Origin of the sequence: Serratia odorifera (genome assembly GCF_041448735.1) — a bacterium.
Classification (GTDB): domain Bacteria; phylum Pseudomonadota; class Gammaproteobacteria; order Enterobacterales; family Enterobacteriaceae; genus Serratia_F; species Serratia_F odorifera.
Genome location: NZ_JBGMUT010000001.1, coordinates 516029 through 573699, shown reverse-complemented (window position 1 = coordinate 573699; position 57671 = coordinate 516029). Strand labels below are relative to the sequence as shown.

Genomic DNA, 57671 nt, shown 5'->3' with positions numbered 1-57671 from the left:
GTAACCAGACGCGCTGATGCAACCGCGACAACGCAACCGGGTCGCTCAACAGTTCAAGGCGTTTTGGCTTGGCCAGAGCGTCGGGGCCGACCTGCAACGCTTCGTTAACCCGTTCTTCGCGTACCCGTTCGATGGCAGCACGCAGATGATGGCGGGCGGTAGCCATGGCCGCGGCCAGCGCATTGAAGGACGGATTGACCACCGCATGCAGGAAACCGTCACGCAACGCGCGGTCGCGGTTCAGCTGCAGGTATTCTTCGGTGGCCACCAGCTCGCGTGGCGGCGAGTACTCTTCCGGGATCAGGAACAGCTTGGCGCGTTTACTCTTCAGCCCCAACGTCGCTCGGCTGGACAGCACCGACACGAACGGCGACAGGATCAGCGAGAAGACAATCGGTGCCAGCCACCACAGGAAACGCAGGTCCAGCCAGGCCATACCGCCTGCCCATACCAGCCCCAGCAGCATCTGCGAACCATGGCGCTTGAACGCCTCACCCCATGGCGTGTCGTCGTCGTCACGCTGTGGCGAGTTCCATACCACTTCCCAACCGAGGAAGGCGCTGACCACAAACACCGTATGGAACAACATGCGCACCGGCGCCAGCAGCACCGAGAACAGCATTTCCATCAGCATCGAAATCAGCAGGCGGAACGCGCCGCCGTATTCTTTGGCGCCCTTGGCCCAGATCAGCACGATGCTGAGCAGCTTCGGCAGGAACAACAGCACCAGGGTGGTGGAGAACAACGCTATCGCCAGTTCGGGACGCCACTGTGGCCATACCGGGAACAATTGCCGCGGCTGCAGGAAGTACTGCGGTTCCATCAGCGTATGCACCACCTGAAGCGCGGTGGATAACGCCAGGAACATAAACCACAGCGGCGCCGACAGGTAAGACATCACGCCGGTCAGGAACACTGCACGGTGTACCGGGTGCATGCCCTTGACCAGGAACAGACGGAAGTTCATCAGGTTGCCATGGCACCAACGACGGTCACGCTTCAATTCATCCAGCAGGTTGGGCGGTAGTTCTTCGTAACTGCCCGGCAGATCGTAGGCTATCCACACCCCCCAACCGGCACGGCGCATCAGCGCCGCTTCGACGAAGTCATGTGACAGAATCGACCCGGCGAACGAGCCTTCACCCGGCAACGGTGCCAAAGCACAGTGCTCGATGAACGGTTTCACGCGGATAATCGCGTTGTGCCCCCAGTAGTGAGACTCACCCAACTGCCAGAAGTGCAGGCCGGCGGTAAACAGCGGGCCATAAACGCGGGTGGCAAACTGCTGCACGCGCGCATACAGCGTATCCATGCCCGACGCTTTTGGCGCAGACTGGATGATGCCGGCGTTCGGATTGGCTTCCATCAGGCGAACCAGACCGGTCAGACACTCGCCGCTCATGACGCTGTCCGCGTCAAGGATTACCATGTAGCTGTATTCACCGCCCCAACGACGACAGAAGTCATCAATGTTACCGCTTTTGCGTTTAACGCGACGGCGGCGACGGCGATAGAAGATACGGCCATGGCCATCAACGTCGCGGCACAGTTCCATCCAGGCCTTTTGTTCCGCCATGCAGATATCAGGATCGTAGCTGTCGCTCAGCACATAAATATCAAAGTGATCCAATTGGCCAGTGGCCGCCACCGATTCATAAGTGGCGCGCAGCCCGGCGAACACGCGTTCAACGTCTTCGTTGCAGATAGGCATGATCAACGCGGTGCGATGCTGTGGGTTGATCGGTTCGTCGCCCTTGATGGTGGAGGATATACTGTATTTATCCTTGCCAATCAGCAATTGCAGAAAGCCCATCAGCGCGGTCCAGAATCCCGCCGACACCCAACAGAACAGAATGGCAAACAGGATCAGAATGCCGGTTTGCAGCACATAAGGCAGCAGTTGCAACACCGACTGCATCAGATCCTGATCCAGCATGGCGATAGGATCGATCAACGCCCAGCCCTGATACGGCAAAATGGTTTTCATGTACCAGGTGGCAATACCGGTCTGAACCAGCATCAGGATCAGCAGCACATAACGACGCATCGAGCCGACGGTACGCCAGCGGTTTTCCGCAGCGGCTTCTTCCTTGCTGACATGCCGATTATGCGGCGCACGCCCCAGCAGCGAATCCCAAAAACGGGCCACCGGATTGGTGCGCCAGGCTTCAGGGAACATGCTGGTACGCTTGATCGGCGGCGTGGCCTGCAAAATGGTGCGCCCTTCCGCATCCGTATCGAAGTTGTCGTCGCTGAGCGCATCCGGCCAGGCGGTCTGGATACGGCTTTTCACCGACGCCAGCGCCACGTCGTCAGCCGACAGCGCGCCGACATTGGCATCGGCAGCGCCCATCTGGCGGTGCAGAGTAACCAGCGCCGGCTCATCACCGGCGTCAAGTTGTTGGGTGAGCGCCCCTGACCGCGCATCGGTCAGGGGCATTGCCGCAAGATAATCCTGGGCAGATTGAGTCGTCTTATTCATTGGCAGGCAGCTGATTGCTCCAGGTTTCCGACAGGGTCTTGTCACCGTTGACCAGCGCAGCGCGCATTTCTACCGGCTTCTTGTCGTCTTTCACTTTAAGGCGCAGCGTTAAACGCCAGCCTTTGGTGACTGGATTATAGCGTACATTGTTTTCCACCAGCTCGCCGTTGTCGCCGACGCTGACTTGCGAAGCAACCGGCGTGTTGGCGTCAAGACCGGCCAGCACAGGGCCCACGAAGTCCACCAGGAACGCCACGCTGCCATCCGGTTCACGGATCAGGTTGGACTGCTTCACGTCGCCGGTAGAGCGCATGGTCTGGCTCACGTAGGCAATATCCTGTGAATGCAGCTTGTCTTCATCGCGAGTGAAATGCAGGCGGTAATTCAGCGCCAGCGGCGTTTTCGCATCTGGCAGTACGTCTGGAGTCCAGAACGCCACAATGTTGTCGTTGGTTTCATCCGCCGTCGGAATTTCCACCAGCTCGACCTTGCCCTTGCCCCAATCACCACGCGGTTCTACCCAGGCGCTTGGACGCTGGTCATAGCGATCGTCCAGATCTTCATAATCCTTGAAGTTACGGCCGCGTTGCAGCAGACCGAAGCCTTTTGGATGTTCGATGGTATAGGTGCTGACCGAAAGATGCTTCGGATTGTTCAGCGGACGCCAGATCCATTCGCCGTTGCCAGCGTGAATCGACAGACCGTTGGAATCATGCAGCGCCGGACGGTAGTTCAGCGTTGGCGACGGCTGGTTCGGACCAAACAGGAACATGCTGGTTAATGGCGCGATGCCCAGTTTGCCCACTTTGTCGCGCAGGAACACTTTGGACTGTACGTCGACCACGCTGTCTCGGCCCGGATAGACCACGAAGCGATAGGCGCCGGTGGCGCGCGGCGAATCCAGCAGCGCATAGATAACCAGATGCTTGTCGCCGGCCTTAGGGCGCTCAATCCAGTATTCGCGGAAGCGTGGGAATTCCTCACCGGATGGCAACGCGGTGTCAATCGCCAGACCGCGCGCGGAAAGTCCGTACACCTGGCCCTTGCCCACCACGCGGAAGTAGCTGGCGCCCAGCATGCTCATTATTTCATCGTTTTTGTCTGCGCTGTTGATCGGATACAGCACTTTGAAACCGGCAAAGCCCAGATTCTTAACCGATTCAGGATCGTGCTTGACCGAACCGAAGTTGAAATAATCTGCGCTGTACTTGATTTGCTTGACGGTATTGGCGGTGACTTCGTTGATCTTCACCGGCGTGTCGAAGTACATCCCTTGATGATAAAACTCAAGCTTGAAAGGGGTTTTCAGCTTGTTCCAATAGGCTTTATCGTGATTGAACTGGATTTGCTGGTAATCCGCGAACTTCATGTCACGGAATTGAGAAGGAAGGTTGCTCTTCGGGGCTTCAAACCCCTTACCCGCCAGTTGCTGCGCCTGCTTGGCCACATCATCGATGGAAAAGGCCCATGCCTGCGCGGAAAACAGCGTGAACAATACGGTCGTAGCACCTAACCAACGGACGCCCTTGGCGCGTGGTTGTCTGGATAAATTATTAACTAGCACATCCCCCCCTATTCGTGTGCTCAAATCATTTAAAATCCATATTAATGGATTATTCAGCTTTCCGACAACATGAGAAATGAATGGTTCATGTTTATGGCTCAGAGTTTAGGCAGCTGAAGAAACCCCAGCGTACCAAGCCCGGCAGCAAGACGCTATGGAAAATTATGAATCGGTATAGTAGGGTTTGGGCTGCGATTTAACGCATGCTGACTTAATAAGCAGGTTAATGACGGTTCAATAAAAATTATCAGCGGTAATCTATGACAAACGGCAGCAACCAACGCGAGTTTTTTCTTGATTCAATCCGAGCGTATTTAATGTTGCTCGGCGTTCCTTTTCATCTTTCTCTGATTTACTCCAGCCACGGCTGGGCGGTCAACAGCGCCAGCCCGTCGTTCTCGCTGACGGTGCTGAACGACGTGATCCACGCCTTTCGCATGCAGGTGTTCTTTATCATTTCCGGCTACTTTTCCTTTATGCTGTACCAGCGCTATGAGCGCCGCCGCTGGCTGAAGGTAAGGCTGGAACGCGTGGTCATTCCGCTGCTGAGCTCGATACCATTAATAACCATTCCACAGTTCTTTATGCTGAAATATTTCACGGATAAATTAAACGGCTGGAATGCGTTTTCCCTGTACGGAAAAATAAATGTAACAATTTGGGAATTGGTTTCACACCTGTGGTTTTTATTAACCCTGGCGTTGTTAACCTGCGTTTGCTTTTATCTGTTTCGCCGAATTAAGGCGATTGCTACCCCCATTGCGCCCTACCCGATCAATCGCATGACTAATTTAGGAAAGATCTTACTTTATTTCCTACTGTATGCGCTGCTCTATTCAACGGCACACCGGATTATTTTAACCTTCGCGCCGCAGATCCTGCCCAACGCGGTGTTCAACTTCGTGGTGATGGAAACCCTGTTCTATCTGCCGTTCTTCGTGCTTGGCGCCTACGCCTTCAAGTACGCATGGCTTAAAGACATTTTCCTCAAGCCATCGCCGTGGGCGGTGCTGGGGTCGCTGCTGTTGTTCATCGCCTATATGCTGAACCAGAAACTACTGGCGCACAGCGACTTTATGTTTGAAATTGAAATCATCATCAAGGCGCTACTAGGTATCCTGATGACTAACGTGGTGTTTTCATTTGGCCATGCGCTGCTGAATCAACATTCGCCGCGCATTACTTATCTGGTCAACGCCTCACTGTTCATCTATTTGGTACACCACCCGCTGACGCTGATATATGGCGCCTTTATCACGCCTTATATTGGTAATAATCTGCTGGGCTTCGCGCTGGGACTGGTGTTTGTCTTTGGCCTGGCCTTTGCCTTATATGAAGCACACAAGCGCGTACCATTACTGAAATTTCTATTTTCCGGCAAACCGCAATAGGCTTGCCCAACCAGGCCAACCAGGGGAAGCGCGCTTCCCCTCACCTCTCGCCAATCGGTAAACGACGCTGACCGTTGACCTGCGAAGCAAGTGTTATTCCGCCATTCCTAATCATTTTCTGAAAAGCTGCGTTTTGCGATTCAGCTCCGTTGTAAAACCCCAATGCCCGGCTACGCTTTCTACACGATCGATTTACCATAAATATAGGGTTAATAATGAGAGAAGCTTGGGTAGATTATGCCAAAGGGATCGGCATTATTCTGGTGGTCTTCGGCCACGTCAATCGTGGTTTGTACAGCGCCGGCATTCAGTTTTCGGACGCGTCCTACCAGCTGTTGGACAGCGTGATCTACAGTTTCCATATGCCGCTGTTTTTCTTCCTGTCCGGGCTGTTCTTCGCGCCGTCGTTGAATCGCAAAGGCAAAACACGGTTTATCATCAGCAAGATTGACACCATTGTCTATCCGTACATCATCTGGTCATTGTTGCAGGGCAGTATCGAAGTAGTGCTGTCCCGCTATACCAACAACCCCTCCAGCTTTTCCGATGTGCTGATGCTGTTTACCCATCCACGCGCACAGTTCTGGTTCCTGTATGCGCTGTTCGTGATTTTTGTGGTAGCCACGCTGCTGTATAAAAAGGACAAGTTCCACCTGATACTGCCGGTGATGATCGTGATTTCCGCCGCGCTGTATATTTATCAAAACAGCCTGGGGAATTTTGCCCACTTTGATTACATCACTCGCTTTATGATCTTCTTCCTGCTTGGCGCGTTGGCGATTCGCTACGCCTCGGCGATTGCCAATGTCGGCATGGGTGTCGCCGGATTGGCGTTGGTGGCCTTTGTGGTACTGGAATGGCTATTCCATGGCTATTTGGGGCTCAATTATACCGATACCGGCATCATGTCGTTACTGCTCGCCATCGTGGCAATTGCCTTTATCGTCTGCCTGTCGGTGTTGCTGGCACGGCGCGATCTGGCATGGCTGCGTAAGCTGGGCGAATTGAGCATGGTGATTTACCTGATGCACATTCTTGCCGGTAGTGGCCTGCGCATTGCCCTCAGCAAAGGCTTGCACGTCGACAACTGGGCTATCCACGTTATCGCCGGCACGCTGTTTGGCCTGATTGCCCCGGTAATCGCCTATTACGTCATTACTCGCCTGCATCTTACCTTCCTGCTGGAGCGGCCACATATCTCGTGGCTACAGCGCAAGGTCAAAACACCATAACGTATTAACCAGGGGCGATGTCGCGCCCCTGTCCCCCTGCCGCAAAATGCCACAAACCCGATATAATCTATTTTCGCCTCCAATATTATTCAGGCTGACAAAGCACGCATTGCTCATCTCAAGGAGCAGAACTGCGGCAAAGTTATACTGGAGTATATGGCAGCGAGTTGTTATAACTGCTTTGCATAAGTGGAAATCCACATCCCTGCCTTACGGTAGCGATTGGGCTCAATGAACCCTAAGGGACGACAGCGCCACTCAATTGGCGGTGCTGGCATTAGCGCCCTTCCGTCACGACAGAGAGGATTTTTATGACCGACAACAACACCGAAGCACAGCAAGCCGAGCCGGCCAACACCACATTGCTAAAGATTCTGGGCAGGCTGCTGTCAGCATTGGACGCGTCCATCAGCGGCAAAGATCGCAGCATTCTGGTACACGACCTGGCCAACTTCAATCTGGACGGCGTTTCTGAAGGCGAACGCAAGCTGGCCTCTGAATTGATCAGGCGAGCCCTGCAATCCCTCGATCACTGAGCGGCCATTTCTACCAACCATTAAATCCCCTATGGGGTTTAATGGTTTTATCCGCCGGACAACCATCATGATTCTTCCCTACATTCATTTTCAAGCGACTGATATAAATAAACAAACCAGGAAACAACGTTACTTTTAACGTTCTTGTCGGTGTTTTCCTGCCACAGTGACAATAAAAGTCAAAATCTGGCCAAATCAGCCTTGGCGTTTTACCCGGGAAACAGGCTATCATTAGCAGGCCGAGGCGCGACCGCGCACCGCGTTAACCAGCCAAAGGAGAAGGTCATTTTGGATGCCAGCACGATCAACAGTTTGTTTATTATCGGCGCCGTGTTGGTAGGGGCCAGTATCCTCCTCAGCTCTTTCTCATCACGTCTTGGCATCCCCATTCTGGTTATCTTCCTGGCAATCGGCATGCTGGCCGGCGTTGACGGCATTGGCGGCATTCCTTTTGACAATTATCCCGTGGCCTATCTGGTCAGTAACCTGGCGCTGGCGGTGATTCTGCTTGACGGCGGCATGCGTACGCGCGTCAGTTCTTTCCGCGTTGCCTTATGGCCGGCCCTGTCATTGGCCACGGTCGGCGTGGTGATCACCGCCGGGTTAACCGGGCTGGCAGCCGCCTGGTTATTTAATATCGATCTGATCCAGGGGCTGTTGATCGGCGCCATTATTGGTTCAACCGACGCCGCGGCGGTATTTTCGCTGTTGGGTGGCAAAGGGTTAAACGAACGCGTTGGGGCCACGCTGGAAATCGAGTCCGGCAGTAACGATCCGATGGCGGTTTTTTTGACCATTACGCTGATCGCAATGATTTCGGCCGGAGAAACCACCCTCAGTTGGAGCTTCCCGCTGCATTTACTGCAACAGTTCGGCATGGGGATCATTTTTGGTCTCGGCGGTGGCTGGTTGCTGATGGCGTTGATTAACCGCATCAAATTGCCCGAAGGGCTATACCCTCTGCTGGCAGTCAGCGGTGGTATCTTGATATTTGCGCTGACCACCGCGTTAAACGGCAGCGGCATTCTGGCGGTGTACCTGTGCGGGCTGATGCTCGGCAATCGGCCGATTCGCAACCGCCATGGCATCGTGCAGACGTTTGACGGCCTGGCCTGGCTGAGCCAAATCGCCATGTTCCTGGTGCTCGGCCTGTTGCTGACGCCTAGCAATCTGCTGCCGATTGCCGTGCCGGCTCTGCTGTTGTCGTTGTGGATGATCCTGTTCGCCCGCCCGATTTCGGTATTCCTGGGCCTGCTGCCGTTTCGTAACTTCACCCTGCGTGAAAGGGTATTTATTTCCTGGGTTGGCCTGCGCGGCGCCGTGCCGGTCATTCTGGCAGTATTCCCAATGATGGCCGGCTTGCCAAACGCCCATCTGTTCTTTAACGTCGCCTTCTTCGTGGTGCTGGTTTCGCTGTTGCTGCAAGGCACCACGCTGGCTTTTGCCGCCAGGAAAGCCAAAGTGGTGGTACCACCGGCGCTAACGCCCATTTCGCGCGTTGGTCTGGATATTCATCCGGAAAACCAGTGGGAGCAGTTTATCTACCAATTGTCGGCCGACAACTGGTGCGTGGGTGCCGCGCTGCGCGAATTGAAAATGCCACCGGGTACCCGCATCGCTGCGCTGTTTCGCGGTAAGGAACTGCTGCACCCAAGCGGCAGCACCCGCCTGCGCGAACAGGATATTCTGTGCGTCATCGGCCATGAGCATGACTTGCCAACGCTGGGCAAGCTGTTCAGCCATGCTCCGCCCGTCACGCTCGACGCCCGCTTCTTCGGCGATTTTATTTTGCAATCAGATGCCCGCTTGAGCGATATTTCGCAGATTTATGGTTTGAATCTGCAGGAAGGCGTTGATGAACAGCAAACGCTGGGGCAGTTCGTGCTGCAGATGATTGGTGGCGAACCGGTGGTGGGTGACCATATTGAATGGGACGGCCTTACCTGGACCATCGCCGAAATGGAAGGCAATCAGGTCAGCAAGATTGGCGTAAAAATCGGCGACGATTAACCACTGCCGTCGTTGAGGCTGCACCGGTGATCTAACCCGTCGTGCAGCCCGGCAAACCGCTGCCGCCTTCGACAGCCCTCTGGCGACTCTGCCGACTTCGAGTCTCCTGACGCAGCCGGTCGAATACGCCGCTCAAGGCCGCTGGCCACGCTAGAGCCGCTTTCGCCACCTCAAGACAAACAACGCGAACAGTTCTGGAACTTATGGCGATAGGAAAGCTCATAATACTGGCAATAATAAAACGCTGACCTTAGCGCGGTAAAATGCACCGGGAAGCCGAGCCGGCACCGGGGAACACGCAGGTAATTGTAGGTATTGGTTTGAATAACAGTAAAAAATTTATCGCCATAATGATAGCCGCGGTGTTAATACTGGTCGGCGTTAATCTTGGCGTTGCCGATTTAATTCATAAAATTCTGGTTGGATGACGTAACGTGACGCAGCGTAAGCATGATGGAGACTTACTGGGGAAAATCTTGATCACCGTTTCGGCACTTTGCGTGCTGATCGTTGCGGGGTTATTGATCTGGGGATTTGTTCTGGACTGAACAGCAGGCATAAAAAAACCGCCGCGGCGGTTTTTTAGCGATTCACGATCAGATTTTACAGCCTTCGCAGTCCGCTTCGTCTTCAAGCATTTCGGGAACTTCTTTTGCTTTCTCGGCGGCTTTTTGTTCGGCTTTGGCTAACTCTGCATCGATGTCAAAATCGAAAATATCATCACTCATCGCAACTTCCTTACACTTAACGGGCTTCAAACGCTGAGTATAATCGACATCCTGGCAGGCGCAAACCCTTCAATTGACCAACGCTACCGACGCGCCGGGGTTATGCAGCTTCTTACCGTACGCCAGGTCGTAAACGTCATAGAAATCAATTTCGCCTTTGTTGGCGAGTATTTCCTGCACTCGAGACTTCAGCGCCATGCCGACCGTCGGTTCAGCCAACAGCGCCGCTACCGCCTGTGCCGATAATGCCCGGGTAAAATACCATTCGCCGTTATAGCAAACCCGCAGATCAAGCACGCCGATATCCTCAAAACGGTATACGGGTTTGATCTCCACCAGCAGCATGGCAAACATGAACAGCACAAATGCGGTAAACCCGATCAATGACCACAGTCCCAGGTAGGGAACCGGGTACATCACGCCGATCACCGCAAAATAGCCGGCAAACATCGCCAGACACAGATAACGATGGGTACGCGCAAACTCGCTGTTGAAGCGCGGCTTGCCGTCACGCCCTTCTCGCTGGTTAATGTGGTCGATTTCTTGCAGCAGAATGTTTTTAATCGCGTCCATCTCGGCAACCTTGGCAGGAAAGTATTATTACTATCGATAATTACGCGCCAAACTAACATAAGTACAGTTTGCCGAGGTAGATCAGTTCAGCAATTAAAAACCGGCAACTGTTATAGTTTCAGCGTGACTGCGACGCTTGCCCCTGGGCAAACATGAACATGCGCTGAGCAACGTCGTCCGCCTGCTTGATCTTGTTCTGCTGGCAACCGTTGCCGCGTTGAATGGCGCGTGCATAGGCAATCTCATGCGCTTTATCGATCATGGCAATGACGTCATCACGCAGCGACTTGTCCAGATTGCCCAGCAGGGTCGTGATAATGGCTTGATAGGCATTGGATTCCGCCGTCAGCGCTTTTTCACGGGCTTCCAGCGCGGCGACGCGTTGCAGTAGTTCTTGCAGTTGGGCAGATTCAGACATATCGACCTCCGGTTGCCGGGCAGAAAACCTGCCTTCTTACAGTCTAGCAAAGGATCGATCTTCAGGGAGGCGTGAAGCAGGTAGGGTAAAGCACACCCGAAAATCCCAACGAGGAGCCGATAGTGCAAATCAACCCGGGTGCGCTTTAGCCTACCGCTGCGTAGAGTTCAGGAAGCTGGCGCGCTATGCAGGACTCGAACCCGCGTCTATCAATTTTGTAGCCAAAAAGCATGTTAAAACCAATCACTCTGCCAACTGAGTTAATAGCGCATTCCTTCGCTTCGACGGTCATTATCCATATTAACCCTAAGGAGACAAGACAAAATGCCACTATAGCAACTAATTACAGATAAATCTCACCACTTACCGGCTGTTCACATCCATTATTCACTGAGGTCGATGATCGGATAATTACCATTCAGCAGCGGCCGGCACAGGATTTTGTAGCCATCGCTGTCAAAATGACTGGCGCTGCGCTGCAGGCCCGCCACCTGTTCCAGCGCGCTGACCGTACCCAGGTAAAACCAGTTATGAATAATATGGTACTGGTTAAAATCGCCGCGCTGTTCATGCAGTGCCACCCTGCCGGCGTAAGGCCAACAGTGGATGCGCAACTGTTCCAGTGCCTGTGCCAGGCGCTGCTGATGCTGCTCCTCGCTTTGCTTGCCGCAACAGACGCCAGCGCACTTGTGCAAGCTATGGCGAAAACACGCTCGGCCCGGCGGCAATGCTTCCAGACCCAGCCGGCCATAACACAGCTGTTGCTGGTCGGCGATGGTGCGCAGTTTCTCCAGCGCAGCAGTACGGTTGGCAAACAGGCCATACAGCGCCGGCGTCAACGCGAAATCAATCTCCTTGGCATACACAATCTCCAGCCGGGACGCCTGCAAATGCAACGAACATAGCTGACGCGAACGGCGCAGCCGCTTATTGAACAGCGGTTGCAACGCTTTGATCATCTGCGCTTCGATCAGCAATGCACCCAGTTCGCCGGCGGTTTCTGTAAACGAGATACGCTGTGTTTGCCGCAGTAGCTTGCCTTCGTCTTTGCAGCGGAAATGCGCCATCACCCGACTACGGATATTGACGCTTTTACCGATGTACAGTGGCATGCCGTCACGCTGACCGTGAAACACGTACACTCCCGGCGCCTTCGGCAGCGTCGCCAGACAGGCACGCAAATGCTCCGGATATTGATAAATGTCGAGCTCAGGCTCTAATCGCTTGGGTAGCATGGCAACGTATATACTCTCAGATCAACGCAATAACTGTTTTTATATACAGTGTAGCGTTAAATGTCGCCATTGCCTAGCGTCTGCCAGCTCAGGTGTTCTCGCCATCTCTCAGATAGCGGTAGCTGGCAAACAGGCAGAACGCATATCCCACCAGTTCGCAGCCCTCTTCTACCATGTTTTTAACCACCCGGTCATAGCCGTCCAGCATCAGCCCTTGCCACAATTGATGCATGCCAAACAAACGTGAAAATACCAGAATACACAGCAAACCGGCGCACATCATGCCGTAGCTGGGATGAGTCAAAAAATGCGCCAGACCATTGACGGTGGCCGCGGGACGGCATAGTGCATACACCAGACACCCTATCGCAGTCAGCAGGGCAAACCATACCCAGGCACCGTGATGCAGATAGTCAAAGACAAAGTCCATTTCGCGAATCAGCATACAGAGAAAAAAGCCGCCGATCAGCACGCGCGCTGGCCGGTACGGCGGTTGCCGCCAGCCAGAAATAAAGAAGCCCAGCGCTATCGCCAACAGCAGGACTTCCTGCATCAGCTCCGTCAGCGAGGTTTCGTAGACAAAATTGTGTAGCCAATGCACATCGATAAATATCAGTCCGACCAGAGCGGCCAACATCGCAGCCTGCAAAGCAAAGGAGATTATTTTCTTAACAATAAGATGTAGCTGAACCTGCATAGTAACGCCCGTTATTATATTCATGGCGCGTATACTAGCGATTCAGGCTGCAATTTACCTTGGCAATTCATGCGCTTGTTATTGATTTTTCGTCGAGCGACGCCACTAAACGCTTGATAAACCGGCCGTCATAATTTGATCGTCGTCACATATAACGTTAAGCTATAGCAAAAAAAATATTACTCACATTAATGAAATAACTCCGATTATCACGCAGCAGAGGGTAAACGCTGACGCTGAACGATGATTTTCACTAAAGCGGCTGGAGCACGCTAAGATTAAAGATACTGATATCTGGGCAGATAAACGTGAACCAGGATAACGAATTCACGCTCGACCAATGGATTAAGGGATGATGCTATGAAGCTAAGAAAAAAACGCCATAAACCCATGCATATTAACGATATAACCATTATCGACGACACCAAGCTCAAGAAGGCGATTACCGCCGCCTCATTGGGTAACGCGATGGAATGGTTCGACTTCGGTGTTTACGGTTTTGTCGCCTATGCACTGGGGCAAGTATTTTTCCCTGGAGCCTCCCCCGGCATACAGATGATTGCCGCGCTGGCCACCTTCTCGGTGCCGTTCCTGGTGCGCCCGTTGGGCGGTGTGTTCTTCGGCGCCATGGGTGACAAGTTCGGCCGACAGAAGGTGCTGTCCATCACCATCATCATCATGGCGGTCAGTACCTTCTGTATCGGCTTGATCCCCTCCTACGCCACGATTGGTATCTGGGCGCCGATTTTGCTGCTGCTGGCAAAACTGGCACAGGGCTTCTCGGTGGGCGGTGAATATTCCGGTGCCGCGATCTTTGTGGCCGAATACTCACCCGACCGCAAACGCGGCTTTATGGGCAGTTGGCTGGACTTCGGTTCCATCGCCGGCTTCGTGCTCGGCGCCGGGGTGGTGGTACTGATTTCAAGCATCGTTGGTGAAGCCAACTTCCTTGACTGGGGCTGGCGTATTCCGTTCTTCCTGGCGGCGCCGCTCGGCATTATCGGCCTGTATCTACGCCATGCGCTGGAAGAAACCCCCGCGTTTCAACAGCACGTTGATAAAATGGAAAAAGGCGATCGCGAAGCGATCCAAAACCCACCGCGCACCTCGTTCAAAGAGATTGCTACTAAATACTGGCGTAGCCTGCTGGTGTGCGTAGGTTTGGTCATCGCCACCAACGTCACCTATTACATGCTGCTGACCTATATGCCAAGCTATCTGTCGCATAACCTGCATTATTCGGAAAGCCACGGCGTATTGATCATCATTGCCATTATGATCGGCATGCTGTTCGTCCAGCCGGTAATCGGGCTGACCAGCGACCGCATCGGCCGCAAGCCGTTCGTCATCGGCGGTAGTGTCGGTCTGCTGTTGCTGGCGGTGCCGTGTTTTATCCTGATCAACAGTAACGTTATCGGCCTGATCTTCCTTGGCCTGTTGATTCTGGCGGTATTGCTCAACTCATTTACCGGCGTCATGGCTTCTACCCTGCCGGCGATGTTCCCGACCCATATTCGCTACAGCGCGTTGGCGATCTCGTTCAATATTTCGGTACTGATTGCCGGCGCCACGCCGACCATCGCCGCCTGGCTGGTGGAATCGAGCGGCAACCTGTATATGCCGGCCTATTATCTGATGGCGGTGGCGATCATTGGTCTGATTACCGGTCTGTACATGAAGGAAACGGCCAACAAGCCGTTGCGCGGTGCCACGCCGGCCGCATCCGACCCTAGCGAAGCCAAAGAGCTGCTACAGGAAACCTACGATAACATCGAGCAAAAAGTAGAAAACATCAGCGATGAAATCACCGACCTGGAAACCCAGATCCAGGCGTTGGAGAAGAAAAAACAGATGCTGATTGACCAGCATCCAAAACTGGATTGATTCGCACCGGATAACCCATCAAGCCACCCCTGCGGGTGGCTTTTTTTGTCTCCTTCCGCTTGGTATCAGCCAGCAGCCTGCAACAGTTGCGTCAGGCGGGTTAACGCAAACAGCGCCGCCTGATGGATCACGCTTTCACTGTCGCCGTCAAAATGCCGCTTCTCCGCGCACAGGCCAATCGCCTCGCCTCCCCAGGCGAACCACACGCTGCCAGCCGGCGTCCCGTCCGCCCCCCCTTCAGGTCCGGCATAGCCGCTGATGGCCAGCGCCACCTGTTCACCAGACGCCGCCAGCGCTCCCTGCACCATCTCGCACACCACCGGCTCACTGACCGCCGTATGCCGCTCCAGCGTTGCCTGCTCTACCCGCAGCAAACGCACTTTGGCGCTATTGGTGTAGGTGATAAATCCACTGGTAAAAAAATCGCCGCTGTCACCGGCGGCGCACAACGCCATACTCACCCAGCCACCGGTACAGGATTCGGCGGTAGATAATTTCAATCCTTTGGCCTTCAACGCATTACCGGCTTGCTTTGCCACTGCCACCAGTTGTTGATCCATTATTCCTCCTGTTGATACAAGATAAATAATTATTAGAACCCTTGCGCTGCCTACCTCCAGTATAGATAGGGAAGAAAATAAAATGAAAATAGTCTAATCCTTGCCAAGTACCCCCTGGAAAAACACGGACATTACTATCAGGTTGGACCAGAATATCCGATGTTTTTTTAACGTATTTATTTCATCGACTTAGTTTTCTCTCCAGACAATTAACCGCCACAGCGGCTTGACTTCCTCAGCATCATGATTAGGTAAACAATCCTTATATAAATTTCATCGATTTCATTGACAGTTTTTTAATACGTGAACTATAAATTTTTAACCGGCAGAAAACCGGTAAAAGTAACATGACTGAAAGTAAAAAATAATATTCTTATCTCTGGAGGTTATATGGCTTTGAACTTAGGTGGTTTGACGGGTTTATTAGGCGGATTAACCGGGATCGTCAGCGGTGTAATTGGTACCGTTGCCGGTGCTATTGGCGCCGTTAGCGGTGTGGTTGGCGGTATTGCCGAAACGGTAACGTCGGTGGTCGATGGTATTCTGGATAAAATCGGCGACGTCACCGGCGGTATTACCGATCCGATAACGGATGTGGTTGATGGCGTAACGTCCGGTAATCTAAGCACTGATGACTTGATTGCAGCCCTGAATAACAGCGCCGATGTCGCACAGGACGGTGTGACTCAGGCTGCGGTTGAAATCAGCGGTGTGGCTCATACGGCAGTGGATGCCGTGGCTTAAGCGTAGCAACAGCTAACTATGCACGCGTAATTTAGCCGCCGGGGGCGTTGTACGACGGCTAAATTATTTGCAAAACAAACAAGTAACAAAATAAAGCATTATCTGGCGTGTACGCCGATAGTTTCCAGTGCGGCACGATAATATTTCTGCATCTCATCGGGCTGCCGCTCTATTTCACTAATCAAATGCTTAAGAATATTGTCCTTATTAATTGCTCTCTGGTCCATGAGTAAATGAAAAATGCTATCACCAAGAATAGCACCCAGCTTTTCACGATAAAGCTGTGCGTCCTCATGCCGCAAGCCGTACAGACTGTAGTCGATCATTGTCCCGAAAATTCCCTAATAATGAAAGGCCGCAATGCAAAGGGCTCTTCAAGATTTCAATCATTGTGATAATGAACAGAAACTATTCTTATCGTAATTATTACAATAAGATTTTTCCTATCCCCAGGCAAGTCAGATGCCCGTCATAACGTATGTTTAGGAATTTTCGCACTACACAATTTTTTTAAGGTTATTTGCCCTTGGCTGTCAGATATATTTCAAATGGTCCAAGGGGAGCTAGCATGCCCTATTTTCTTTTACGTCTCCTTAGGCACTATTAGCAAACTATAAATGCGAAGCAGATCACGTTTTTGTGCCAAGGGGATATTTTAACTTGCGCCTGGACGTCCAGAAAGCTAGTTTGCTAAAGCCGACTTGGTCAGCGATTACTTTTAACACTTTGAAATAAAAGGTTATTATGTCCATTACAGTTAAAAGCAAGAAAGAAGCTAAAGTTGCCATCTCGACAGGGAAAGTAAAGAGAATAAAGCTCGATTATCCCGTCAGCGCCGATGATATTTGCGAACTGACAACCATTTGCCGTTCGAAAGGGGCAAATATTATCAAGGATAATGGTGCGTTTATCATTTCCATGAGCAGTCCGACCATTCCCAAGGTCGCCAGTTTTCCTTCCTGACCATTCGGTCATGCCAACGCCCCATCCTGGGGCGCTATTGCCGTAGCAAATAACGTCTACCCCATGGACGCTCCCCCCTACCCTGTACTAGCATTAACACTGCACCTCATGCTCAAATCGGTAGCCTTACGCTACAATTTTTCCTGTAGCAGCAAGGAACTCACTGATGATTTTCGACAAGTTACTGCCCTCGCAGCTGAATATGAAGAATCCGCAGAAAGTGGTTAACTTGTCTTTTATGCTTATGGTACTGATTTTTATCGTTCTTTCCTGGCGTGAAGCGATAATCATCAATGAGTCATACACCGAAAGCCAACGAAATAAACTGCTGAGCGTTGCCACCACCCTGGACAATCGGATCCAATATAGCCTCGACCAACTTAATTTTTACCAAAGCATCATGGTGCAAGCGCTGGAAACACCATTGGTAACCGATAAAACCCGTGCGGTGCAGCAGCGTTTTGACCAGATCCGTCAACGAACGGTATGGCAGGTAGAGGTGGATCTGGCGCGCGGCATGCCGATTAACGGCGTTTCGGATGCCTTCCGCGGCCAATTTCCGCTACTGCATCGCCTGCCTGTCGGCGCGTTGCATAAAGAACTGGCGGCAGCGCTTGAGTTCAGTTTTATTTTGCATCTGCGCGATGAGCTCAAAGAACTGCAAAAACGCACCTACTATATTTCACGCTCCGGATTTTATGTTTCCTCTGCGCCGCCGCAGAACCACAAGGAACAAATCGTCAGCTGGCGTCGGATGATGACACACAACTATTTCACCAATGGCCAACCGAGCCGCAATCCACAGCGCAAGCTAACCTGGACCGAAGTGTATAACGGCATATTAAACGAAGGGCCGACCATCACCGCCAGCGTGCCGATTGATCTCCATGCAGAATGGTTTGGCGTTATTGCGATGGATTTTTCTACCCGCGACATCCATCAATACCTGAGCAATTCGCTGCCCAGCCAGAACGACGGCACGTTGCTTATCCTGGACAAAAAATTCAACGTTATTGCCAGTACTCAGCCGACGGCGGCCGCCGCGGCGTTAACCCCGACAGAGCGCCAACGGCTTGCTAGCGCATTGGCTAATGATGATTTCGGCACCCTGCGTATGGGCACGCGTTTCATTACCTATTCCGCGCTCAAAAACCTGGATGGCACCCTGGTCAACGTCCATTCGCTGTCCGAAGGCATGCGCGGCGAATACGGTCGAATTATCAGCGTGTTGCTGATCATGTGGCTGGTGTTCAGCTGCGCGTTGCTGCTGGCTTATCAGGTTATTCTGCGTTTGGTACGCCGTATGAGCGATCTTCAAGGCAATCTGGCGATCCGTGCCAGTTACGATACCTTGACCCGGCTGTATAATCGCGGCGCCTTCTTTGAAAAAGCGTATGCCATCGTCGAAAAATGCCGGGCAATCAACCGACCTTACTCGGTCATTCAGATCGATCTGGACCACTTTAAATTCGTCAACGATTGCTACGGCCATCTTACCGGTGACCGCACGCTGGCGACGACCGCCAGGCTGGTGCTCGGTGCGGTACGCCAGCACGATGTGGTCGGGCGGGTCGGCGGTGAAGAGTTTTGCGTGATATTGCCTGGCACCACCAAAAGCGTCGCCAGTCAGATTGCAGAACGGATCCGTGCCTCGCTCGAAGGCGCGATGATATTAACCGATGACAACCTGCCGATCGGTGTTACCGCCTCACTGGGGGTGGCCTGCGCCGATGAAGATGGCAGCACCGCCCTCAACGACCTGCGCATGATCGCCGATCGGCGGTTATACACGGCAAAGAAAAACGGCCGCAATCAGGTGATCAGTGACGACACGCCGTCCACTGGCGCATGATGCCGTCAACGTCTTTTTCTCACCAACTGCGGTCGCCGCGTCAGATATTCCAGCGGAATGCTCCACACATGTACCAGGCGGGTAAACGGGAACAGCAGAAACAGCGTCATGCCCAGCACCAGATGGATCCGATAGATTGGTGCCACCCCCTGCAAGAATTGCGAGGCGCCAAAGCGGAAGGTCACCACGTGCTGTGCCCAGTTGACCAGCTTCAGCATTTCACTACCGTCAGGGTGTTGGGCAGAAAATGGAATGGTACCCAGCCCCAGCGAAACCTGCACCAGCAGCAATACCAGGATCAGGATGTCCGCGCCGCTGGATATCGCCCGTACCCGCGGATTGAACAATCGACGGTACAGCAGCATCAGACCGCCAATCAGCATCAGCACGCCGCAGGCTCCACCCATCAACATCGCCATTTGCTGTTTCACCGGCATCGGTAACCAGGATTGATACACCCAGTGTGGCGTCAGCATGCCAAACGCATGACCGGCCAGAACGCCAAGCACGCCGACATGAAACAGATTGGAGGCCAACCGCATCCAGCGCTTGTCCATGATCTGGCTGGAGCCGGCTCGCCAGCTGTATTGGCCGTAGTCATAGCGTAGCAGGCTGCCGAGTAAAAACACCGTACCGACAATGTACGGATAGATATCGAAGAAAAATATCTCCAGGAAATGCGCCATCACTCACTCCCCCTGCCTTGTGGCGCCGCGGCGCCAACGTCAAGATATTGCGGCGCCACCGAACCGGTGAAACGGCGCTGGTGCTGTTTGGCCGCTTCGTCACTGCAACCGCCCTGTTCAACCATAAATCGCACCTGTTCCTCTTCCCAGACCGCATCCAGTGCGGCCGGGGTGTCGTCAGGTGCTTCCTCACGCACTTTCGGCAACAGATTCTGACTGCGGGCCTGGCTGCCGGAAAGCTGGGTCAGTAGATCGAACAGCGGGGCATAACCGCTGTTGCGCTGGTGCAGGCGCGCCCCCAACAAGGCCAGGATTGGCGCAATGCTTGCCAACCACTCCTGCGCATCCTTCGGCGATGACATCGACAGAAAATCGAGGAACAGCGGCAAATGGTCGGGCAGTTCATAGCTGTTCAACTGCAACCCGGCCTGACGATAATGCTCAAGCAGATTGATCATTGCCTGGCCGCGATCGCGCGACTCGCCGTGCACATGCTCAAACAGCAACAGCGAGGTCGAACGACCGCGATCAAACAACCCGGTGTATTCGGCCTGCGCGTCCAGCAGTCGCCCGGCGCAACGCCAGCGAATGGCCGCCCCCAATGCCACCTGCTGCATTGAAGAGAGTTCATTTGCCTCGTTCAATGCCGCCAGCAGCTCCGCCTTCCCTTGCCACAGCGCCTGGTCGGGATACTCCAGCAAACGCGAAATTATACGCAGTGAAATCATAATTTCTGCTCCCCCGTTTTTGCACCAACATCAATGGCATCAATGCGCTTGGAGTTGAACAGATCAAACTTGCTGTCGCTACCGTGGCAGCCGTCGCCAAAGCTGAAGCCACAACCGTTGCGCTCAGGGAACGCATCGCGTGCCAGTTCACGGTGGCTGCTCGGGATGACAAACCGGTCTTCATAATTGGCGATCGCCAGGTAGCGATACATTTCCTGCACCTGCGCTTCCGTCAGCCCGACCTCATCCAGCGCGCTGGTATCGTGTACACCTTCCACCGTTTCCATCCGTTTGTAATGGCGCATCGCCAGTATGCGCTTCAGCGAACGTGCCACTGGCGCAGTGTCGCCAGCGGTGAACAGGTTGGCCAGATATTGCAACGGAATACGCAGCGCGTCGATGTCAGGCAAGATGCCCTTGTGCGGTAATACTCCGGCGTCCGCCGCCGACTGTATCGGTGACAACGGCGGCACGTACCATACCATCGGCAGGGTGCGATATTCCGGGTGCAGCGGCAACGCCAGCTTCCAGTCCATCGCCAGCTTATATACCGGCGAACGCTGGGCGGCATCGATCACATTCATCGGCACGCCGTCCAGCAGCGCCTGTTCGATAACCGCCGGATCGTGCGGGTTGAGAAACACCGCCAGTTGACGCTCGTACAGATCCTGGTCGCTTTCCACCGACGCCGCCTGCTCGATGGCATCGGCGTCATACAGCACTACGCCGAGATAGCGAATGCGCCCAACGCAGGTTTCTGAACAGATGGTTGGCAGGCCAGCTTCAAGACGCGGATAACACAGGATGCATTTTTCCGACTTGCCGCTTTTCCAATTGAAGTAGATCTTTTTATACGGGCAGCCGCTGACGCACATGCGCCAACCTCGACACTTGTCCTCGTCAATCAGCACGATGCCGTCTTCCTCGCGTTTGTATATTGCGCCGCTCGGACAGCTTGAGACGCACGCCGGATTCAGACAGTGTTCGCACAGGCGCGGCAGATACATCATAAAGGTGCTTTCGAACTGGCCGTACATCTCTTTTTGCACGTTTTCGAAGTTCTTGTCCTGCGAACGTTTGGCGAATTCACCGCCCAGATCGTCTTCCCAGTTGGCGCTGCCGGTGATTTTGTCCATCCGCTTGCCGGTCAGCAGCGAACGCGGCCGCGCCACCGGCTGCACCTTGCCGTCGGCAGCGGTATGCAAATGTTGATAATCGAAGTCGAACGGCTCGTAATAATCGTCTATCTGCGGCATGTGCGGGTTGGCAAAGATATTCGCCAATACCGCAAAACGCCCGCCCTGACGTGGCTTCAGGCGACCATTAATCTTGCGGATCCAGCCGCCCTTCCATTTATCCTGGTCTTCCCAGTTCAGCGGATAGCCCAGCCCAGGCTTGGTTTCAACGTTGTTGAACCAGGCATATTCCGTACCTTCACGACTGGTCCAGACGTTTTTGCAGGTGACCGAACAGGTATGGCAGCCGATGCATTTATCGAGATTCATCACCATGCCGACTTGTGAACGTATTTTCATTTTGCCGCTCCCCGGCCGCCGGCCACTGCTGCCGGTTGCTCGCTGTCATGCCCTTCATTGTCCAGCCAGTCGATGCGCCGCATTTTGCGTACGATGACAAACTCGTCGCGGTTGGAACCCACCGTGCCGTAATAGTTGAAACCGTAGGCCAACTGGGCATAGCCGCCGATCATATGGGTGGGTTTCGGACTGACACGGGTCACCGAATTGTGGATCCCGCCACGCTGACCGGTGATTTCCGAACCGGGTACGTTGATGGTGCGTTCCTGCGCGTGGTACATCATCACCATGCCGGCCTGCACTCGCTGACTGACCACCGCACGCGCCGACAGGGCGCCGTTAACGTTAAAGGCTTCAATCCAGTCATTGTCTTCAATGCCCAGTTCTTTGGCGTCGGTTTCGCTGATCCACACCAGCGGCCCGCCGCGCGCCAACGTCAACATCAACAGGTTGTCGCTATAGGTCGAATGAATGCCCCATTTCTGGTGCGGCGTCAGGAAATTCAGCGCCTTTTCCGGGTTGCCATTGGGGCGCTGATTGAACAATGGGCGCGTAGTTCGCGTGTCGATCGGCGGTCGGTACACCAGCAGACTTTCACCAAAGGCGCGCATCCACGGATGATCCTGGTACAGCTGTTGCCGGCCGCTGAGAGTGCGCCATGGGATCAGCTCATGTACGTTGGTATAGCCGGCATTGTACGAAACGCGATCGTCCTCAAGCCCGGACCAGGTTGGGCTGGAAATGATTTTTCGCGGCTGCGCCTGCAGATCGCTGAAACGGATTTTCACCTCCTGTTTGGGCAACGCCAGATGAGTGTGTTCGCGGCCGGTCAGTTCTCCCAACGCGCGCCAGGCTTTCACCGCCACTTCGCCGTTGGTTTCCGGCGCCAGTGACAGCACCACTTCCGCCGCCTGCCGGGCGGTATCAATCACCGGTCGACCGTCGGCATGGCCGCCGCTGTGTCGGCGGTTCAGCCGGCCGAGCAGTTCGATCTCTTCCTGGGTTTCCCAGTTGATGCCCTTGCTACCGTTACCCAGCGTGTCCAGCAGCGGTCCCAGCGCGGTAAAGCGCGCATAAGTATTCGGGTAATCACGCTTTACCACCGCGATCGACGGTGCAGTCTTGCCCGGAATCAGATCGCATTCGTCCAGCTTCCAGTCGAGCACTTCCAACGGCTGCGCCAGTTCCCCCGGCGAATCGTGCAGTATCGGTACCAGCACCACATCGGTTTCTTCCGCCAGGTGACCAACGCAGACACGGGAAAAACTTGCCGCCAGCCCTTTGTAGATTTCCCAGTCGCTACGCGACTGCCAGCACGGATCCACCGCGGCGGAAAGCGGATGAATAAACGGATGCATATCCGAGGTATTCATGTCGTCTTTCTCATACCAGGTGGCGGTCGGCAGAATGATGTCGGAATACAGGCAGGTGGTCGACATGCGAAAATCAAGGGTTACCACCAAATCCAGCTTACCTTCGCGCGCCTGCTCGCTCCATTCCACCTCCTGCGGTTTTTGTTGTCCTTGCTGACCCAGATCCTGCTGCTGAATGCCGTGTTCAGTACCGAGCAGGTACTTGAGCATGTATTCATGCCCCTTGCCGGAAGAACCCAACAGATTCGAGCGCCAGATAAATAGGTTCTTTGGACTGTTTTGCGGCGCATCGGGCTGTTCGGCAGCAAACCGCAGGCTACCGGATTTCAACCCGTCGACCACAAACTCCTGCGGCGTTTTCCCCTGTTGCTCTGCCTGACGGGCGATACCCAGCGGGTTGACGTTAAGCTGCGGCGCGGAAGGCAACCAGCCCATCCGTTCGGCACGCACGTTAAAATCAATCAGACTGCCGCCAAAGCGGGATTTGTCGGCCAGCGGCGACAACAGATCGGCGGTATTGAGCGTTTCATAACGCCACTGGCTGGAATGGTTGTAGAAGAAAGAAGTGGTGTTCATTTGACGCGGCGGCCGTGTCCAGTCCAGTCCGAACGCCAATGGCAGCCAACCGGTTTGCGGGCGCAGTTTTTCTTGCCCGACATAGTGCGCCCAGCCGCCGCCGGTCTGGCCGACACAGCCACAAAATACCAGCAGATTAATCAGCCCACGGTAGTTCATGTCCATGTGATACCAGTGGTTGATCCCCGCGCCAACGATGATCATCGAACGCCCATGAGTTTTGTCGGCGTTATCGGCAAACTCACGGGCGATGCGGATAATATTGGCGCGCGGCACGCCGGTAATCTGCTCCGCCCAGGCGGGGGTATAAGCCTTGATATCGTTGTAATCGCTGGCCGCCAGCGAGTTATCAACCTGCTCAGTCCCCCAGTCGCGGGCAATACCATAATTGGCTACCGTCAGATCGTATACACTGGTGACAAATGCCTGTGAACCATCAGCCAGAGTGATTTTTTTCGCCGGTACCGGGTGATGCAACACCTCTTGCAACGCCACCGGACGGAACTGTTCGCTCTCGATGCCGCCAAAATACGGGAAGGCCACCGACACCGCCGCATCCTGTTGTCCCAGCAAACTCAGCTGCAACCTGACCTCGCGCTGCGCCTGTCCGGCGGTTTGCGTCAGGTTCCATTTGCCCTTCTCCCCCCAGCGAAAACCGATCGAGCCCAACGGCGCGACCAGCTCGCCGCTCAACTGATCAATAGCCACGGTTTTCCATTCGGGGTTGTTCTCCTCCCCCAGTCCATTGACCAAATCGGCTGCCCGCAGTTGCCGCCCGGCGGCATAACTGCCGTCTTCAAGCGGCTCCAGCAACACCAGCATCGGCAAGTCACTGTAGCGCGAGGCATAATCGGTAAAATACTGGCTCGGTTTCTGCAGGTAGAATTCTTTGAGGATCACATGGCCCATCGCCAGCGCAATGGCGCTATCGGTACCCTGTTTCGGTGCCAGCCACTGATCGCACAGTTTGACGATTTCTGCATAATCGGGGGTTATCGCTACCGTTTTCGTGCCTTTATACCGTACTTCGGTGAAGAAGTGCGCGTCCGGCGTACGGGTCTGCGGCACGTTGGAGCCCCAGGCGATCAAATACGACGAGTTGTACCAATCCGCCGATTCGGGTACGTCGGTCTGCTCGCCCCAGGTCATCGGCGAAGCCGGCGGTAAGTCGCAATACCAGTCATAAAAACTCAGGCAGGTGCCGCCAATCAGCGACAGATAACGCGCGCCGGCGGCATAAGACACCATCGACATCGCCGGAATCGGCGAAAAGCCGGTAACCCGATCCGGGCCGAAGGTTTTGGCGGTATATACGTTGGCGGCGGCAATCAGCTCGTTCAATTCATCCCAGCCGGCACGCACCAGACCACCGCGGCCGCGCGCCTGCTTGTAGCGTCGACTTTTTTGCTCATCGTCGACGATCGCCGCCCAGGCATCCACCGGGTCGTCATGCACTTGGCGCGCCTCACGCCACATTTCCAGCAGGTGCAGACGTATCAGCGGATGTTTCAGGCGGTTGGCACTGTAGAGATACCATGAATAGCTGGCGCCGCGTGGGCAACCTCTCGGTTCATGATTGGGCAAGTCGGGGCGGGTTTCCGGATAGTCGGTTTGTTGCGTTTCCCACGTCACCAAACCGTTTTTAACGTAGATCTTCCAACTGCACGATCCGGTACAGTTCACGCCATGGGTCGATCGCACAATCTTGTCGTGTTGCCATCGCTGGCGATAGCTGTCTTCCCAATCGCGGTTGGTGTCGAGCGTTTGGCCGAAACCATTCGAAAACGAATCATCCAGTTCCTTGAAATAACGGAACCGGTCTAGAAATTTGCTCATCGACATTCTCCATCAAGCCGCCAGCCGAAACTGCCGTCGCAGGTGAATAATATTTTTATAATATAAACATGTAATTAGATTAGTTTATTGCTGAACGCCCGTTGAGGTTACGTGGCGGCACTTTCCTCAGAATAGACAAAAACCCTGACTTTGCCGTGGTTGATGAGAGAAAAAACGCTGAATTAAACCGCACATTTGCAGTTGCCGAATCTGTCGACCAGACTAATGGCAGCGATTTTGCACATTGAGGAGCCGCGGCTATGTCGCAACTGCCAAAAACTGACGATCGCGCCGAAAAAGGCGTTTTATCCATCTGGAATCCCGAAGATCCGCAATTTTGGCAGCACACTGGCCAAGGCATCGCCCGGCGTAACTTATGGATTTCTATTCCCAGCCTGTTGCTGGCCTTCTGCGTCTGGATGTTGTTCAGCGCCGTTGCCATCAACCTCAACCGGGTCGGCTTCTCATTTTCTACCGATGAGCTGTTTATGTTGACCGCCCTGCCTTCATTGGCCGGCGCCTTTATGCGCGTGCCCTACTCATTTGTCATACCCATTTTCGGCGGCCGTCGCTGGACCGCGTTCAGCACGCTGATCCTGGTGATCCCCTGTTTGTGGTTGGGCTTTGCGGTGCAAAATCCCGCCACGCCGTATTGGGTGTTTGTGGTGATTTCTTTGATGTGCGGCGTCGCCGGTGCCAATTTCGCCTCCAGCATGGCCAATATCAGTTTCTTCTTTCCGAAAAGCCACCAAGGTGGCGCTCTGGGGTTGAACGGCGGATTGGGTAACCTGGGGGTCAGCGTCATGCAACTGGTCGCGCCGCTGGTGGTAACCAGCGCTATTTTCGGCACCTTCGCCGGCGGTGGCCACGCCACAGCGGAAGGCGAAACGCTATGGCTTCAAAATGCGGCATTTGTCTGGGTGATACCATTGGCGATATTTGCCGTCGCCGCCTGGTTCGGCATGAACGACATTGCGGCTGCCAAAGCCTCCCTTGGTGAGCAGTTACCGGTACTGAAACGTCTGCATATGTGGGTCATGGCGCTGCTGTATCTGGCGACCTTCGGCTCGTTCATCGGCTTTTCCGCCGGCTTCGCCATGCTGACCAAAACCCAGTTCCCGGAGGTGTCGATCGCGCACTATGCCTTCTGGGGTCCGATGATCGGCGCATTGGCACGGCCGGTCGGCGGCGCACTGGCCGATCGATTTGGTGGTGCGCGCGTTACGGTACTCAACTTCGCAATGATGAGCATTTTCGCGGCACTGATCTTTCTGACCCTACCCGGCACCCACGGTGGTGGATCGTTCCTGGCATTCTTTCTGGTATTTCTGGGTCTGTTCCTGACCGCGGGTCTGGGCAGCGGCTCGACCTTCCAGATGATTTCCATTATTTTCCGTTTTGATACCACCCGCCGCGTGAAGGCCAATGGCGGCAGCGATGAGGAAGCCGCGCACGAAGCCGCCACCGACTCCGCCGCTGCGCTCGGCTTTATCTCGGCCATCGGCGCGGTTGGCGGGTTCTTCATTCCCAAAGCCTTCGGCACCTCGCTGGCACTCACCGGTGCGGCAGACAGCGCGATGAAAGTGTTCCTGGTATTTTACGTGGTCTGCACCCTGGTGACCTGGTGGTTCTATATACGCACCCATATCGATAGCCGAAAATAACCCCTCCAGCGCCTCGCCGTTTCCGCCGCGAGGCGCCTGAACCACTGGCTGACTGCCAGCGCTTCCGCCAGTTCCGATCCAACGCCACCGTGCCGATAGCACGCCGTATGAGCCAGCGAAACGCGCTGCTGCCCGTGAGTCGCCATCCGCTGTAAAAATGCATCACCATAATGAATTTTTGCATCACATTTTTTATTAAACTCTCGTCTCAAAAACCTTACAATACCTATGATTAATAACCGATTTCCCTGGTGTTGTTGTATGTTGCCCCTCGTCTGGAGGGGCTTTTTTTTCCAACGTCACCTGTCCGCACCGCTGCGTCATAGGCTAATCGATGACTCCCCCCAACCCAGCCAAATCCCTCTGGTGGACGACAAGCGCACTAGCCGATAAAAAATCTGCCTGCAAAGGCGACGTTTCCCTTCCCTTTGCTAAGATTTTTATTAATAAAAAAACAATGCCGCACTTTGTCTCCGTTGGCTGGTTTATGAAAAAACACGTTGATTTGTCTGGCCAGTGGTGTTTTTCGGTTTTCACGCCAAACAGCCGGCGGCTGCGTTACACCATAGCCAAGCATGTCGAGCCTGGTGCATGACATTAATAAACACCGGTGGTGATCGGGGATATTGGCTGGGATTCCTGTCTGTGGTTCGCCAGCGAAAATCATGGTTACCGGCCTTGAATCACTTGAGCATACTGGCTAATAGTTTAATTGTATTAATAATTACATGCGTATCGGTGGCAATTTTCAGCCAGAATTACTGGTAACATAACGAAAGAAAGAAATCATATTGCCGCAACACCGCACGCCATTTTTATCGTATACAGAAAGTTTAAATTTAAACTGAAATTTATTTTATAGATTACGGCTCATCCACTAGCATTGCGGCAGCGTGAATTATATTTCTGAAAAGTGACAGTATTCACAACCCACGCCTATCCAGACAGCCCGCAAAGGAAATGATTTTATAACTGATTGTAAATATTACGTTTTTATTTAATACGATTTAATGGGGAATGTAACATTAAATATCAGTTGTTTACTATACTCATTTTTGCCCTCTCATAAACGGAGCTCCGTGATGTTTATAAACGCCCCATTCAAAAGGACCATGATCGCCAGTATGCTGACGTTGGCATCTGGTGCCGTGTCCACCGCCCACGCTGCTGATGCGGCCGCTGATACCGCGAAGCAGGATGCATCGAAACCCAATATCGTCGTTATTTTTGGTGATGATGTCGGCTATTGGAACCTGAGTACTTATAACCAGGGCATGATGGGTTATAAGACGCCAAATATTGACAGCATCGCCAGTGAAGGTGCGAAATTTACCTCGTATTATGCTGAACAGAGCTCCACCGCAGGTCGATCATCATTTATTACCGGCCAGATGCCATTCCGTACCGGCATGAGCAAGGTCGGCATGCCTGGTGCTCCGCAGGGGTTGAGTAAAGACGATCCAACCATCGCCAATATTCTCAAGAACCTGGGTTATGCCACCGGCCAGTTTGGCAAAAACCACCTTGGGGACCGCGACGAGTTTCTGCCTACTGCCCACGGTTTTGATGAATTCCTCGGTAATCTTTACCACCTTAACGCCGAAGAAGAGCCGGAAAACCCGGACTATCCGAAAGATCCCGCATACCGCAAACAGTTTGGCCCGCGCGGCGTCATCAAAAGCAGCGCCGACGGTAAAATTGAAGATACGGGTCCACTCACCATCAAACGCATGGGCACCGTTGACGAAGAAACGCTGGCAGCGAACAACGACTTTATGGAGCGTCAGGTAAAAGCCGGCAAACCGTTCTTTACCTGGTACAACACCACCCGCATGCACAATAAAACCCACCTGAAAGATGCCAGCATCGGCACTACAGGGCTCGGCACTTACGCCGACGGCATGGTTGAGCATGATAAAACGGTCGGTGAAGTCCTGAAAAAAGTAAAAGACCTGGGCATTGAAGACAACACCATCATCATCTACACCACGGATAATGGGCCGATGATCGCGACCTGGCCTGACGCCGGCATGACGCCGTTCCGAGGCGAGAAAAACACCGGTTGGGAAGGCGGTTTCCGCGTGCCCGCCATGATCAAGTGGCCGGGACATATCAAACCCGGCACGGTGATCAACGATATTTTCGGCAGCAACGACTGGTTCCCGACGCTGGTTGCCGCAGCCGGCGTGCCCGACATCAAGCAGCAACTGCTAAAAGGCTACAAAACGTCGTCAATGACCTACAAAGTTCATCTGGACGGGTATAACCAACTGGATTTCCTGCAGGGCAAAGGCGAAGACCCGCGTAAAGAGTTCTTCTACTGGAGTGACGACGGCGATCTGCTGGCCATCCGTTACGGTCGCTGGAAGGCACACTTCATGATCCAGGAGCATTCGGGTCTGGACGTTTGGCGCTACCCGTTTGTCAAGCTGCGTACGCCAATGCTGTTCGATCTCGACATCGATCCGTTGGAACGAGGCGACACCGGTATGGACTACAATAACTGGTTCTACAGTCGTTTGTTCCTGCTGGGCGGCGCGCAAAAATACGTTGGCGACATGCTGCAAAGTTTCCAGGAGTTCCCTCCTCGCCAAAAACCTGGCTCATTCACGGTTTCGGATGTTCAGCAACTGATCGAGCAAGGTGCAAAAAGCAATTAATCAAGCCATTAACCGGGTGGGCAACCACCCGGCATATACAGGGGTGAGCGATGAAGCACAGCACCACATTACCGGTTAAAGCGTTACCGTCAGCAGAGAAATATAACGGTAAAGGGCCGGCATACAAAAGACGTTTCCATGTCATGGCCAAGCCCACGGGCTCAACCTGTAACCTCGATTGTTCCTACTGCTTCTATCTGCACAAAGAACAATTGTTGCATCAGGATCGCCACACCGGCATGAGCGACGAGGTGCTGGAAAACTTCATTCGCCAATATATTGACGGTCAGGATGGCGAACAGGTGGTTTTTTCATGGCAAGGGGGAGAACCCACGCTGATGGGGCTGGAGTTTTTCCACAAGGTGGTGAAATACCAACGGCGCTACCAGAAACCCGGCCAACGGATAGAAAATGACCTGCAAACCAATGGCGTACTGATTAATGACAAATGGGCCGAGTTTCTTAAACAACATCATTTTCTGGTTGGGTTGTCCATCGACGGTCCGCGTGAACTGCACGATCGTTATCGTGTCACCCGCAGCGGAAAGCCTACCTTTGATAAAGTGATGCAGGGCGTTGCCGCGCTGAAAAAATATCAGGTCCCCTTCAATGCGCTGGTGACGGTAAACCGTACCAATGCCCGTTTTCCACTGGAGGTTTACCGGTTTGTCACCGCTGAATTGGGCGCGACCTACATTCAGTTCAACCCCTGCGTTGAACCGGTCGATTTTAAAGAGACTGCCCCACAGTTCTGGCACCAAGACGCCATCCCGGTGACCGGTTCACGCCGCGCCAAACCGGGCGATCTGGATTCGATCGTCACCGACTGGTCGGTAGACCCGGATGACTGGGGCCATTTCCTCACCACCGTGTTCGAAGAGTGGGTAAACAACGATCTCGGTCGCGTTCAGGTCAATCTGTTCGAAACTGCGGTAGCACAGACCATGGGCATGCCAGCGCAAATTTGTACCGCATCGGAGTTCTGCGGCAAAGGTCTGGCGGTTGAGAAAAACGGCGATATTTACTCATGCGATCACTATGTTTATCCGGAATATCAGTTAGGCAATATTGCCGACACCCAACTTGCCCATATGGCCTTTTCGGAGCGCCAGAAAGCCTTTGGTCTCGGTAAAAAAGACACGCTGCCGACCTACTGTAAAAAATGTCCGTACCTGAAACTGTGCTGGGGCGAGTGTCCGAAAAATCGACTGGTGCGCACCCCGGATGGCGAACCGGGCCTCAATTATCTGTGTCCGGGCATCAAAGCCTTTTTCGATTATGCGCAACCGATCCTGGTTGGCATCGCCACGCTGTTGAAACCTGGCGCAGCGGGAGAATGTAAATGAATAACCGCGAAAAGCTGCTGGCGCTTGAACAGCGCATCAATCAGCGGGTTTTGGGGCAGGAATCGCTGGTACGCATGCTGATTGTTGCCCTGCTTTGCGATGGGCATGTGCTGCTTGAAGGCTTGCCTGGGCTGGCAAAAACCCGTGCAGTCCGTGAACTGGCCAGCCATGTCGAAGGTGAGTTCCGCCGCATCCAGTTTACCCCGGATCTGTTGCCCTCCGACATTACCGGCAGTGAAATTTATCAGCAAAATGCCACGCGCGAGGAAGATCAGTTCCGCTTTCGCCCCGGCCCGGTATTTGGCAATGTGATCCTTGCCGATGAAATCAACCGCGCCTCGGCACGGGTTCAATCCGCCCTGCTCGAAGCCATGGAGGAGCGTCACGTTACCGTCGCCGGAAAAACCTGGCCGCTACCCGGCATTTTTATGGTGCTGGCCACGCAGAACCCGGTCGATCAGGAGGGTACCTGGCCATTACCTGAAGCCCAGCTCGACCGTTTCCTGATGAAGCTGCTGGTGAATTATCCGGCTAAAGAGCACGAAAAAAAGGTGATGCAATTGGTTCGCGCAGAGCAACAACAGAAATATCACCCCGTTGCCGACACCTCAGCCACTGACGCATCACCGCCGTTGATGCTGTCGCAACAGGAGGTAGCCAGCTGTTGGCAGGACATCTCCGCGGTATACGTCGCGCCCACCGTCGAAGATTACATCATCAATCTGGTGGATATCACCCGCCACCCGCAGACCGTCAGCGACACACTGGCCAGCTACATTACTTTTGGCGCCAGTCCGCGCGGCACCCTGGCTCTGGAACGCTGTGGCCGCGCGCTGGCCTGGCTTGAAGGCCGCGATGCGGTACTGCCGCAAGACATTCAGCGGGTCGCCCCTGCGGTTTTGCGTCACCGGCTGATGCTGAGCTACCAGGCCCACGCGGATAATTGTTCACCGGACGACGCAATCCGCATGCTGCTCGACGCAGTGGTCGCCTGATGAACAGCGTACTGCAGGTCGATCGCAACTCGCTGATGGCGCTTGCGGCCGAGGCTAGACTGTTGGCTAACCCGCCGGGGCAGATTCCTCCTGGCGCGCTCGCCGGTGAGCGCGTTTCCCGCCAGCAGGGCCGTGGTCTCAACTTTGACAGTCTGCGCCGCTATCAGCCCGGCGACGACGTGCGGTTAATCGACTGGCAGGCAACGGCGCGTCTGCGTTCCCCTTGGGTCCGGCTGTATAACGAAGAGCGAGAGCGGCCGGTTTTCCTGCTTGTCGATCAACGTCTGGATATGTTTTTCGCCACCCGTGGGCAAGTCAAATCCGTCGTCGCCGCCAAAATTGCCGCGCTGCTGGCCTGGCGCAGTTGGCATGACGGCGATCGCCTTGGCAGCGCGGTTTTCAGCGATACGGCATGCAACCTGCAACCATGCCGTTCCCCCGCCACCAGTCTCCCCAGAGTGCTGGAGGATGTACTGCACTACAACCAACAATTGCCGGAACGCTATCCCGATGAACCCCCGGCCACCGTGTCACTGGCCGAGGTTTTGCAACGGGCCAGCCATACCATCCCCAGCGGTGCCTGGCTGGCTCTGCTCAGCGATTTTCACGATCTCGACGGGCGCTGCGAGGCATTATTGGCTGCACTCAAGCGGCGTTGCGACATCAGTGCGTTCGTCATCCTCGACGACCTCCCTCTGACGCTGCCAAAGCAGGGTAACCTGGCAGCCAGTTACCAGGGGCGCCACGCGACGGTATCCCTGACGTCGACGCTGAAAGACCAAATCCAGCAACATATTGTCGCGCGTCTGGCCGAGCAGAAAAATCGCCTCACCCGGATGGGCATCCGCGTCAACCAGATAGTGGTTGCGCAGGATCTGGTCAAACAGCTGCAAAAGGGAGTCTGAATGCTGGAAAAAGGATTTAGCGTACCGGAACTCCTGCAACCCGAGCTGCCGCCAAGCATTTCCTGGTTCCCTCTGCCGCCGGGATGGTATCTGCTGGGTTGCATGCTGCTAATCTCTCTGCTGGTGTGGCTGTTATTTCGTCTTGCTCGCTGGCGACGCAATCAATGGCGGCGCCAGGCGATGGCCGCGTTGTCCAGGGAAAACAGCGCTGACGGTTGGCTGGCGCTGATAAAACGCGTGTTGCTGATTCATCAACCACGCAGTGCCGTCAGCCGCTCGCTGACGGCGCAACAACTGCTGCAACAGATAGATATTGATGCTGATTTGCGCGTTGCCCTCGCTGAAAAATATTGTCAGCCGGACAATCAACTTGACGCTGGCACCAACGCCCGTCTGCAAGATCAATTGAAAGACTGGCTGGAGAGGTTGCCTTATGTCTGAGCTACTGACCCAGGTGGATTTCGCCTGGCCATGGGCCTGGCTACTGATGCTACTGCCTCTGGCTGGCCGCTATCTGTTACCGCGCCAGCGGGCTGTCCGGGAGCATGTTCGCGTACCGTTTCTGCCGCATCTGATTGACGAGCTGCAACTCGATAACAGACCGGTCCGCAGCGGCAAGCTGGCCGGCGCCATGTTCTGGCTGATTTGGCTGCTGTTGGTCGCCGCTGTCTCACGCCCAGAGTACCTGACGCCGCCGCAATATATCCAAAAGCCCATGCGCGATCTGGTGCTGATTCTGGATGTGTCGGGCTCGATGGCGAAAAATGACGTTCCCGGCGGCATCACTCGGTTGCAGGCGGTGAAAAACTCGGTCAGCAAATTCGTGGCAGCACGTCAATCCGATCGCATTGGTCTGGTCATTTTTGCCAACCAGGCCTGGCCATTCGCCCCGGTTAGTGAAGACAAGCAGGCGTTGCAAACGCGCATTACCCAACTGTCCCCCGGCATGGTTGGCGAGCAGACAGCGATTGGCGACGCGCTTGGGGTGGCAGTAAAACTGCTCGACAGCAGCGCCAACCAGGATGCCAGCAAACTGGCGATTTTACTCACCGACGGCAACGACACCGCGTCGCAACTGGCCCCACCGCTGGCCGCGCAACTGGCGGCAGCACATCACGTTCAGGTACATACCATCGCCTTCGGTGATAGCAACAGTACCGGCAGCGACCACGTCGACCTTACGCAATTGCAGGAGATTGCGCGCATTACCGGCGGTAAATCATGGACCGCCGCCAACTCAGGAGCTTCATTGGACAGCGTATGGCAGGAAATCGACGCCATCACGCCAGTTCAGGTGAAAGCCATAGGTTGGTCCTGGCATCTGCCATTGTTCCAATGGCCACTGCTGCTCGCACTGGCTCTGTTGATGGCCTATGCGCTGTTGCAGTTTGTCCGGGAGAAAGCCACATGAGCGATTTCCACTTTATTTACCCTTGGCGCCTGCTCGGCTTGGTAATCTGTGTGCTGCTGTGGTTTCTCCACGCCGGCCAGCGCAGTGCCTGGCAGCGAATCATGGATAAACCGCTGGCCAAGGCGCTGATCATCCGGCGGCAGAACACCATCACGCAAATATTGCCATGGCTACTGGCGCTTGGCGTTCTCGCGCTTGCCGGCCCCAGTTGGCAACGGGATGTGCCCGCCGCCCTGACTCGGCAAAGCAATGTAATGGTCGTTTTGCAACAGGATCCGGCTATGTATGCCCAGGATCTGACCCCCAACCGCCACCAGCGCATGCAGAGCAAGATCATGGCATTAATGGCGCACTCGCCGGGAACGCGCTTTGGCCTGGTGGTCTACCATACGGGCGCTTACCTGACCACGCCATTAACGCTGGACAGCACGTTCTATTCATTATTCCTGCACGCACAGCAACCCGATTTGCTGCCGCAGGGCGAAGGTTCCGGTCTGAGGCAGGGGATCGCGCTGGCGTTGAAAAACATGGCGGATACCGCTCAGACGCCGCGCAATATCCTGCTGGTTGCCGATACCCTTTCTGCACAGGATGCCAGTTGGCTGGCACAGCTCGACGCGCCGATCCAGATTTGGGTGCCCGGCACGGCGCGCGGCGGACAATTACCCGAAAGCTACGCGCAACGTGGCATTGATACGCGACTCGACGTTGCACGATTTAGCCAACTGCGCGACCGCGGGGTGCCGGTTACGTTGGTCAGCAGTGACGACAGCGACTTATCGGCGATCGCCGCTCACCTGCGTCAATCAGTAAGCGCGCAAAACAACGCACGTGGCGATCTGCATTGGCTTAACGTCGGTTATCTGTGGGTAATAGCGATGCTGCCGTTATTACTGTTTGGTCGCCATCAGCTGTTCTGCCGGCTGATTGTGTTGCTGCCGCTGTTTTATCTGCCTTATGGTCAGGCGGCCTGGCGAGATGCCTGGATCAGCCCGGATATGCAGGGTCAACTGGCTTTCCGTCAAGGCCATTATCAACGGGCGGCAGAGCATTTCCAGCAGCCACTATGGCAAGGCATCGCCTACTACCGCGCCGGGGATTTTACCGCTGCTGCATCGGCGTTTCACCAGGCGACGCCAACGGCGGAAACCCTGTTATGGCTGGGTAACAGTTACGCCCAGCAAAAGCAGTGGCAGCAGGCGATCAATAGCTATGACCGCGCGTTGAGCCTCCAGCCAGACTGGCAGATTGCGCGGCACAATCGGGCAGAAATCGCCAAAATCATCATGAAACTGCGGCAACAGGAACGCGAGCGTCAGTCTGCTCAAGGCAAACAACAAGACTATAAACCGGACGAGATCAAACATGATCTAGACAAAGACCAGGGTGTCAATCAGCTGGATATTCAACCAATAGCCAGCAGCAGCCCGCAGGTTGAACAGTGGTTTGACAACCTGGAAATGTCGCCATCCGGCCTGCTGGAAAACCTCTACCGTAACCAGACCGAGGCGACACCATGAAGGCCGTACTCTTGCTGCTGCTGGCGCTTGTCATCCCTGCCCGCGCGGCAATGGATATCACGCGCGAACTTGTGGCGCCGCAGCAGGTGGTTCCCGGACAACCGTTGCGCATTGCGGTAACCTTCTGGACCGACAGCTGGTTTAACCCACCGCCGCAATGGCCGACCTTCACGCTGGAAAACGGTTCGTTATTGACGACTCCGCTGCCAAACCAACTTCTTAGCCGCCGCAAGGATGGCATCAGTTGGAGCGGCATCCGCCAGGAAAGGCAAGTCATCGCCTGGGATCAGGGCTGGCTAAACCTGCCTGCGACAGAAGTTACGCTGTTCTCGGCCAATCAACCGCCGGTCACCGTGACGCTACCGGCGCTTAAAACAGCCGTCGCCTGGCCGGCCGGGGTGGAACAACCAGACCGTTTTCTGCCGGCCGAGCACCTGGTATTAAGCCAGCAGATTCACCAATTTCACGCCGCCAACGACGGTCAACTGCATGCAGGGGATGTGATCGAACGCAGCGTTACCGTCAAGGCTGGCGGCGTTGTTGCGACTCAAATCCCACCGTTGCTTTATGCCATCCCTGGCACCGACACGCAGCGTCTGACGCCGATCAATACCCTGTTGAAAACTGGCCGGGGCGACGTCGGCGACGTCCAGCGTATAGAAAAGCTGCGTTATTTACCGTCGCAAGCCGGCACCGTTACCCTACCCCCGATCGCATTGCGTTGGTGGGATACCACCCGCCGGCAATGGCAAGTCGCCCAGTTGCCAGGAGCCACGATGCAGGTTGCCGCCGCACGTGCCGCCGGCAGAGAGTCGGTGTTGCGCGGCACCACGGCAAACGGTCAATGGCGGGCGATCATCATCGGGGTTTCGCTGTCGCTGATAGCCTTATTGCTCTGGTTGTCGCGACGCCCACTTTGGCGCAGCCTGAAATATTGCCACCGCAGATGGCGACGCTTCTGGCAACCGATCCCACTAGCCGAACTGACTCCCAGCAAAAGAGGTGAACGATGAAATACTCACTAACGCTCGGTGCCCTGTTACTGAGTTATGCCTGCGCATCTCACGCCGAGCCGCTTGCAGCCTGGCAAGACACCGGTGCCAAACAGGCCATTATGCAATGGGTGCAGAATGCCACCAGCGAAGATCGCGCGACCTATATTCCCCCGGACAAACGTTACGTGGTATTTGACAACGACGGCACGCTATGGCCGGAAGCACCGCTGACGTTTCAATTGCAGTTCGCTATCGATGAAGTGAAGCGTCTGGCGCCTGAGCATCCGGAATGGCAGAAGAACCCGCTGGTCCGCGCGGTATTGCAGGACGATATAGCCACCGTCGCCGCGTCGGGTGAGGAAGGACTGATGCAGCTTTTGACCCTGACCCATAGCAACGTCACTACTGAAGCATTCGCACAACGCGTCGGCAACTGGGTTGAAAATCACCGAGATAGGCGTTTTGACTGCCGTTACGACCGCATGGGCTATCAGCCTATGCGCCAATTGCTCGATTATTTACGGGCCAACGGTTTTAAAACCTGGATCGTCTCCGGTGGCGGCATTGACTTCATGCGCGTGCTGGCACAGCGTATGTACGGTATTCCGCCTGAGCAGGTCGTGGGGTCGTTCGCGTTGAGTGAATTTTCCCTCACCAACGACGGTACGCAACTGCGTAAAACCATGAAAGGGGCGTTTTACGATGATGCAGCCGCCAAGCCGGTGGCTATTCACCTGTTTATCGGCCAGCGCCCGGTAGCCGCCTTTGGCAATAGCGACGGCGATGTGGCAATGATGCAATACACCTCGGCCAATCCCGAGTTCAAAACCTTTGGTTTACTGGTACATCATACCGATGCCGAACGCGAATATGCCTACGATAGCCACCCACCCGCCAGCGGCAAGCTGATCGACGGATTGCGGCTGGCCCCGGCCAAGGGGTGGATCATTGTCGATATGAAGCGGGATTGGAAAACGGTATTTGATCCGGCGTTATGCCCTGCCAAAGCCAAATAACCGAGCCTAACGGAACATTTTGGGGATCTTAACGCCGGCCCCGGCTCACTTTGGTCGCCTTGGCTGGGTTGCCCGCCACGAACTCCAGCGTTGGTGAGTAGTAGAACGGCAGCCAGGCGTTATAGCCGCCCTCCCATTCCCATTTGACCGGGCAGGGCCACAGCATATCTTCATGTAAAATATAATAGACCCAGCGTCCTGGTGGACGGCGTGGCTTACGTGTTTTCATAACGCATTCAGAGATTGCCCAGCGGTTATAAGACAGGGGTTACCGCTGCATTTTACCGCGATTTAGCGTTGGCGAACACCCTGCCGACAACGCCGTGCAGGCACGACATCACGCGCACTGCGTGATTCGCGGCAGGCCGGTATCACCATGACACCGGCTAATGGTCATAAGTCACACATTACCCCAAGATAAGATAAAAGCGCTTGTCTCTGGCATCGCGATAGGCTAGTGTCGCCAATTGACGACAGAATAGCCTCAATCGTCAACAACGAAAGGACTCATGCAGCATCATCCATTCATCCCGCCATAGAGCGGGATTTTTTTTATGAGCGTTATCCCAGATTCGCTGACCCGCCTGGCGTGTTGTTTGCTCTTTTTCTGGTTCGGCCTTATTTTGATAAAGCGCCGTACGGGTTCGCAATCCCTGACGGCGCCTTTGTCATAATTGGCTCACTTGGGAATAACTCGGATAGCCCACTCTGGTGGGCTTTTTCACCTTTGGTTATCTGCCGCAACCCTACCCTCAACGTTAAAACACCGCCAACATAGCTGTATATCGCGTTACTCCTCTGATTTTTATGTAATTACCCTACTCTCACCCGGCGTTTTGTTACCGGTATCACGAAAATTAGTTTCCGTAACGCCAATGCCAAATCTCGCAATTGTGAACCCAGGTCGGTGAATTACCCTTACAGCCAGCATACCTCTAAGCATAACCGTACAACGGCAGGTAATTAACATGAGTCAACAGATCACCCGTAAAGAGAAAATCAGTTATGGGTTGGGCGATATGGCAAGCCATGTGGGGCTGGATAATGTCATCATATTCCTGACCTTCTATTACACGGACGTGGTGGGGTTACCGGCGGCGTTTGTCGGTACCCTGTTTTTACTGGCGCGCACGGCAGACGCCATTATCGATCCGGCGATGGGCTACCTGGCAGATCGTACCCGCACCCGCTGGGGTAAGTTCCGCCCGTGGATGCTGTGGCTGGCGCTGCCTTTCGGTGCCAGCTGTCTGCTCACCTACGCCGTGCCGGAATCGCTGAGCCTGCACGGTAAAATGATCTTTGCCACCGTCAGTTATACCCTGATGATGCTGATGTATACCGCCATCAACATTCCCTATTGCTCAATGGGTGCGGTGATTACCTCCAATAACGAACAGCGTATTTCCCTGCAGTCGTACCGCTTCTTTTTAGCCACGCTGGGCGGCGCCATGTCGACGTTCTTTATGATGCCGCTGGCAGAGTATCTCGGTGGCGACGACAAGCTGATGGGCTACCGCGCGGCGATGGCGATTATGGCGACGGCGGCGGTGATCATGTTCTGGATCTGTTTCGCCAACACCCGCGAACGTATCAATGCCCCGGCTACCCACAACAATTATCTGGCCGAACTGCGCGATCTGTTACGCAACGATCAGTGGCGCGTGGTGTCGGTGCTGGTGATCACCAACATCGGCTTTGGGGTAATTCGCCTTGGGGCGATGATGTATTTTGTCACCTATTATCTTGGTAATGCCGGTTATTTCATGTGGATGCTGGGCGCGCATATTCTCGGCAAGGCCGCAGGCAGCGCACTGGCCAAGCGCTTGACGCGCAACGTCGGCAAAGTGCAAATGTTCGGTTACTGTTCCGTGCTGGCCGGGGTGCTCAGCATTGCGTTGTTCTTCGCGCCGAAATCCATCCTGGTGCTGGTACCGCTCACTTTTATTATTTCCACCCTCTATCAAGCTACGACCACCCTGATGTGGGTAATGATGGCCGACGTTGCCGACTACGGAGAATGGTTACAGGGCAAGCGCATGGATGGCGTGGTATTTTCAACCTTCCTCGCGGTGCTGAAGCTCGGCATGGCAATCAGCGGCGCGATTGTCGGCTGGACCCTGGGCTTTAGCGGCTACGTAGCCAACGCGACCGCACAAACCTCCACCGCGATGTATTGCATTGTCGCCCTGTTCACCATCGTACCGGGTCTGCTGTCGCTGTGCGCCTTCGCAACGTTGCGCTGGTACAAGCTGGATGACGGCACGATGAAATCCATCAACCTTGCCAAACAAAGTCTTTCATAAAGGATATCGTTACTGATGAGCGAACTTCTTCAACACGCCAACGGTATTGAGTGGCGATTCGAACGTCAAATTCTGCGCGTAGAGCCCTGGGGAAAAAACAGCCTGCGCGTACGTGCCACCTGTAGCCCGGCATTCGGCGATCGGTTACACGCCCTGCTGCCGGCCGAGCCCGTTACGGCGTGCATTAGCACCGAGGCAGAAACCCTGACGCTGCGCAATGGCAACATCACCGCGGTACTTAACCTGAAGGGCCAGTTGGCCTTTTACAACCAGCACGGCGAACTGCTGCTGGAAGAAATGTGGCGACAGCGTTCCACCGTCGGCATCGGCGCCAGCGAAAAGAGCCAGGATAAATACGTCAGCGCGCTCAAGCTTGACGGGCGAGAGTTCAAACCATTGCCGGGGGGAAAATATCAACTGACCGTACGCTTTGAAGCCCAGGCTGAAGAGCGTATTTACGGCATGGGACAATACCAGCAGCCCTGGCTGGATCTGAAAGGCTGCGCGCTCGAACTGGCGCAGCGCAATTCGCAGGCCAGCGTACCGTTTATGCAATCCAGCCTCGGTTACGGCCTGCTGTGGAACAATCCAGCCATCGGTGAAGCGACATTTGCCAAAAATCACACCGAATGGCGCGCGCAGGTCACGCAGGAAATGGACTACTGGATCACCGCCGCCGATACCCTGCCGCAAATTACGCGGCAATATGCGCGGGCCACCGGTACGCCGCCACCCGCACCAGCGTTTATCAGCGGTCTGTGGCAGTGCAAACTGCGTTACCGCAACCAGCAGGAAGTGCTGGAGGTGGCGCGTGAATACCGTCGTCGCCAGTTACCACTGTCGGTGATGGTGATCGATTTCTTCCACTGGCCCAATCAGGGTACCTGGTGTTTTGATCCCGTCGACTGGCCGGATCCCAAAGCGATGGTCGACGAGTTAAAGGCGATGGGCATTGAACTGATGGTGTCGGTGTGGCCGACGGTAGAAGCCAGAAGCCCACTCTACCCACAGATGAAGGCCAAAGGCTGGCTGGTGACCAGCGATCGCGGCGTGCAGGTCAATCTCGATTTTATGGGCAACACCACCTTTTTTGACGCCACGCATCCCGAAGCTCGTGCCTTCGTTTGGCAAACGGTGAAGAAAAACTACTACGATCTGGGGATTAAACTGTTCTGGCTCGACGAGGCGGAGCCGGAATACCGCGCCTATGATTTTGATAATTATCGCTATCATACCGGTCCAGTGCTCGAAGTCGGCAACCAGTACCCGCGAGATTTTGCCCAGGGATTTTATGATGGTCTGCAAGCCAACGGCGAAACCGAGATCGTCAATCTGGTACGCTGTTCGTGGGCCGGTAGCCAACGCTTTGGCGTTCTGGCCTGGTCCGGCGATGTCCACTCCTCGTTCCATGCGTTTCGCAACCAGCTGGCGGCCGGGTTGAACATGGGCATGGCGGGCATTCCGTGGTGGACCACCGACATTGGCGGCTTTCAAGGCGGTAATATCCACGATCCGGCGTTTCACGAGCTGTTGATTCGCTGGTTCCAATGGGCGGTATTTTGTCCGGTACTGCGCATGCATGGCTATCGCGAACCACAGATCCAGCCACCGGAGAGCTACCGTAACGGCATCCCGCAGTGCAACAGCGGATCGCCAAACGAATTGTGGAGCTACGGCGCAGAGAACGGTGCCATCATGCAGCACTGGCTGGCGATACGTGAAAAATTGCGTCCTTACATCGATGCGCTGTTTGACCATGCCCACCGTCATGGCGAGCCGCTGATGCGCCCGCTGTTCTGGCATTATCCCGATGAGCCACAAAGTTGGCAGGTGGAAGATCAATATCTGTTTGGCGAGGAGTTGTTGGTGGCACCGGTGATGCATGCCGGTGCGCGTCAGCGTGAGGTCTGGCTGCCCGGGAACCACCACTGGATTGCCCTCGACGGTGAGCGTTATCGCGGGCAACAGCGTGTAACCGTTCGTGCCGAGCTGGACAGTATTCCGCTATTCATACGTGAAGGCAGTGAGCTGGTGGCGCGACTGACCGCCGGCTAAAAGCACGTCACGGCTCACCAAAGCAGGCCAGCCCCTTTGCCGACGATTTCTCAGGCCAAGGGGCTATCTTGTCCTAATCTATAGGAGACAGCCGCCAGCGCCGACGACTGCCGGTCCCCCGTCTGCGGCTCAACGGGTATATCGGTGTTTTCGAGGTCAATCATGACAATCACAGCAGACTATCTGCAACAGTTGCTCAATGCCAGTGGAGTCACTGGCGCGCTAGCGCACGAACTGCTGGCCGCTCGTCGGCGCATTGAACAACTGGAAGAGCGCCTGGCGATACCCGTTCGTTTGCCCTACTGCAGTTCCAGTCCGGTATGCGAAATGGAGTCAGGGTATGCCGCCGGCGTAAGCGACAGTAAACAGGCGATACGGCAGGCGGGCTATCCGATCGCAGGCGACGATTAGCAGGTACATGCTGATAGCCGGTTTCTGAGGGTAATGAGCTTAAACCGAGCCTTGTTTTTCAATCACCAGGATCCGCGCTTCGCCTTGTGGGTGAGCCACGTGTTCACAGCCCACGTCGGCATAAAATATGTCACCCGCGTTGAGCAGCACCTGGCGTAGTTCCCCCTGCTCTTTATACCGCATCTCGACCATCCCATCCATGACGGCAAAAACCTCCTGTCCGTCATTTACGTGCCACTTATAGGGTTTGTCCGTCCAGTGCAGGCGGACCGATGTGCCCTCAAAATTGGCGATGTCGACAGCCCCCCAGGCTCGGTCCGCAGTAAACGCTTTACCGATATACGTTTTCATTTATAACCTATGTTTTATAGCGATATAAAACATCACTTTACTCCTTTTCGCAGTGGAGTACATCGGCGTTTAACGCCGACTGGCAGTGAGAATGTTCTCTGTAGCGCAACCTGTTAACGCCAGGCGATCGGCGTAATTATTTTTATTCTTTATTATCCCTGGTGAATACTTATTTACCTGACCGGGAAGGGCCAGGGACGATCGATACCATCAAGCGATAATCCAACCGTAACGATAAAGTATGCGATCGCCACACCAAACGTGATGATGACCAACTTTTCAATCAGGCTAAGACGCTTCTCATCTGTCATTTCCAATTTCTCCTCATTCCAACCCACCGATAAGACCCTATAAAACATAGGCAATGACCGCCTCGGCATCAATAGCCACACATAAAATGTAACATTATAGATAAGCCATGTTTATGTATTAGGCCTTCATCTCAACGCAAGTTGAGTCGCAGGATAACCTGGCAGCGGTGGCCCTATCCTGGCAAACATAGGCTGGCAGCCTGTGCCGACGCGCATCGACGTCAGGCGAAGCGACGGCGTGTTATGCGCTTCCTGGCATCACATGTACACGTTCGCCCGCACCTGGCGCTCGCTGCTTTTTATCCCACGAAATGTTGCCTAACCGAGCATGCGCTACCCGACTGCGTGAACCTGCCGTTGAATATGGCCTTGGCGCCACGATGGAACTTCACCCGTGCCGCGCCAGCGCTAGCGTGATGAGAATCGACGTTTATCGGGCACCTCTGGTTGCCCTGTCTCGATTAATTAACCCTATTTACCAGGATTCGAAATCAGTATCAGGGTATTAACGCGGACAATAATGATTACGCCATAGGATTAATGCTGACCATAAAAACTCACTTATGGAGAGCCTCATCAGTTATGCATTAACGAATTATGACTTTCCATAAGTAATATCACTGGCCGCAGCCATCCAAGATCAACCGGAGAATAAATGTTATTTATAGCAAAACACAATTTTCAAAAATAGGTTGAGTGATTAAGTAAAAACTGACCGTTTAATTTTAATGGCATTCAACGTCGCGATCTTTTTCTTGAGCTAATTTTATATGCCAACAATACCAGTCCAACAATACCAACAATGACCACCATTGCAGTCATTAATAATGCAATGGCGATTTTCAATTTTCATTTCCTTTTGGCGCCTCACCCAATAGCTGCAATTGCCTCTCATCTTTTGGCATCGGGTCAGAGTCATCTGGTGGAATAATACTCTCTACGGCAGGACATGCGCTGTAATCAACTGCCGGGTCTATCGTCCATGACTCTGGATCGCAGTCTGCCTGCGTTGGCAGCCTTAAATCGGCAAAAGCTATAGAACTGATGAATACCAGCGTCAGTGTGATAATCATTTTTATATATTTCATATTTCCCTTTATAAGAATAGCGGCGAGCCAATGCTAGCAATCATTAATCATGATTGCATTTAGCAATATCGCATCAATTTATTAACATTATCTGCACTGCGGTATTTAGATTAAAAATTAACCTTAGGAATAATCCCAAATTATTGATCGCCACAAACGCTCGGTCAAGCTATGCCTACTGTTTTTCCTTAATTTTCCAACCGAGGAGTCGCCAGACGTTAATCACTCAGCGCCATCCAATCAATATCATCTGTAATTACTAGAACAGGTTAAATGGACGGGTAATAATTAATAGATTGCTAACCAATTAGCAATAAAACTTTAGCTACAACAACCGCAGCGTTGTGCTTAAAATAATTAAAGAAAACTTATTCATATTATTTATATTAACCAAATAATTATTGGCTTGAGAATAATTACTCAACTAGCCATTATCGCTGCCGCCGCCATCAATATAAACGCCTATAGACAAGTACTGTACCTGTGAGGTGAGTCTGTTCCACTGCCGCAGATCAACGTCGACATCCGCCGTATCATGTAAGCCAGACCACGCTAAGTAGCACCTGCTGCTGGTTTAACAGCGAAATCCCGTTACGTTCCCGCCAGCGTGCAACCCTACAGCCATCACCCTTATCGCCAGCCACCCTTGCCCTGCCAATCCTGTCGGAACGCGTTTAGCGATCGTGCATCGCCACCGTTGATATCAATAACCGTTTTAATTCTGCAGCCTGGCGGCTGAGACATTGTTCTCAAGCTTGCGCCTTGATTGCACGATTGCGTGTTAAAGCAAACCAGGACTTCTGCGCTACAGGCACGCGCTGTACCTGCACCATCGTGGCCAGTTATAGGTCATTGAGAAAATTGAGCAGCGAGAGCCAAAGAAGCCATGGTAACGCTTATGGGAGAGCTAATTGATGTTAGGAATGATGTTAGGAAAGACGTTTTTCAGACACAAAAAAACCGCCTTGCGGCGGCTGACGACATTACTACTATTGCTTTGATTATTCGGTATTTTTATTCCCTGGTACCCGGGGCGGGACTTGAACCCGCACAGCCATAAGCCGAGGGATTTTAAATCCCTTGTGTCTACCGATTTCACCACCCGGGCTCGGGAAAATTGGAGGCGCGTTCCGGAGTCGAACCGGACTAGACGGATTTGCAATCCGCTACATAACCGCTTTGTTAACGCGCCGTAATGCTGTTTGCCTTTGCAGGCTCAAGGCTCGTGAAACACCAGCCTGATTTAATTTGGAGCGGGAAACGAGGCTCGAACTCGCGACCTCAACCTTGGCAAGGTTGCGCTCTACCAACTGAGCTATTCCCGCATTATCAGAACTCACTGATTTTTTTGCTAACTTTCTGCAAATCATCGCTGCCGTCTGATGCGATGCATTCTACTTACCTGACGTAATGAGTCAATAAAATTGTTGGCTCATTACGATCGTTTGACGATTTTTGCAGCGCATTGATCACGGTTCCAGCAAATCGTTACGTGCCGCATTCAAATATTGGAACATCGACCAGAATGTCAGCACCGCCGCGATGTATAACAAGCCGATCGCCGCATACTCGACGCTGCGATCTGGACGCCACAGCAAGCCAACCAGCGACATCATCTGTGCGGTGGTTTTCACTTTGCCGATCCATGACACTGCGACGCTGCTGCGCTTGCCGATCTCGGCCATCCACTCGCGCAGGGAAGAAATAATGATTTCACGCGCGATCATGGTGGCAGCCGGCAGGGTTATCCACCAGGCATGGTAATGCTCGGCCACCAGCACCAGCGCCATTGCCACCATTACCTTGTCGGCAACCGGGTCAAGGAACGCGCCAAAGCGGGTAGTTTGTTTCCAGCGCCGGGCTAAAAAGCCGTCAAACCAGTCGGTTACCGCAGCAAACACGAAGATGGTGGCGCAAACCATTGGGGCCCAGGTGAACGGCAGATAAAATGCCAGAACAAAGAATGGGATCAGAACTACACGAAACAGGGTAAGCCACGTCGGTATATTCAATTGCATAATGCTACGGTAACTATCTGGCTGGAGTGGAAATTAAGAGTATGTTGCTACATTGCCCTCAGTGTTTCAATGCATTGTGGATCTTTTCTGCCAATGCTTGTGAAATACCCGGCACTTTTGCAATTTCCTCAACGCTGGCATTCAATAATGGTTGAAGTCCGCCCATATACTTCAACAGCATCTGACGCCGTTTTGGTCCAATGCCCTCAATCGACTCCAAGGCACTGGTATTCTTGACCTTCGCCCGTTTCTGACGATGGCCGGTTATCGCATGATTATGGGAATCATCACGAATATGTTGAATCACGTGCAACGCCGGTGAATCAGACGGCAGGGAGATGCCCTCACCTTCCGGCACAAAAAACAGCGTTTCCAAACCGGCTTTGCGATCCGCCCCTTTGGCGATGCCAATCAGTAACGGTTTGCTTTTGTCCCACGGCACCTCCAGCGAGTTAAAGACGTCAATGGCCATACCGAGCTGGCCCTTGCCGCCGTCAATGAAGATCACGTCCGGGATTTTGTTCTCTTCCAGCGCCTTACCGTAACGGCGACGCAGCACCTGCGCCATCGCTGCGTAATCATCGCCCGGCGTGATGCCGGTAATATTATAGCGGCGGTACTCTGAGCGCTGCGGACCGTTGCCATCGAACACCACGCAGGAAGCGATGGTTTGTTCGCCCATAGTATGGCTGATATCAAAGCATTCCATGCGATTAATTTCGGCCAGATGGAGCGTTTTCGCCAATTCTGCCATGCGTTGATGGATGGTCGACTGTTGCGCCAGTTTGGTAGACAACGCCGTAGCGGCATTGGTGCGCGCCAGTTTCAGGTAACGCGCGCGATCGCCGCGGGGTTTACTTTGAATGGCAATCTTGCGCCCCGCCAGTTCAGATAACGATTCCGCCAACAGCGTTTTTTCCGGCAGCGTGAAGTCCAGCAGGATCTCGCCAGGCAGCGTTCGCGCCTGGCTACCCTGCAAATAAAACTGCCCGACGAAGGTTTGCACCACTTCCGCGATATCGGTGCCACTCGGCACTTTCGGGAAATAGCTGCGGCTGCCAAGCACCTTGCCCTGACGAATAAACAGTACGTGCAGGCAGGCCATAGCGGATTTAAACGACACGCCGATCACATCCAGATCGTCACCGTTGCCGGAGACGAACTGCCGTTCAGTTACGCGCCGCACCGCCTGGATCTGATCGCGCACCCGCGCGGCCTCTTCAAAGTTCAGTTCCTTGCTGGCGCTTTCCATCCGCTCGATCAACTGATGCAGAACCTGCTGATCTTTGCCGGCCAGAAACAGCCGGACGTATTCGACCTGCCGCTGGTATTCGTCTTCACTCACCAGGCCGGCTACGCATGGCCCCAGGCAACGGCCAATCTGATACTGTAGGCAGGGGCGCGAGCGATTGCGGTAGACGCTGTTTTCGCATTGGCGAATCGGGAACAGCTTTTGCAGCAGCGCCAACGTTTCACGCACCGCATAGGAGTTCGGGAATGGCCCGAAATATTCACCTTTGGCGTGTTTGGCGCCACGATGGATAGCCAACCGTGGATGCGTGTCACCGCTGAGAAAAATCAGCGGATAAGATTTATCGTCACGCAAAAGAACATTATATCGTGGCTGATATAATTTAATGTAATTATGTTCCAGCAATAGCGCTTCTGTTTCGGTATGTGTAACAGTAACGTCTATTTGCGCGATATTTTTAACCAGGGTTTCCGTTTTACGGCTGCCGACCTGCAGGCGAAAGTAACTCGCAAGACGTTTTTTCAGGTCTTTGGCTTTACCGACATAAATAACCGTGCCAGTGGCATCATACATGCGATAGACGCCGGGCTGGCTGGTTACGGTTTTAAGGAATGCCTTCGCATCGAAACGCTCACTCACCGCTTAACAAAGTCTCCGCATTAAACAATCCATGTCGGATGGCCAAATGGGTCAACTCTACGTCACCGCTGATGTTCAGTTTGCTGAACATGCGGTAGCGGTAGCTGTTTACCGTCTTGGGGCTGAGATTCAACTGTTCTGAAATCTCGTTTACCTTTTTCCCTTTGGTAATCATCAACATAATTTGCAGCTCGCGCTCAGATAAACAATTGAACGGCGTTTCTGTCTGCGGTTCCAACTGGCTAAGCGCCATCTGTTGCGCAATGTCCGAGGCAATATAACGTTGACCGGCATGTACCGAACGAATGGCATTTACCACATCCTGCGGCGCCGCACCTTTGCTCAGGTAGCCGGCGGCTCCCGCCTGCATCACCTTGGCCGGCAATGGGTTCTCGGTATGGATGGTCAACATGATGACCTTGATGTCGGGTACGTAACGCACAATTTTTCGCGTGGCTTCCAGCCCCCCGATACCCGGCATGTTCATGTCCATCAGCACGACATCTACCGCGTTGCCGCGGCACCATTTCACGGCATCTTCACCGCACTGGGCCTCACCGACAACTTTTATGCCTTTGATATCTTCAAGAATGCGTCGTATCCCTGCGCGCACCAGTTCGTGGTCATCAACAAGAAGAACGCTAATCAAGGAAAAATCTCCAAAAAAAGGGGAGTACGCAATCAGCCTCTGTAATCGCACCCGATATTACTTGTTTTTCAGCAAAGAATGAATACAGATTAATACGTACGTCCGAATAACTTTGCGGAGCAGGCCTAATTTTACCTATTTTCTTGGTGGTTCAGCCGATTTAGCCGTTTTGCTGCAGATAAGTGCAATCGCAGACAAAGAGACGTCTAGCCGTAAAGCAATCATACCGCATAAATCGGCAAAACCGGCGAATTTGTATTTATAAATAGGCTGTGATTACATTCAATAACATGCGCATCGAATACCTATTAACCATTTGGAAATATCTATGCACAATATTGTGTGTCGCTGCATGTCGATAACTATTCATTAAACGGCATCGCGCCACAAAGATAATTTTTGTTGCAGATTAACCGTCACTGGCAGCCTGCGGCGCGATATAAAGAAAACTCTCGGTCGAACGTTACACGTGACCGCGCGGTGCTATGCTATACTCCGCGCCCAGAAAACTGCACTGCCGCGCGCCAAAGTGAATTGGATCGCAGTTGGAGTGCATTAAACCGCGTTTATTCGGCTACGGCCTCAAAATCAGGAGATAAAATGAGCAACGTTGATTTCACTACGTCCGCAGATCCACAGACGCTGGCAACGGAAGTCGCCTGCCTGAAAGCCACCCTGACGCTGATCCTCAAATCGATCGGCCAGGCGGATGCCGGGAAAGTCATTATCAATCTGGAGCGGTTTATTGCGCAGATTGAAGATCCTGCGCAAGCGGAAGTGTTCAAGAACAGCCTGTTACAGATTAAGCATGCTTATCGCCAATAATTCTGGCCGTTTTCCGCTGACGGCTTGCCAGGCCCGCAATCGCAATGCGGGCCTGTTTCTTATCTCGCTGCAATGGGCTATGCGCGCCCTGGCTGCAAAATAAAACCACGCCGCATATCGCCACCAATGCGGAAATAGCGTACTTCGCCCGCTCGCAGAGTCATCGGCTGCTGGCCGTTGGTATCACGCCAGATGCACAGATCGTTTTCTATCATGTCCTGGCCAATACCCAGCGTATTATTGCCTACCGGCACGCGAAACTCGGCTTTTTCCTTGCTGGCCAACGACGCGGCAAATTCACCGTTCAAATAAACCCCGGTGCGGCACGAGCCGGCCAGCATGCCACTGTCACGCACGATGATTATCGTGGCATAAGGGGTCGTCGGCAGATTTTGATAAAGCATCAGGCGGCTCGGCGGCGCTGATTTTGCCTGTTGTGGCGGAACGGCCTGCGTGGCACAGCCTGATAACAGCACGGTGGTAATAAGTAACGCTGCGTAGTGCTTCATCCTGAACTCCTCGAAAAAACAAGCCCTGATAATAGCAAGATAAACGCCTGCTACCCCAGTTGAAAGCGGCAAGTGATGAAAAATAGGACTAGTTCCCACGCGCTGATGGCATGGCCTGCCCGCTTATTGCGCCCGGTCAGAGCACAAATAGCGCTTCTCACTGCGCAAGCAAGCTACCAAAAATAAGCATTGCGAACGTGGGAAATAACGCTCGCGGCACCGATAGTCACAACTTAAGATTATTCTCAGACTTGGGTAAGTTTAGGCTTATTTATCCGCAACTACCCAAACCGCGCATTGCGAAATGAAAATGATTGGCATGCGCAGCGTTATATTCCGGCCCGAGCGCATTGCCAAAAAAACCGCACCCGTCATTGAACACCTTGCGTAAATATATGCCGTTGTCGGTGGGTTTCGACCACTGTTTTTCTATTCTCAGCCGTTGGCCATTCGCCATGTGAAACCCGGAAACATCCCAGGCATCTGCCGTTGCATGTTCACTCAGACGCCCAGTTGGACGATGATAAATATTGCGGCAGGCATAACTGCCAAGATGATCGATGCGCGTCAGGCGAGTCCCTAATTGCCGTTGCGCCAGCGGTGCGGCGACCTGGGTAACAAACATGGTGCTGCTCAACGCCAGTGGGCAACTGGCCAGAAAGCTTGAGCTGAGCTTGACCTGGCCAAAGCCCTGTACGCGTATCGGTGCCGCAAGCGGACAGTCACCAGCGACATCGGCGACCTGGCGAAACGCCACGTAGCCGGCATCCCGCGCCTGTACCAACGCCGATCTGCACGCCTGCGGATCGTCCGCCAGCCGTTGCAGCTTCAGGCGCGTAATAAACGTCGGCGGATCGTTGACCGACAGCGGCGAAAACGGGTGATAACCTGGCGGCAATTGCCGCAGCCACCACGGCGCACTGCCCGCCATGACCAGTATGATCAGAATACCCATTCCCCACCGCCGCATAATTACCCTCGCCGAGGCTAAAACTTGAGTATAGGTGATGGCGACGTCGCGCTACCCTTAACGGGATGCAAACAAGAACCATTCTCACTTTTATTTTAACCACAACTTGGTTAGAATCCTCGCCGCTCTGGATAGGATTAATCCGAGCGCCAATCATGGAAAAGTGAATAAATAGGGACGCAATGAAAACCTACGGACTGTTAATTATATTGCCAATTGCCACATTAACCGGCTGTAGCCGATGGGAACGGCCCGGTGCCAATGATGTCGCCCGCCAGGCCGACTACGCAGCATGCGAAGCGCGTGGCTTCGATCGCTTTCCGCCGGATGTGGTGCGGGATATCGAATTTGATTACGGCGATAAATACGTCACCTGCGAAAAAAACAAGAAAACCTGCCCGAACGGCTATCGCTACGAGCCGCGACCGTCGTTGCGTACGGTGCAAAGCGATCGCAACCAGGATGCCCGCACGGCAACTATCGCCGCCTGCATGTACGGCAAAGGCTGGCACGAAAAAACCTATTATTGGCCACAGTGGTAATCCACGCCTGGTCGCTATTCGTCGTCACCGTGCGGCATACCGGTTTTCGGCCTGGTTTTATCTTCTTCGTGTGGCTTGTTTTTCGCCGTTGCTAACGCTTTGCCAATCAGCCACAGCAGTAATGGCATTAACAACAGGCATATTCCCAAGGTAATCAGCGCGTTGGTCATCCTTCTTTCGCCTGTTCAGAGGACATTATGCCTGAGTGTAGCATTTTTGAACCACTGCCGGCATTGCCTCAGCCGGTTCCAGGCCGGCAATCGCCGGCCTGGGTTGGCAGTTAGCGGATCACCATCACCGAGGTTTTCGCGTGTCGCACGATGGCGGCGGCGTTCGAACCAAGCAGGTAGGTTTTTACGCTGGGCCGGCGAGAGCCGATGACGATCAGATCGGCATCTATCTCTTCGGCCAGTTGCAACACTTCGTCACGCGGTGAGCCAAAACTGATGGTGTAGGCGAGCCGCTCCAGGGGAATATCCATTTCGGAGATTATTTTCTTTAGCTTATCAATGGCCTGTGTTTCAGCCTGATTTTCAAACTCTTTGATGCCGAACGAATAAGCGGTAACAAAAGCGGACGCATCCGGCAACGCATGGAAGAAATGCACCTTGGCGCCAGAGGCTTTTGCCAGATACTCCACGTGTTTAAGCGCGTTTTCCGTCAGTTTTTCTTCATCAATATCTACTGGCACTAATATTGTCTTGTACATATTCCGCCCCTTATTGAGTCGCTCTACTGAGCCTAGCTTACTGCTCTGCGATGATAAGGAGGAATCTGTTAGGCGTTTTTTGTGATCGGCCAGCGATTCTAAATAACCGCTTGAAAGTATTTAACAATAAATCAACAAAAACAGCCTGGTTATCATCCCGACAATCCCCGAAAGCCACAGAACAAGGTGGGCCCGCTATGCTTACCATTTCCCCACTATAAGGAAGCTTGAGCGATGAAACTGACGCCTGCCGTTATCAAGAAAGCACATTTGGCGATGTCGTTTTTATGGATCATTTTGGCGATACCGTCCGTCATCTGGTGGAAGAACAGCGTCCTGTGGGTGATTATCATCAGCATTTATGCCAACGTGGTCGGGCATCTGGCGGGCTATACCGCAGCCAGGGCAGATGAAGCGGCAGAGGCCGGCGAAGCGGAACAACGGCAAAAACGCTAGCGGTCCGTTACGCATGCCAAAGAACAGAAGCCGGCAGGCTTCTGTTTCTGGCGAGATGTTTCAGCGTTGGATGAAGTCCAGCAGATCCTGGTTAATCTGCGCCTTGTGGGTGCTGCACAAGCCATGCGATGCGCCGGGATAGACCTTTTCCTGCGCGTTCGGTAACAGTTTCAACGCGGCCTGGCTGGAGGAGATCGGCGGTACTATCTGATCGTCATCACCATAAATCACCAGGGTAGGAATGGTCATGCGCTGCAAATCCTCCCGCTGATCGGTGGCGGAAAATGCTGCAACACAATCATACAGCGCCTTGATGGAACCCTGCATGCCCTGCAACCAGAAGCTGTCACGCATCCCTTGCGATGGCTGTGAGTTCGGGCGATTGAAACCGTAGAAGGTCTCGGAAAGATCCTTGAAGAATTGCGACCGGTCGTTAACCACGCCGTCACGAATGCCATCAAATACCGACAACGGCAAACCGTTCGGGTTAAAATCGGTTTTCAGCATAATCGGCGGCACGGCGCCAATCAGCACCGCCTTGGCCACCCGTTCGGTACCGTGACGGGCAATGTAGCGTGCCACTTCACCGCCGCCGGTGGAATGGCCGACATGCACCGCATTCTGTAAATCCAGCGCCGCCGTCAACTCTGCCAGATCGTCGGCATACTGGTCCATGTTATGGCCATCCCACGGCTGTGAAGAACGTCCATGCCCGCGACGGTCGTGCGCAATCACTCGATAGCCGTGTGACGCGAGGAACAGCATTTGATCTTCAAAAGCGTCCCCGGACAGCGGCCAGCCGTGACTGAACACTACCGGTTGGCCCTCGCCCCAATCTTTGTAATAAAGCAGAGTGCCATCTTTCAGCTTGAGCGTAGTGCTATTGGACATCGTTATACTCCATGTAGTGATGGGAAAGGCGTATTTGCGTTCAGGTTACGCCCCTGACGTGACAAACCAATGTCATTAAGTATGGACTAGCGAATGGCACTCTGCGTAGCCCGCAACGCCTGCAGATGCAGCAACGTCCATGCGCGACGTATTGAGTCGCATGATTTCCATGATCTGTTTTGCAGGTCAGTTGCCGCCGTGCGGCATGAGTTTTGCCTGTCGAGGCGTGGCTAACGCGCCAAATGGGCTTAGCCATCCTGCCGTTGCGGCAGACGCATGATTAATTTTCAGGGCATATATCAGCAACGGCAAAGCCTCCGCCAGCGCAGGCTGAAAAACCTAAGCAAATGATTTTGCTGTCACCTGGCCGGCGACGCGCAGCGCAGCCGCTGCGCAACTTACCGCCCGCCGTCGTTTTTCGCTCTCCCATCGATAACCATCGGCGGCAACGCTGTCGGCGATATGGCTTACATCACCCCACATTAGTTTTTCTCATGCGATTTTTTAAGCCGTTTTATTATCAAAGAGATAGCCTCGCCAGGGACTGTTAATTTGCGGTAACCAGGAGTAACCTTGCGCCCCCTGAACGCCCGCCCAGCCTGGCTGGCGTCATCAGCACATGCGTTTCGACGTACGCTGAGATTATGCGCTGATGAAAATATTGCACTATCTTAAAAAGCCGGCACCGCCGGGCTAAACGTATAAAAAACAGCCACAACAGAGCTGGTAATTCCATTCATGACAGGTAAAAACAGGACATCATCAGATGGTCGATCACGCTAAAAATACCGACAGCGACAACGCTGCATCAGAAGATAGCCTTCGAAGAAACCTTTCCAACCGCCATATACAACTGATCGCCATCGGCGGCGCTATCGGCACCGGTCTGTTTATGGGCTCAGGGAAAACCATCAGTCTGGCTGGGCCTTCGATCATTTTTGTCTATATGATCATCGGCTTTATGCTGTTTTTTGTTATGCGCGCGATGGGCGAATTGCTGCTGTCGAACTTACAGTACAAATCCTTTAGCGACTTCGCCGCCGATCTGCTCGGCCCATGGGCCGGGTTCTTCACCGGTTGGACCTACTGGTTCTGCTGGGTCGTCACCGGCATTGCCGACGTGGTGGCGATCACCGCCTACGCCCAGTTCTGGTTCCCCGAGCTTTCGCAATGGGTCGCTTCGCTGCTGTGCGTCCTGTTGTTGCTCAGTCTCAACCTGGCCACGGTGAAAATGTTTGGTGAAATGGAATTCTGGTTCGCCATGATTAAAATCGTCGCGATAGTCGGCCTGATCGTTGCCGGTCTGGTGATGATTGCCATCCATTACCCTTCTCCGAGCGGTACGGTGGCCTCGTTCTCCCATCTGTGGAACGACGGCGGCATGTTCCCTAAAGGCATCAGCGGCTTCTTCGCCGGTTTTCAGATCGCGGTTTTCGCCTTTGTCGGCATCGAACTGGTGGGCACCACGGCAGCTGAAACCAAAAATCCGGAAAAAGTACTGCCACGCGCCATCAATGCCATTCCACTGCGCATCATCATGTTTTATGTATGTTCGCTGATCGTTATCATGTCGGTAACGCCGTGGAACTCGGTGGTGGCGGACAAGAGCCCGTTCGTTGAACTGTTCGTGCTGATTGGCCTACCTGCGGCGGCCAGCGTGATCAATTTCGTGGTGCTGACCTCTGCTGCCTCATCTGCCAACAGCGGCGTGTTTTCTACCAGCCGCATGCTGTACGGCCTGGCACAACAGGGTGACGCACCTCAGCCCTTCGCCAAACTGTCCAAACGCGCGGTGCCGGCCAACGGTCTGACGTTTTCCTGCATTTGCCTGCTGAGTGGCGTGGTGCTGATTTATCTGATCCCGAACGTAGTGACGGTATTCACGCTGGTAACCACCGTATCGGCGATCCTGTTCATGTTCGTCTGGAGCATCATTCTGTGCTCATACCTGGTTTACCGTAAGCGACGCCCGGAACTGCATCAGAAATCGGTCTACAAAATGCCGGCCGGTAAACTGATGTGCTGGGTATGCATGGCGTTCTTCGCCTTTGTACTGGTCTTGCTGACCTTGCAGAGCGACACCCGCCAGGCACTGATGGTAACGCCGCTGTGGTTCGTGGTGCTGGGCATCGGCTACGGGCTGGCGCGCAACAAAAAACGCGCCTGATGCGGGTTCAGGGGATGTCAGACATCCCCTGCTCGCCTCACTTCGACGCTTAGCCCTCGGTGAGCGTATCCGGCTTGGCCCTGCGCCGAATGCGCAGTTCGCTGACGATCACCCCAATAACGATCAACGCACCGCCGAGCAGCGCAATGCCCGGTAAACGCTCACCGGCCATGCGCCCGACAATCCCTGCCCATACCGGCTCGCCGGCATAAATCACCGTGGCACGCGTCGGCGACACGCTACGCTGGGCCCAGTTCATGGTAACCTGGATCAACGCGCTGGCGATGCCCAGCCCAACCGCGCTGTACAGCAGATAATTGGAATACGCCGGTATGGACTCCCCGGTGGGCGCCATCATCAAAAACGACAGCAGCGACGCGGTAGCCAACTGCACCAGGGTGACGCGTTTGACGTTTACCTTACCGGCGTAGGCGCCAATCAGGATGATTTCGGCCGCGATCGCCAGCGTGCTGACCAGCGTCAGGATCTCGCCCAGGGACAGCGTCATTTCATTACTGCCAGGCCCGGCCATCAGCATCAGGCCGGTAAACGCCAGCAGTACGCCAAGCCACGACATGATGCCGGGAAAGCGCCCCAGCACCAGCCATTGCAGCAATGGTACGATCGGCACGTACATCGCGGTGATGAAAGCGGACTGACTGCTACTGATGGTCTGTAACCCAACGGTTTGCAAACCATAGCCAAACATGATGGAAATACCAATAAACGCGCCAGCCTTGAATTCGTACCAGGTCAGGCCGCGCAGGCTACCCAGCGAAAACAGCGCCAGCGCCAAGGTGGCGGTGCCAAATCGCAGCCCGACAAAGAAAAACGGGCCGCTGACCATCATCGCGTGATGCACCGCCAAAAAGGTGCCGCCCCAAATCATGGTGATAAAAATAAGTATCGCCTCCTGAGGTTTTATCTTCAGAAACAGGCGAGAGAAAAAGGATTTTTTGACCGATGACACCGACTTGCCCTTCATGCAGAGTGCAATATAATGCACAGATCCTGCCAGTATGAGGCATCAACAGACAATGAGCAATATAATGCACAATGGAAAGCCCGACGCGCTGCGGGTGCTGCAATACCTCAGCAGCAATGTGCGGGGATACCGCCAACAGGCGGGCCTGAGTCAGATGGCGCTGGCCGGGCTCTCTGGCGTTAGCCGGCGGATGCTGGCGGGGATCGAGGCCGGCGATCGCAACGTCAGTCTGGCCGTGCTGGACAAACTGGCGGCAGCGCTTGAAGTATCATTTACCGATTTGATTCAGGCACCTGACGCGCGCGGCAATCACCTGATTGGCGAATTGGCCTGGCAAGGTAACCAACCGCAGAGTCAGGCCATTCTTGCTGCCAGCGTACCGGCCCGGCAGCGCGTGGAGCTGTGGCAATGGACGCTGATGCCCG

Annotated in this window: 53 protein-coding genes and 4 tRNA genes (2 of these 57 running past the window's edge); 27 read left to right on the top strand and 30 right to left on the bottom strand. The window is 54.1% G+C overall.

What is annotated here, in order from left to right:
• On the bottom strand, positions 1–2482 hold the 5' portion of the coding sequence (gene mdoH, locus ACCC84_RS02625) for a glucans biosynthesis glucosyltransferase MdoH (RefSeq protein WP_004964338.1). Its footprint begins 80 nt before the window's first position; only the first 2482 of its 2562 coding nucleotides appear in the window; its start codon is at positions 2480–2482; its stop codon lies beyond the left edge, outside the window.
• Entirely contained in the window at positions 2475–4046 is a 1572-nt protein-coding gene (locus ACCC84_RS02620; protein WP_182646450.1) for a glucan biosynthesis protein G, read from the bottom strand. Before ACCC84_RS02620 ends, mdoH begins: the two co-directional genes overlap by 8 nt.
• Positions 4047–4306: 260 nt before the next feature.
• On the opposite strand from ACCC84_RS02620, the gene mdoC reads away from it, so the two are divergent.
• From mdoC to ACCC84_RS02600, 4 genes are all read left to right on the top strand, one after another.
• Positions 4307–5437, top strand: a complete 1131-nt coding sequence (gene mdoC / locus ACCC84_RS02615; protein ID WP_371901507.1) for a glucans biosynthesis protein MdoC — start codon at positions 4307–4309, stop codon at positions 5435–5437.
• Between the two features lie 215 nt (positions 5438–5652).
• The gene (locus ACCC84_RS02610; RefSeq protein ID WP_004964343.1) at positions 5653–6669 is read left to right on the top strand and encodes an acyltransferase family protein; all 1017 of its coding nucleotides are present in this window, start codon (positions 5653–5655) and stop codon (positions 6667–6669) included.
• Between the two features lie 311 nt (positions 6670–6980).
• Complete coding sequence (locus ACCC84_RS02605; RefSeq protein ID WP_004964345.1) at positions 6981–7205, top strand: hypothetical protein; 225 nt, start codon at positions 6981–6983, stop codon at positions 7203–7205.
• Between the two features lie 288 nt (positions 7206–7493).
• Positions 7494–9215, top strand: coding sequence for a potassium/proton antiporter (locus ACCC84_RS02600; RefSeq protein WP_039992220.1), 1722 nt, complete (start codon positions 7494–7496; stop codon positions 9213–9215).
• 596 nt (positions 9216–9811) lie between these two features.
• On the opposite strand, the gene ACCC84_RS02595 is transcribed toward ACCC84_RS02600, so the two are convergent.
• From ACCC84_RS02595 to ACCC84_RS02570, 6 genes are all read right to left on the bottom strand, one after another.
• Positions 9812–9943 (bottom strand): hypothetical protein, encoded by a 132-nt coding sequence (locus tag ACCC84_RS02595; RefSeq protein WP_004964351.1) that lies wholly within the window; start codon positions 9941–9943, stop codon positions 9812–9814.
• 69 nt (positions 9944–10012) lie between these two features.
• Positions 10013–10516, bottom strand: coding sequence for a YlaC family protein (locus tag ACCC84_RS02590; protein WP_004964354.1), 504 nt, complete (start codon positions 10514–10516; stop codon positions 10013–10015).
• A gap of 118 nt (positions 10517–10634) precedes the next feature.
• A complete protein-coding gene (locus ACCC84_RS02585; RefSeq protein WP_004964355.1) occupies positions 10635–10934 on the bottom strand; it encodes a sigma-S stabilization anti-adapter protein IraP in 300 nt (99 codons plus the stop codon).
• A 176-nt stretch (positions 10935–11110) separates the two neighbouring features.
• Positions 11111–11204 (bottom strand) — tRNA-OTHER (locus tag ACCC84_RS02580).
• A 113-nt stretch (positions 11205–11317) separates the two neighbouring features.
• The gene (gene cho / locus ACCC84_RS02575) at positions 11318–12169 is read right to left on the bottom strand and encodes an excinuclease Cho (RefSeq protein ID WP_198772699.1); all 852 of its coding nucleotides are present in this window, start codon (positions 12167–12169) and stop codon (positions 11318–11320) included.
• Positions 12170–12257: 88 nt separating this feature from the next.
• Positions 12258–12866: a hypothetical protein gene (locus tag ACCC84_RS02570; protein ID WP_039992221.1), complete on the bottom strand. Its 609-nt coding sequence runs from the start codon at positions 12864–12866 to the stop codon at positions 12258–12260.
• Positions 12867–13226: 360 nt separating this feature from the next.
• Here ACCC84_RS02570 and proP point away from each other — a divergent pair, with 360 nt between their 5' ends.
• A complete protein-coding gene (gene proP / locus ACCC84_RS02565; protein WP_088499662.1) occupies positions 13227–14750 on the top strand; it encodes a glycine betaine/L-proline transporter ProP in 1524 nt (507 codons plus the stop codon).
• A gap of 65 nt (positions 14751–14815) precedes the next feature.
• Here proP and ACCC84_RS02560 read toward each other — a convergent pair whose 3' ends face one another.
• The gene (locus ACCC84_RS02560) at positions 14816–15310 is read right to left on the bottom strand and encodes a CinA family protein (protein WP_004964369.1); all 495 of its coding nucleotides are present in this window, start codon (positions 15308–15310) and stop codon (positions 14816–14818) included.
• A 390-nt stretch (positions 15311–15700) separates the two neighbouring features.
• On the opposite strand from ACCC84_RS02560, the gene ACCC84_RS02555 reads away from it, so the two are divergent.
• Positions 15701–16054: a hypothetical protein gene (locus ACCC84_RS02555; RefSeq protein WP_004964371.1), complete on the top strand. Its 354-nt coding sequence runs from the start codon at positions 15701–15703 to the stop codon at positions 16052–16054.
• Between the two features lie 98 nt (positions 16055–16152).
• On the opposite strand, the gene ACCC84_RS02550 is transcribed toward ACCC84_RS02555, so the two are convergent.
• Positions 16153–16380, bottom strand: a complete 228-nt coding sequence (locus tag ACCC84_RS02550; RefSeq protein WP_004964374.1) for a biofilm development regulator YmgB/AriR family protein — start codon at positions 16378–16380, stop codon at positions 16153–16155.
• Between the two features lie 418 nt (positions 16381–16798).
• Here ACCC84_RS02550 and ACCC84_RS02545 point away from each other — a divergent pair, with 418 nt between their 5' ends.
• Positions 16799–17017, top strand: a complete 219-nt coding sequence (locus tag ACCC84_RS02545; RefSeq protein WP_004964379.1) for a hypothetical protein — start codon at positions 16799–16801, stop codon at positions 17015–17017.
• 166 nt (positions 17018–17183) lie between these two features.
• Positions 17184–18869, top strand: coding sequence for a cellulose biosynthesis regulator diguanylate cyclase DgcQ (gene dgcQ, locus ACCC84_RS02540; protein WP_273867652.1), 1686 nt, complete (start codon positions 17184–17186; stop codon positions 18867–18869).
• Positions 18870–18874: 5 nt separating this feature from the next.
• On the opposite strand, the gene narI is transcribed toward dgcQ, so the two are convergent.
• Genes narI through ACCC84_RS02520 form a run of 4 tightly spaced genes read right to left on the bottom strand, consistent with a single transcriptional unit; the run spans position 18875 to position 25603 of the window.
• Positions 18875–19555, bottom strand: a complete 681-nt coding sequence (gene narI / locus ACCC84_RS02535) for a respiratory nitrate reductase subunit gamma (RefSeq protein WP_004964386.1) — start codon at positions 19553–19555, stop codon at positions 18875–18877.
• Positions 19555–20283 (bottom strand): nitrate reductase molybdenum cofactor assembly chaperone, encoded by a 729-nt coding sequence (gene narJ / locus ACCC84_RS02530; protein WP_198772700.1) that lies wholly within the window; start codon positions 20281–20283, stop codon positions 19555–19557. Before narJ ends, narI begins: the two co-directional genes overlap by 1 nt.
• Positions 20280–21818, bottom strand: coding sequence for a nitrate reductase subunit beta (narH, locus tag ACCC84_RS02525; protein WP_004964391.1), 1539 nt, complete (start codon positions 21816–21818; stop codon positions 20280–20282). The genes narJ and narH overlap by 4 nt, the downstream gene beginning before the upstream one ends.
• A complete protein-coding gene (locus tag ACCC84_RS02520; RefSeq protein ID WP_039992222.1) occupies positions 21815–25603 on the bottom strand; it encodes a nitrate reductase subunit alpha in 3789 nt (1262 codons plus the stop codon). The genes narH and ACCC84_RS02520 overlap by 4 nt, the downstream gene beginning before the upstream one ends.
• A gap of 260 nt (positions 25604–25863) precedes the next feature.
• On the opposite strand from ACCC84_RS02520, the gene ACCC84_RS02515 reads away from it, so the two are divergent.
• The 11 genes from ACCC84_RS02515 (at position 25864) to ACCC84_RS02465 (ending at position 38115) form a co-directional block, all read left to right on the top strand.
• Entirely contained in the window at positions 25864–27267 is a 1404-nt protein-coding gene (locus ACCC84_RS02515; protein WP_198772702.1) for a NarK family nitrate/nitrite MFS transporter, read from the top strand.
• Between the two features lie 334 nt (positions 27268–27601).
• Positions 27602–27862, top strand: a complete 261-nt coding sequence (locus ACCC84_RS02510; RefSeq protein ID WP_371901506.1) for a hypothetical protein — start codon at positions 27602–27604, stop codon at positions 27860–27862.
• Positions 27863–28349: 487 nt separating this feature from the next.
• Entirely contained in the window at positions 28350–29927 is a 1578-nt protein-coding gene (locus ACCC84_RS02505) for an arylsulfatase (RefSeq protein ID WP_004964410.1), read from the top strand.
• Positions 29928–29977: 50 nt separating this feature from the next.
• Positions 29978–31273 carry an anaerobic sulfatase maturase gene (locus ACCC84_RS02500; protein WP_039992223.1) on the top strand — a complete coding sequence of 432 codons (1296 nt, stop codon included), beginning with the start codon at positions 29978–29980 and terminating at the stop codon, positions 31271–31273.
• Positions 31270–32268: an AAA family ATPase gene (locus ACCC84_RS02495; RefSeq protein WP_004964416.1), complete on the top strand. Its 999-nt coding sequence runs from the start codon at positions 31270–31272 to the stop codon at positions 32266–32268. Before ACCC84_RS02500 ends, ACCC84_RS02495 begins: the two co-directional genes overlap by 4 nt.
• On the top strand, positions 32268–33173 hold the full coding sequence (locus ACCC84_RS02490) for a DUF58 domain-containing protein (protein ID WP_198772706.1): 906 nt from the start codon (positions 32268–32270) through the stop codon (positions 33171–33173). Before ACCC84_RS02495 ends, ACCC84_RS02490 begins: the two co-directional genes overlap by 1 nt.
• On the top strand, positions 33174–33614 hold the full coding sequence (locus ACCC84_RS02485; protein ID WP_273867644.1) for a DUF4381 family protein: 441 nt from the start codon (positions 33174–33176) through the stop codon (positions 33612–33614). It abuts the gene before it with no gap.
• Complete coding sequence (locus ACCC84_RS02480) at positions 33607–34584, top strand: VWA domain-containing protein (RefSeq protein ID WP_198772707.1); 978 nt, start codon at positions 33607–33609, stop codon at positions 34582–34584. The genes ACCC84_RS02485 and ACCC84_RS02480 overlap by 8 nt, the downstream gene beginning before the upstream one ends.
• Entirely contained in the window at positions 34581–36104 is a 1524-nt protein-coding gene (locus ACCC84_RS02475; protein ID WP_371901505.1) for a tetratricopeptide repeat protein, read from the top strand. The genes ACCC84_RS02480 and ACCC84_RS02475 overlap by 4 nt, the downstream gene beginning before the upstream one ends.
• Positions 36101–37117: a BatD family protein gene (locus ACCC84_RS02470; RefSeq protein WP_004964433.1), complete on the top strand. Its 1017-nt coding sequence runs from the start codon at positions 36101–36103 to the stop codon at positions 37115–37117. Before ACCC84_RS02475 ends, ACCC84_RS02470 begins: the two co-directional genes overlap by 4 nt.
• The gene (locus ACCC84_RS02465; protein WP_273867637.1) at positions 37114–38115 is read left to right on the top strand and encodes an HAD family hydrolase; all 1002 of its coding nucleotides are present in this window, start codon (positions 37114–37116) and stop codon (positions 38113–38115) included. Before ACCC84_RS02470 ends, ACCC84_RS02465 begins: the two co-directional genes overlap by 4 nt.
• Positions 38116–38143: 28 nt before the next feature.
• Here ACCC84_RS02465 and ACCC84_RS02460 read toward each other — a convergent pair whose 3' ends face one another.
• Complete coding sequence (locus ACCC84_RS02460) at positions 38144–38344, bottom strand: hypothetical protein (protein ID WP_039992224.1); 201 nt, start codon at positions 38342–38344, stop codon at positions 38144–38146.
• A 739-nt stretch (positions 38345–39083) separates the two neighbouring features.
• Here ACCC84_RS02460 and ACCC84_RS02455 point away from each other — a divergent pair.
• The 3 genes from ACCC84_RS02455 (at position 39084) to ACCC84_RS02445 (ending at position 42884) form a co-directional block, all read left to right on the top strand.
• Positions 39084–40418 (top strand): glycoside-pentoside-hexuronide (GPH):cation symporter, encoded by a 1335-nt coding sequence (locus ACCC84_RS02455; RefSeq protein ID WP_273867634.1) that lies wholly within the window; start codon positions 39084–39086, stop codon positions 40416–40418.
• Positions 40419–40433: 15 nt separating this feature from the next.
• The gene (locus ACCC84_RS02450) at positions 40434–42473 is read left to right on the top strand and encodes a glycoside hydrolase family 31 protein (protein ID WP_004964449.1); all 2040 of its coding nucleotides are present in this window, start codon (positions 40434–40436) and stop codon (positions 42471–42473) included.
• Positions 42474–42635: 162 nt separating this feature from the next.
• Entirely contained in the window at positions 42636–42884 is a 249-nt protein-coding gene (locus ACCC84_RS02445) for a hypothetical protein (RefSeq protein WP_004964452.1), read from the top strand.
• A gap of 39 nt (positions 42885–42923) precedes the next feature.
• Here the strand turns inward: ACCC84_RS02445 and ACCC84_RS02440 are convergent, their stop codons facing one another.
• From ACCC84_RS02440 to uvrY, 9 genes are all read right to left on the bottom strand, one after another.
• Positions 42924–43235: a cupin domain-containing protein gene (locus ACCC84_RS02440; RefSeq protein WP_004964456.1), complete on the bottom strand. Its 312-nt coding sequence runs from the start codon at positions 43233–43235 to the stop codon at positions 42924–42926.
• Positions 43236–43408: 173 nt separating this feature from the next.
• On the bottom strand, positions 43409–43546 hold the full coding sequence (locus tag ACCC84_RS02435; RefSeq protein ID WP_164844319.1) for a hypothetical protein: 138 nt from the start codon (positions 43544–43546) through the stop codon (positions 43409–43411).
• 842 nt (positions 43547–44388) lie between these two features.
• Positions 44389–44634 carry a hypothetical protein gene (locus ACCC84_RS02430; RefSeq protein WP_004964460.1) on the bottom strand — a complete coding sequence of 82 codons (246 nt, stop codon included), beginning with the start codon at positions 44632–44634 and terminating at the stop codon, positions 44389–44391.
• A gap of 1022 nt (positions 44635–45656) precedes the next feature.
• A tRNA-Leu gene (locus ACCC84_RS02425) sits at positions 45657–45742 on the bottom strand.
• A gap of 10 nt (positions 45743–45752) precedes the next feature.
• Positions 45753–45826, bottom strand: a tRNA-Cys gene (locus ACCC84_RS02420).
• A gap of 57 nt (positions 45827–45883) precedes the next feature.
• Positions 45884–45959: transfer RNA gene (locus tag ACCC84_RS02415), tRNA-Gly, on the bottom strand.
• Between the two features lie 144 nt (positions 45960–46103).
• Positions 46104–46652, bottom strand: a complete 549-nt coding sequence (pgsA, locus tag ACCC84_RS02410) for a CDP-diacylglycerol--glycerol-3-phosphate 3-phosphatidyltransferase (protein WP_004964461.1) — start codon at positions 46650–46652, stop codon at positions 46104–46106.
• A gap of 58 nt (positions 46653–46710) precedes the next feature.
• On the bottom strand, positions 46711–48543 hold the full coding sequence (uvrC, locus tag ACCC84_RS02405) for an excinuclease ABC subunit UvrC (RefSeq protein ID WP_273867517.1): 1833 nt from the start codon (positions 48541–48543) through the stop codon (positions 46711–46713).
• Positions 48536–49192 carry a UvrY/SirA/GacA family response regulator transcription factor gene (gene uvrY, locus ACCC84_RS02400; RefSeq protein ID WP_039992225.1) on the bottom strand — a complete coding sequence of 219 codons (657 nt, stop codon included), beginning with the start codon at positions 49190–49192 and terminating at the stop codon, positions 48536–48538. Before uvrY ends, uvrC begins: the two co-directional genes overlap by 8 nt.
• Positions 49193–49792: 600 nt before the next feature.
• Between uvrY and ACCC84_RS02395 the strand changes: the two genes are divergently transcribed.
• Positions 49793–50017 carry a DUF2594 family protein gene (locus ACCC84_RS02395; protein WP_004964465.1) on the top strand — a complete coding sequence of 75 codons (225 nt, stop codon included), beginning with the start codon at positions 49793–49795 and terminating at the stop codon, positions 50015–50017.
• A gap of 77 nt (positions 50018–50094) precedes the next feature.
• Here the strand turns inward: ACCC84_RS02395 and ACCC84_RS02390 are convergent, their stop codons facing one another.
• Together ACCC84_RS02390 and ACCC84_RS02385 are read right to left on the bottom strand one after the other, a co-directional pair.
• Entirely contained in the window at positions 50095–50526 is a 432-nt protein-coding gene (locus tag ACCC84_RS02390) for a hypothetical protein (RefSeq protein ID WP_004964469.1), read from the bottom strand.
• Between the two features lie 271 nt (positions 50527–50797).
• Positions 50798–51496: an extensin-like domain-containing protein gene (locus ACCC84_RS02385; protein WP_198772712.1), complete on the bottom strand. Its 699-nt coding sequence runs from the start codon at positions 51494–51496 to the stop codon at positions 50798–50800.
• A 182-nt stretch (positions 51497–51678) separates the two neighbouring features.
• Here ACCC84_RS02385 and ACCC84_RS02380 point away from each other — a divergent pair, with 182 nt between their 5' ends.
• A complete protein-coding gene (locus ACCC84_RS02380; RefSeq protein ID WP_004964476.1) occupies positions 51679–52038 on the top strand; it encodes a hypothetical protein in 360 nt (119 codons plus the stop codon).
• Positions 52039–52052: 14 nt separating this feature from the next.
• Here ACCC84_RS02380 and ACCC84_RS02375 read toward each other — a convergent pair whose 3' ends face one another.
• Complete coding sequence (locus tag ACCC84_RS02375) at positions 52053–52208, bottom strand: hypothetical protein (RefSeq protein WP_004964484.1); 156 nt, start codon at positions 52206–52208, stop codon at positions 52053–52055.
• Positions 52209–52318: 110 nt separating this feature from the next.
• Positions 52319–52747 carry a universal stress protein gene (locus tag ACCC84_RS02370; protein WP_004964499.1) on the bottom strand — a complete coding sequence of 143 codons (429 nt, stop codon included), beginning with the start codon at positions 52745–52747 and terminating at the stop codon, positions 52319–52321.
• Between the two features lie 234 nt (positions 52748–52981).
• Here ACCC84_RS02370 and ACCC84_RS02365 point away from each other — a divergent pair, with 234 nt between their 5' ends.
• On the top strand, positions 52982–53203 hold the full coding sequence (locus ACCC84_RS02365) for a hypothetical protein (RefSeq protein ID WP_004964500.1): 222 nt from the start codon (positions 52982–52984) through the stop codon (positions 53201–53203).
• A 60-nt stretch (positions 53204–53263) separates the two neighbouring features.
• On the opposite strand, the gene ACCC84_RS02360 is transcribed toward ACCC84_RS02365, so the two are convergent.
• Entirely contained in the window at positions 53264–54094 is an 831-nt protein-coding gene (locus ACCC84_RS02360) for an alpha/beta fold hydrolase (RefSeq protein ID WP_004964504.1), read from the bottom strand.
• 766 nt (positions 54095–54860) lie between these two features.
• Between ACCC84_RS02360 and cycA the strand changes: the two genes are divergently transcribed.
• Positions 54861–56261 carry a D-serine/D-alanine/glycine transporter gene (gene cycA, locus ACCC84_RS02355; RefSeq protein WP_004964510.1) on the top strand — a complete coding sequence of 467 codons (1401 nt, stop codon included), beginning with the start codon at positions 54861–54863 and terminating at the stop codon, positions 56259–56261.
• Positions 56262–56310: 49 nt separating this feature from the next.
• Here cycA and ACCC84_RS02350 read toward each other — a convergent pair whose 3' ends face one another.
• On the bottom strand, positions 56311–57231 hold the full coding sequence (locus ACCC84_RS02350) for a DMT family transporter (RefSeq protein ID WP_371901657.1): 921 nt from the start codon (positions 57229–57231) through the stop codon (positions 56311–56313).
• A 67-nt stretch (positions 57232–57298) separates the two neighbouring features.
• On the opposite strand from ACCC84_RS02350, the gene ACCC84_RS02345 reads away from it, so the two are divergent.
• Positions 57299–57671, top strand: the 5' portion of a protein-coding gene (locus tag ACCC84_RS02345; protein WP_198772715.1) for a helix-turn-helix domain-containing protein. The gene runs 203 nt beyond the window's last position; only the first 373 of its 576 coding nucleotides appear in the window; the start codon lies at positions 57299–57301; its stop codon lies beyond the right edge, outside the window.

Bases quoted from the DNA above. Each gene is read 5' to 3' on its own strand.
- ACCC84_RS02550 (WP_004964374.1), bottom strand. From the start codon at position 16,380: ATGATCGACTACAGTCTGTACGGCTTGCGGCATGAGGACGCACAGCTT.
- ACCC84_RS02430 (WP_004964460.1), bottom strand. From the start codon at position 44,634: ATGAAATATATAAAAATGATTATCACACTGACGCTGGTATTCATCAGT.
- ACCC84_RS02560 (WP_004964369.1), bottom strand. From the start codon at position 15,310: ATGGATCAACAACTGGTGGCAGTGGCAAAGCAAGCCGGTAATGCGTTG.
- cho (WP_198772699.1), bottom strand. From the start codon at position 12,169: ATGCTACCCAAGCGATTAGAGCCTGAGCTCGACATTTATCAATATCCG.
- ACCC84_RS02370 (WP_004964499.1), bottom strand. From the start codon at position 52,747: ATGTACAAGACAATATTAGTGCCAGTAGATATTGATGAAGAAAAACTG.
- ACCC84_RS02385 (WP_198772712.1), bottom strand. From the start codon at position 51,496: ATGCGGCGGTGGGGAATGGGTATTCTGATCATACTGGTCATGGCGGGC.
- narJ (WP_198772700.1), bottom strand. From the start codon at position 20,283: ATGATTTCACTGCGTATAATTTCGCGTTTGCTGGAGTATCCCGACCAG.
- narH (WP_004964391.1), bottom strand. From the start codon at position 21,818: ATGAAAATACGTTCACAAGTCGGCATGGTGATGAATCTCGATAAATGC.
- ACCC84_RS02360 (WP_004964504.1), bottom strand. From the start codon at position 54,094: ATGTCCAATAGCACTACGCTCAAGCTGAAAGATGGCACTCTGCTTTAT.
- ACCC84_RS02395 (WP_004964465.1), top strand. From the start codon at position 49,793: ATGAGCAACGTTGATTTCACTACGTCCGCAGATCCACAGACGCTGGCA.
- ACCC84_RS02380 (WP_004964476.1), top strand. From the start codon at position 51,679: ATGAAAACCTACGGACTGTTAATTATATTGCCAATTGCCACATTAACC.
- ACCC84_RS02450 (WP_004964449.1), top strand. From the start codon at position 40,434: ATGAGCGAACTTCTTCAACACGCCAACGGTATTGAGTGGCGATTCGAA.
- ACCC84_RS02470 (WP_004964433.1), top strand. From the start codon at position 36,101: ATGAAGGCCGTACTCTTGCTGCTGCTGGCGCTTGTCATCCCTGCCCGC.
- proP (WP_088499662.1), top strand. From the start codon at position 13,227: ATGAAGCTAAGAAAAAAACGCCATAAACCCATGCATATTAACGATATA.
- ACCC84_RS02570 (WP_039992221.1), bottom strand. From the start codon at position 12,866: ATGCAGGTTCAGCTACATCTTATTGTTAAGAAAATAATCTCCTTTGCT.
- dgcQ (WP_273867652.1), top strand. From the start codon at position 17,184: ATGATTTTCGACAAGTTACTGCCCTCGCAGCTGAATATGAAGAATCCG.
- ACCC84_RS02455 (WP_273867634.1), top strand. From the start codon at position 39,084: ATGAGTCAACAGATCACCCGTAAAGAGAAAATCAGTTATGGGTTGGGC.
- ACCC84_RS02465 (WP_273867637.1), top strand. From the start codon at position 37,114: ATGAAATACTCACTAACGCTCGGTGCCCTGTTACTGAGTTATGCCTGC.
- ACCC84_RS02605 (WP_004964345.1), top strand. From the start codon at position 6,981: ATGACCGACAACAACACCGAAGCACAGCAAGCCGAGCCGGCCAACACC.
- ACCC84_RS02520 (WP_039992222.1), bottom strand. From the start codon at position 25,603: ATGAGCAAATTTCTAGACCGGTTCCGTTATTTCAAGGAACTGGATGAT.
- ACCC84_RS02545 (WP_004964379.1), top strand. From the start codon at position 16,799: ATGTCCATTACAGTTAAAAGCAAGAAAGAAGCTAAAGTTGCCATCTCG.
- ACCC84_RS02485 (WP_273867644.1), top strand. From the start codon at position 33,174: ATGCTGGAAAAAGGATTTAGCGTACCGGAACTCCTGCAACCCGAGCTG.
- mdoC (WP_371901507.1), top strand. From the start codon at position 4,307: ATGACAAACGGCAGCAACCAACGCGAGTTTTTTCTTGATTCAATCCGA.
- ACCC84_RS02365 (WP_004964500.1), top strand. From the start codon at position 52,982: ATGAAACTGACGCCTGCCGTTATCAAGAAAGCACATTTGGCGATGTCG.
- ACCC84_RS02500 (WP_039992223.1), top strand. From the start codon at position 29,978: ATGAAGCACAGCACCACATTACCGGTTAAAGCGTTACCGTCAGCAGAG.
- ACCC84_RS02390 (WP_004964469.1), bottom strand. From the start codon at position 50,526: ATGAAGCACTACGCAGCGTTACTTATTACCACCGTGCTGTTATCAGGC.
- ACCC84_RS02440 (WP_004964456.1), bottom strand. From the start codon at position 43,235: ATGAAAACGTATATCGGTAAAGCGTTTACTGCGGACCGAGCCTGGGGG.
- ACCC84_RS02460 (WP_039992224.1), bottom strand. From the start codon at position 38,344: ATGAAAACACGTAAGCCACGCCGTCCACCAGGACGCTGGGTCTATTAT.
- ACCC84_RS02610 (WP_004964343.1), top strand. From the start codon at position 5,653: ATGAGAGAAGCTTGGGTAGATTATGCCAAAGGGATCGGCATTATTCTG.
- ACCC84_RS02490 (WP_198772706.1), top strand. From the start codon at position 32,268: ATGAACAGCGTACTGCAGGTCGATCGCAACTCGCTGATGGCGCTTGCG.
- ACCC84_RS02435 (WP_164844319.1), bottom strand. From the start codon at position 43,546: ATGACAGATGAGAAGCGTCTTAGCCTGATTGAAAAGTTGGTCATCATC.
- ACCC84_RS02375 (WP_004964484.1), bottom strand. From the start codon at position 52,208: ATGACCAACGCGCTGATTACCTTGGGAATATGCCTGTTGTTAATGCCA.
- ACCC84_RS02515 (WP_198772702.1), top strand. From the start codon at position 25,864: ATGTCGCAACTGCCAAAAACTGACGATCGCGCCGAAAAAGGCGTTTTA.
- ACCC84_RS02480 (WP_198772707.1), top strand. From the start codon at position 33,607: ATGTCTGAGCTACTGACCCAGGTGGATTTCGCCTGGCCATGGGCCTGG.
- ACCC84_RS02445 (WP_004964452.1), top strand. From the start codon at position 42,636: ATGACAATCACAGCAGACTATCTGCAACAGTTGCTCAATGCCAGTGGA.
- ACCC84_RS02590 (WP_004964354.1), bottom strand. From the start codon at position 10,516: ATGGACGCGATTAAAAACATTCTGCTGCAAGAAATCGACCACATTAAC.
- ACCC84_RS02555 (WP_004964371.1), top strand. From the start codon at position 15,701: ATGGCTTTGAACTTAGGTGGTTTGACGGGTTTATTAGGCGGATTAACC.
- narI (WP_004964386.1), bottom strand. From the start codon at position 19,555: ATGGCGCATTTCCTGGAGATATTTTTCTTCGATATCTATCCGTACATT.
- ACCC84_RS02595 (WP_004964351.1), bottom strand. From the start codon at position 9,943: ATGAGTGATGATATTTTCGATTTTGACATCGATGCAGAGTTAGCCAAA.
- ACCC84_RS02505 (WP_004964410.1), top strand. From the start codon at position 28,350: ATGTTTATAAACGCCCCATTCAAAAGGACCATGATCGCCAGTATGCTG.
- ACCC84_RS02510 (WP_371901506.1), top strand. From the start codon at position 27,602: ATGACTCCCCCCAACCCAGCCAAATCCCTCTGGTGGACGACAAGCGCA.
- ACCC84_RS02475 (WP_371901505.1), top strand. From the start codon at position 34,581: ATGAGCGATTTCCACTTTATTTACCCTTGGCGCCTGCTCGGCTTGGTA.
- pgsA (WP_004964461.1), bottom strand. From the start codon at position 46,652: ATGCAATTGAATATACCGACGTGGCTTACCCTGTTTCGTGTAGTTCTG.
- ACCC84_RS02495 (WP_004964416.1), top strand. From the start codon at position 31,270: ATGAATAACCGCGAAAAGCTGCTGGCGCTTGAACAGCGCATCAATCAG.
- cycA (WP_004964510.1), top strand. From the start codon at position 54,861: ATGGTCGATCACGCTAAAAATACCGACAGCGACAACGCTGCATCAGAA.
- ACCC84_RS02585 (WP_004964355.1), bottom strand. From the start codon at position 10,934: ATGTCTGAATCTGCCCAACTGCAAGAACTACTGCAACGCGTCGCCGCG.